The organism is Streptococcus sp. 3874, assembly GCF_013276425.1.
In the GTDB taxonomy this organism is placed as follows: domain Bacteria; phylum Bacillota; class Bacilli; order Lactobacillales; family Streptococcaceae; genus Streptococcus; species Streptococcus pseudopneumoniae.
Genome location: NZ_VMLA01000027.1, coordinates 615 through 50,190 on the forward strand (window position 1 = coordinate 615; position 49,576 = coordinate 50,190).

Genomic DNA, 49,576 nt, shown 5'->3' on the forward strand with positions numbered 1-49,576 from the left:
TGGTTTGAAGAGATTTTTGGAAAGTATTAACACCTACAGACAAGCCTGACGATAGCAAGAACTACCCTACTCGATAGGTATCGGCTTTTGCTTTCTGAAAAAAATTATTTTAAGCAATTTGACAAAGCTAGCAACAAAAAATTCTATAAATATTTCCATGATAAAACGCATAGTATCAAGTCTTCTTAATCCCCTGATACTATGCGTGTTTGTGATTTTTAAGATTTTGTGCCTAGAGTCGACTCCTTATTTTAGATATTTGAAAGGAATCTCACTCCCACAGAGCCAGTTATAAACATGGTCATTGACAAAAACATTCATGGCTTCGTGGGCATACTCAGGCATGATGCGATAAGCCTTATCGCAGATCAAACGATTGTAAATCGCAAACTGGGTAATGGGATAGCAAACATCGTCGTCCAAGCCCGTAATCATCTTAACCTCACCTTGGATACGATGGGCAAGATTTTTGACATCGATATAGGCAAGGGTCGCCATGATTTCCTCCTCTGTTTCATGAAAAGGATCGTGGAACTTGAAATAACGGAAAAGTTCATCATAAGCCTCACTAGTATTGCCAATCTCAATCACCCGTCTGAAGTCTGACAAGAAGGGATAGATGGAAACTGTTTTCTGAATTCGAGGATTGAGCGCTGCTGCAACCAAAGCTAGAGCACCACCTTGAGAGGCACCATAGCTAGAAAGACGCTTCTCATCTACCTCAGGCAGATTAGCAATAATTTCAACCAACTGGTAAATATCCAGATAAACATCCTTATAAAAGAGGTGATCCCGACCCTCCACAGCACCACGGATAATATGTCCCTTAACCGTATTTCCTAGAGGAGAACGCAAACCGTCTTGTGAATAGCCCGACTGGCCTCGAACATCCATGGAAACAACACCGTAACCAGCTACGGTGAAGCCCAGCATGTCGGCCCAATCCCAGCCACGTCCCATATAACCATGAAAATGGAAGATTAGTGGAACCTTCTCCTCACTCTTTGGAAGAACAATGCGTGCATAAACCTTTCCTTCCTTGCTTCCTTCAAATGTTAACTCATAGCACTTGACTTGAGGAATGTGGAAATCTCTTTCCTCCAAGTGGTAGGATGGAGGTGTGGAAACATTTTTCACTTCCCCATCCCAGAAAGCATCAAAGTCTTCCGGAACCTCATCCCTTCCTCTATAGGTCTTAATTTCTTCTAGCAAAGCTGGATTTTTCATAGCATGCTCCTTTTATTTTGTAATCGTTACCACAACTGTAGCATATCTATGTAATCAATGCAAGAAAGAAGGGTAAATAGAAAGTGAATTTAGATTCTTTACTTTTAGGATGATGGGCTAAAAGTAGTTTTAGAAACGAAAAAAGAGCATTTCGCTCTCTCTTCTGTTTATACTAGTTTTTTGCTTCTTTCTTTTGAAAAGTGCTTGGGTAATTTACTTTAATCGTTACTGTCATATGAGAGTCCTCGTTTCTTTTTGATGACTCTAGTATAAGGGCCAAACCTGAAAGCTAGCTTAAGTTTTCCTTAGAGAAAGCTTAATCCAGATGTTCTTTCTTTTCCAGATGAAAGGCAATCATGCGCCACTCTGGATCCTCTTGCCAGCCTTCAATAGAACTAATGTAACTAGCAACTTTTCTAGCTTCTTCTAAAATCGGAAAATCCTCGATAATATCAGCCACTTGGAACTCTGGAAGCCCTGACTGTCTGGTTCCAAAAATCTCACCAGAACCACGCATTTTCAAATCTTCCTCCGCAAGGACAAAACCATTGGTGGTTTCTGTCATGATGCGCATGCGGTCTTTCCCAGAATCCGTCTTGGGATTGGCAACAAGAACAGCATAGGACTGCTTGTCCCCCCGACCCACACGACCTCTGAGCTGGTGAAGCTGACTAAGCCCGAAGCGATCGGCATCCATGATAATCATGACAGTCGCATTTGGAACATTGACCCCAACCTCGATAACCGTTGTTGAAACTAGAATATCTGTTTTTCTCTCCTTGAAATCCTGCATGATCTGGTCTTTTTCGTCACTCTTCATCTTACCATGTAGAAGAGCCACTTCTGCCTTACCTGCAAAATGAGCCGTCAACTCCTCTGATAAGGCAATGGCATTTTTCAAATCCAGAGCTTCTGATTCTTCAATCAAGGGAGAGATGACATAGGCTTGAGAACCTTTTTGAATTTCCCCCTCTAACCAAGTCAAGACCTGAGGTAAGTGCTCATGCTTGATCCAGCGTGTCACAATAGGCTTCCGACCTGCTGGCATCTGGTCGATAATGGAAACATCCATATCTCCGAAGGCTGTGATGGCCAGCGTCCGTGGAATGGGAGTCGCCGTCATCATGAGGACATCTGGATTGTCGCCTTTTTCCCGTAAAATACGCCTTTGCCCCACACCAAAACGGTGCTGTTCATCGATGATAATCAAGCCAAGGCGAGCATAATCCACTCCATCCTGAATCAGAGCGTGGGTTCCGATAATCAAATCAGCCTCACCCTTGGCAATGGTCTCCAAGACTTCTCTCTTTTCTGCAGCTTTTAAGGAACCTGTCAATAGAGCCAGTTTCAAGTCTGGAAAAAGGTTCTGTAAACTCTCAAAATGTTGCTCTGCGAGAATTTCTGTTGGTACCATGAGGGCTGATTGGTAGCCAGCTGTCACTGCCGCAAACATAGCCAAGCCAGCGACCACCGTTTTTCCGCTCCCCACATCCCCTTGCAAGAGACGATTCATGTGGTGATCCGACTTCATGTCTGTCAAAATTTCCTGTAAACTCTTTTCTTGAGCTGGGGTCAAGGAAAAAGGTAGATTTTCTTTAACTACTGTCACTTTTTCCTGAGACCAATTCAGAACCAGACCACTTCCCTGAACTCTATTTTCAGACTTGAGCGTCTGCAATTGCATTTGAAAATAAAAGAGTTCCTCAAATTTGATACGGCGAAGAGCCTGCTTGTATTCTGCCAAATCCTTGGGGAAATGCATGGCACGAACAGCCTGACAACGGGACATGAGTTTGTATTTGTCCAGCAAAGACTGGGGAAGATTTTCCTCAATCAAGAGTTCCAGTCCCTGATCAAAGGCTGTCTTGATAACTTTGACCAGACTGGCCTGACTGATTCCCTGAGCCAAGCGATAGACAGGTTGGAGATCATCTTCCACCTGAGCCAGGACCTTCATCCCAGTCAGACTAGCCTTGGCACGGTCCCATTTTCCAAAGACAGCAAGAGTTGCTCCCAACTCTATCTTATCAGCCAGATAGGGCTGGTTAAAGAAGTTCACCGCAAAAACGACTTCTCCCTGCTTGAGGCTAAAGCGCAGACGATTGCGCTTGAAACCATAATACTGGACACTGGCAGGAGTCACTACTTGTCCAGACAGAACTGCCTTTTCTCCGTCTTCCAGCTCCAGCACTTGCTTGGTTTTGAAATCTTCATATCTGAAAGGAAAGTAAAGCAAGAGGTCTTGCAAGTTTTCAATTCCTAGTTTGGCGTATTTTTCTGCTGACTTTGGTCCCACACCAGGTAAGACATGCAAGGGTTGATGTAGATTCATGCTCCACTCCTTTCTTTTCTAATCATATTCTCTCGGAATGCGGTCGCTGAGAAGACAAACCACCTCATAGTTAATAGTCCCACGGTAGGACGCTACCTGAGTTGCAGTGATTTCCTTATCCCCATTGGAGCCAATCAAGGTTACCTTGGTTCCGAGTGGGTAAGGCTTAGGCAATCGAATAGTGATTTGGTCCATCGAAACCCTGCCGACAATTGGGCAAGCTTGGCCATCTACCAAGACAGAGAAATTTTCCATGTCTCTTGTCCATCCATCTGCATAGCCGATTGGCACGGTCGCGATGACCTGCTCGCTATCTGCCTGATAGGTCGCCCCGTAGCCCATGCAAGCTCCAGCTGAAACTGTCTTGACATGAACCAGAGCAGACTCCAAGGTCAAGGCTGGAATCAAGTCATAGGGTAAATCCAAGACCTCTCCGCTAGGATTGAGACCATACATGGCATCTCCCATACGAACCGCATTGAAAATAGTCTCTACATGCCAAAGAGTCGTTGCAGAATTGCTAGCATGAACCAGCTCTGGAAGACCTTTCATACTTGATAGAATGGTTTTAAACCGTTCCAACTGGGCATTAAAATAGTCATCTGATTCCTCATCAGCAGTCGCAAAGTGGGTAAAGATTCCTTCAACACGAACACCGTGTTGTTGGAGCAAGTCTTGAGCCTGATCAGCCTCACTAGCCTCTCTAAAACCAATCCGTCCCATCCCTGAGTCAATCTTGAGGTGGACAGTCAAGCCAGTTAAATCTGCTTCCTTATCTAAGAGTGCTTGAATCCACTCCAATCCAGCCACTGTCAAGGTGATGTCATATTCTTTAGCTAGAGTAACAGCTTCTAGCTCAGAAACTCCTAAAATAAGGATTTTCTTGCTGAGTCCAGCTTGTCTGAGTTCAATAGCTTCATCAATATTGGAAACGCAAAAGCCATCGACATCATCTTGAATCGCATTGGCAACAGCTACTGCCCCATGCCCATAGGCATTGGCTTTGACCACTGCCCACTTGAGTGTCCCCTCAGGGATATGAGCCCCCATTTGCTGAATATTGTGTCGAATAGCTCCCAGATGAATCAGAGCCTTGGTTGGTCTATGCGGACTAGCTTTCATGATTTTCCTCCAAAATGACACTGGCTGTCACAAACTGATCGGTATGGCTGATAGATAGCCAAATTTTTCCTGAAAATGGTGACTGACTAAAATAAGGCGCCCCGCGTTCATTGTTTAAGACTTCTAAATCCTGAAAACCGAGCTTGCCAATTCCCGTTCCCATGGCCTTGGAAAAGGCTTCTTTAGCCGACCAGCGACCAGCCAAATATTCGATTTGCCTGCGCCCTTTAAGACTGTTAAACCGTTCCATTTCCTTGGCTGTCAGCACGCGCTTGGCAAAGCCTTCATGTCGTGCAGCCGCTCTTTCTATCGAAGCCAATTCTTCGATGTCAATTCCGTGTCCAACTATCATTCTCATCAAAAGGAGTTGAGATTCCCCAACTCCATCCTTTTCACTTATTCTGCCAAGGTAGCATAGATTTCTTCTACCAAAGCCTCTGTATTTTCCCAACCTAGGCAAGGATCTGTAATAGAGCAGCCAAAGACCTCTGGTTGGTTTTGACGACCATCTGCTAGGTAAGATTCAATCATAAATCCTCGAACTGTCTTTTTAATTTTCTCATTCCAATCACGATTTTGCAAGGTCTGGCGAACAATTCGAATCTGCTCCATATACTGCTTGCCTGAGTTATCATGGTTGGTATCAATGAGGATAAAGGGATTTTCAAGTCCCATGGTTTCATAGCGTTCAATGGCTTGGAGTAGGTTTTCATAGTAGTAATTCGGCATATAATTGCCATACTCGTTAACTGCTCCACGGAGGATGACATGGGACAAAGGATTACCTGAAGTCTCAACTTCCTGCCCATGATAAAGGAAGGTTTGCTTATTTTGAGCAGCATAGATGGCGTTAAACATAACACCCAAATTTCCTGAGGTTGGATTTTTCATCCCTACTGGTGCATCAATCCCAGAAGCCACAAAGCGGTGCTCTTGGTCTTCCACAGAACGAGCTCCAACAGCATGGTAGCTGACCAAGTCATCCACCAAGATTAGATTTGACGGATAAAGCATCTCATCTGCCGTCGTCAAACCAGTCTCTGTAATCACTCGGTAGTGCAACTGGCGCACAGCCTGCAAACCGTTAATCAGGCTTGGAGCCTTAGAAGTGTCTGGCTGGTGAACCAACCCTTTATAGCCGTCTCCGTTGGTACGAGGCTTAGCAGTATAAACGCGCATAACCATGAAAATCTTGTCCGCTACCTTCTTTTGCAAGGCTGACAAGCGGCGGGCATATTCCAAGACAGCTTCTTCATTATCAGAAGAGCAAGGACCAATTACCAAAAGGAGACGGTCATCTTCCCCTGAAATAATGTCTGCCAATTCCCTGTCACGGCTTTCCTTGAGTCTCAAGGCTTCCGCAGACAATTGGGTTTCAGCCTTAATGACTTCCATATCGATTTCTTGACCTTTTTCAATAAATGCCATCTTATTCTCCTAACGTTTTGTAAATTTCTCTGACAAGAGCTTCTGTGTTATCCCAACCCAAGCAAGGGTCTGTGATAGACTTACCAAATACTTCTGGCTCATTTTGTCGACCATCTTCCAGATAAGACTCAATCATAAAACCACGAACGAACTGCTTAATTTTTTCATTCCAAGCACGGTTAATCAAGGTCTGGCGGACAATTCGGATCTGTTCCATATACTGCTTACCAGAATTGTCATGATTGGTATCAATGATGATAAAAGGATTTTCCAAGCCCATTTTCTCATACTGGGCAATGGTCTCAATTAAATTGTCATAATAGTAGTTGGGAATATTGTTACCATACTCATTAAGAGCACCACGAAGAATAGCGTGTGAAAGCGGGTTCCCAGTTGTTTCTACTTCTTTTCCTAAGAAAAGGAAACTTTGTTTGTTTTGAGCAGCATAAATCCCATTAAACATGACATTGAGATTTCCAGAGGTTGGATTTTTAAAACCAGTAGAAAATCCTGCCCCACTTGCCACAAAGCGGTGTTGCTGGTCTTCAACTGAACGGGCACCAACTGCCATGTAAGAAATCAAATCATCTACAAGCGGAAGGTTTTCAGGATAAAGCATTTCATCAGCAGTTGTCATCCCTGTTTCTGTGATGACACGATAGTGAAGATGGCGAACGGCTTTGATTCCATTGATAAGACTAGGCGCTTCTGTCGCGTTAGGCTGGTGAATCAAGCCCTTATAGCCATCTCCGTTGGTACGGGGTTTGGCAGTATAAACACGCATAACCATAAAGATACGATCTGCCACTTCTTCTTGTAGGACTGCCAAACGCTTAGCGTATTCAAGGACAGCTTCTTCGTTGTCAGATGAGCACGGACCGATTACCAAGAGAATCCGCTGGTCTTCTCCACGCATGATGGCTTCTAGCTCTTGATCGCGCTGTGATTTTCTCTCCAAAGCTTGGCCTTCTAATTTTGATAAGGCACGAACTTCTTCGATATTTATTTTAGGACTTTTTGCTGTAAATACCATAAGTCATCTCCTTATAAAGCAAACGGATACCAAGTAAAAATTTACTTTTCACAAGATATCCGCCTCTAAACTATCTCATTTTATTGTCTTTTACCGTGACAATTTTTAAACTTCTTACCAGAACCACATGGGCAAAGTTGATTGCGTCCAATCTGGCTCAAATCCAAATCTTCTGGCATACTTGCTTGGTGAGCAGCGATATTGCGAGTCGCTGTTGTACTGATATGGCGTTCTGCCTGTGGTCTTTCTTGTTCATGAATTTGTGCTTTCATCATCAAGCGTGTCACATCAAACTCAATCGAACCAATCATATCATTAAACATACGGAAACCTTCTGCCTGATACTCAACAACAGGGTTGTTCTGAGCATAACCACGAAGTCCAACCGCGTTACGCAATTGATCAAGGGCATCGATATGATCTGTCCACTTGTTATCCACCACTCGTAGAATCAAAACTTTTTGGAATTCTTTAACTGCTTCTTCATCGCGTAGTTTTGAAACCTGACTATCATAAACCTTCAAGGCACGTTGGAAAAGCTCTTCCTTGATGGCCTTATCAGACAAGCCTGACAAATCTTCCATCGTAATAGAATCTTCTGGAAGCAAGTTGTACTTAGCAAAGTTCAAAATTGCTTCAAGTTTTTCATCTTGTTTGGCACGCGCATGACCATCGACGACACGTTCAATCGTGCGTTTGTGCATAGCCTGAATTTCAGGTGCCAAGTCACGGTCTGCAGTGATGACATCGTAACGTTGAGCATAGATAATCTCACGTTGTTCACGCATGACATCGTCGTATTGAAGGACTTGTTTACGGGTATCGTAGTTATTTCCTTCGACACGTTTCTGAGCTGCCTCAACCTGACGCGTCAACATACGAGACTCAATGGCCTCTTCAGACATATTCAAGCGTTCAAATATGCCTTTCAAGCGTTCAGAACCAAAACGTTTCATCAAATCATCTTCAAGAGAGAGGTAGAATTGTGACTCACCTGGATCTCCTTGACGACCTGAACGTCCACGAAGCTGGTTATCGATACGACGACTTTCATGACGTTCTGTACCAATCACACAAAGTCCTCCAAGTTCACGAACACCTTCACCAAGCTTGATGTCGGTACCACGACCCGCCATGTTGGTTGCGATGGTAACGGCACCACGTTGACCAGCATTCATGATGATTTGGGCTTCTCTATAGTGATTTTTGGCATTCAAGACTTCGTGAGGAACACCAGCTGCGACCAATTTCTTAGAAATGTAGTCACTAGTTTCAACCGCTACTGTACCAACCAAGACAGGCTGACCCTTTTGGTAACGAGCCTTAACGTCTTCGACAACCGCTTTAAACTTAGATTCGATACTTGCATAAAGAAGGTCTGAGTGGTCAATCCGTTGAACAGGACGGTTTGTTGGGATTGGAATAACACGAATGTTGTAGATTTCACGGAATTCTTCTTCCTCAGTCTTACCTGTCCCCGTCATACCAGACAATTTCTTGTACATACGGAAAAGGTTTTGATACGTGATTGAGGCAGATGTCTTGGTTTCATCCTGGATTGGCACACCTTCTTTGGCTTCAATAGCTTGGTGCAAGCCATCAGAATAACGACGACCTTCCATGGTACGACCTGTAAATTGGTCGACAATCAAGATTTCTTGCTCTTCGCTCACCACATAGTCAATATCGAGAAGCATGATGTAGTTGGCACGAAGGGCATTATCGATAAAGTGAGTAAGAGCTACGTTTTCGATGTCATAGAGATTTTCAAGCTTGAAGTAGCTTTCAGCCTTGTCAATCCCTGAATCAGACAAACCAATAGTCTTAGACTGCACATCGATGATGTAGTCGTCTTTGTCCAAAGATTTTACATAGTGGTCTGCCATATGGTAGAGCTGACTGGTTTCAACTGCATTAGCACCTGATACGATCAAAGGTGTACGGGCCTCGTCAATCAAGATAGAGTCAACCTCATCGACCAAGGCATAGTTAAGCGGACGTTGTACCATGTTTTCAGCACGAACGACCATGTTATCACGTAGGTAGTCAAATCCGATTTCTGAGTTGGTTGAGTAGGTAATGTCACACTCATAGGCTTCTTTTTTCTCCATTGGAGATTTGGCAGCCAAGTTAATCCCTACTGACAAACCAAGCCATGAGTACAATTCACCCATCTCAGTCGCGTCACGTTCTGATAGGTATTCGTTAACCGTAACTACGTGAACCCCTTTGCCTGAAAGGGCATTGAGGTATACCGGCATAGTCGCAGTCAAGGTTTTCCCTTCCCCTGTACGCATCTCTGGCACGTCACCATGGTGAAGAACGATTCCCCCCATGACCTGAACCTTATATGGGAAGAGACCTAGGACACGTTTGGCACCCTCACGGACAACCGCAAATGCTTCATAAAGCAATGAATCCAGCGATTCTCCATTTTGATAACGTTCTTTAAATTCAACTGTTTTTGCTTTTAGTTGGTCATCAGTCAAAGCAGCCATTTGGTCTTCGTATTTGAAAACCTTGTCAGCCATCTTTTCCAGACGACGGATTTCTCCTTTATCATTTTCGATAATTGTTTTTAAAATATTAGCCATGTTTTTCCTTACTTTAAATTCCGAATATTTTAGAATGTTCTTTTAATTTTAGCACAATTACTGATTATTTTCAAGGAAGAATCCCCATTTTGAAAAGGAAAAAGAGGCTAGTTTTCAAGCTAACCTCTCTGACTTTTATGATACTTTAATTGCCAAGAATCGGCAAAATGGCAAATAGGATAAATAGATTTATCCAAAAAGAAAGACAACAGATAAGTCCAAAAAGAAAGACAACAGATAAGTCCAAAAACAAAGAGACTGACTTTCTTGGACAGCAAGGCCATCAAAATGGACAGAATTCCAAAAACTAGTAAAACTTTCTGCATGATTAAGAGATTGATAGATATTCCCAGAACTGGTTTATCCCAAGGAAGAAAGAAGAAAGCCAGCCAGATCAGCAGAACTAAACCAATATAGACCTTAGAATAGCGTGTAATAAATGATTTTAGATGTGCCATAAGCCACCTCCTAAGCTTGTATATCTTTTGAATACTGTATATGCCCATTTTCGACAACTAATACATCTGTACAAAGGTCTGAAATATCTTCCGATATGTGTGATGTCAGGATAACCAGACCATTTTCTTTTTTAAGGTAAGATAAAATGACCTGTTTGGTTAACCTCACACTCTTCTCATCCAAAGCATTCATGGGTTCATCGAGAAAGAGTATAGATGGTTCGGCAATAAAGGCTTGAATCAAAGCCATTTTTTGTTTCGTTCCTAAGGATAAATGACGGTACTCAACGTCTTCAAATTCCTGTAAATCATAATATTGGATCCAATCGGCAATTCTTTTTTCCGTAACTTTAGATGAAAAATACCTCAACAATTCCAAATTTTCTCTAAGGGATAAATGAGATAAAAACTCGACTTTTTCAATTAAAACCCCTGCATCCTGAATATAATGATTTTTTATCCCGTAGACTTCCCCATCTTGAAGAACTTTTCCTTTGTCAAGCTTAATATAACCAGCAAGTGCCTTTAAAAGAACCGTCTTGCCAGATCCATTATCACCTTTAAGGCCATAAATTTTTCCTGATTGAAAGACCAGATTTAACTCATTTAAAATAGGTCTTTTCCCATAAATTTTCTGTCCATTTATAATTTCAAGTCTCATCGTTTATCCTTTCTTAAATTTCTCTTCCAAGCGACTAACAATCAAGATAACTAATAAACTTAAGAGTCCTAAATACACTGTTACAATATGATCCATCATCCATTCTTGTCCCACAAATGCTAAAAAATAGAGAAAAAAGGAAAAACCAGCGCCCGCACTAATCAGTGCTATCAGATAAGACAGTAGCAAGTACAACATCATTAACTGAGCAAGTAAAAAGAAAAGTACGACTGTTTTGAAATGAATTCCTAGAGGAAGTAAACCAAGGAACCAGACAAATAAATCTTGAGTAAAAAATTTAGAGATGACAACCAATCGTTTCCTTGTATAATCGAAAAAGGAGCTTGATTGATAGCGAATCAAGTGATGGTAATGGTCTGCCAAATCAGTTTCAAGCAAAATAACAGAGAGCCATCCTACCATGAAAAGCGAAAGGTTTAACAAGAGTTTGGGGATTTCTAAATTCACTTCAGAATAGTCATTATAGGAAAAGATTGAAATCAATTCTCTCTTGAAAAAGAGAAAAACATCCTGCTTTTGAACCGCTGTTGACAATAGATAGTTTATCAAAATCATCATCAGAACTATACGAAGTAGTAAAACGATCTTTCTCTTTAGCAAAATATTGTTAAAATTCTTAAACATTATCTTCATATTTTTCAAGCACCATATAGGGGACAATATAAAGGATATAAGGAGTAAAGAGTTTCATCAAACTGACATCCCCATAGCTAGCTTGCATCAAACTCGTCATAGGAACCATATAGTAAGGCAAGGCACTATAGAGTAACATAGAACCAAGCCAAAGAAACATCAAATAGGCAATTGCCGAACGAGTCACATTCCCTAAATAATCAACTATTTTTAAAAAATAGACTGCATTGATGAAAATACCGATTAGTAGGACACAAGTAAAGAACAAATAGCTTGTTATCTCTCCATCTAGGAGCCTTTGTAAACTACTCCCATCAGAAAATAGAGAATTCCATTCAAGAGGAGAAAAAGTCCCAAAGAAATAAGTTAAAATTGCAATTATCAGCACAGTCACTAAATATATCACACAAGGGATACTTGCAACTTGCAAAGTCAACTTTCTTTTTACCCCTTGATAACTCACTTCTCTTCCAATACTCAATCGTAAAACTTTATTTTTCAGCTCAATATATTGAAAACCTAGCAAAACAATGATGATTGGAATAATAAATGATTGATAAAAACCTAGATTGAACTGGAGAATACGAAAATCTAATGCTGATTTTAATAAGTCATTTTTAATTGCTTGTCCATCGAATTTAGCTAGATCGGGCGCATGAATATCAAAAAAGAAATAAGTCATCAAAACATCACGATAAACCAAAGCAAGAAAAAGCAAAGTAAGCAAGACATAAACAAATTTATGCCTTGCCAAAGTTAAGAGAGGAATCTTCATAAGCCACCTCCTATTAAAAAACCGATATAAATCAATGCCTCCCCGCTTTAGACTTCCCTAACTCCTTTCTTAGTCTAAGCATTTTTTTGAAACAAGAATAAGTTAACCTATTCAGACCAATAGCTAGCAGAATAAAAAGAAACCAAATGCCCCATAACTTGATATCTGTCAAATTTCTCAAGACGATATTGAAAAACAGAACTGAAATAACTGTCCAAGCAAGGCTAAAAAGAGCATAGAGGGGGATGTAAAACCAGTAAAAATAGTAAAAAATTGGGAAAAATTTACTTTCTCTATTATCCTTTTCAATCCAATTGAAAAAGTAAAACCAGGGCAATAAGATTATAAATTTAAACAAATGTTTCATCGATACCTCCTTTTTGATAGCGTTTTCTATTATTTTATTATATCAAAAAAATCCGGAACTGTCATTCCAGATTCTACTTTTTTATTTGCGTTTTCTTGCGATGAGATGAATCGGTGTTCCCTCAAAAACAAAGGCCTTGCGGATTTGATTTTCCAAGAAACGCAGGTAAGAAAAGTGCATGAGTTCTTCTTCATTGACAAAGATGACAAAGGTTGGTGGTTTGGTTGCCACTTGGGTCGCATAGAAAATCTTGAGACGTTTTCCTTTGTCTGTCGGTGTTGGGTTGATGGCAATGGCATCCATGATGACATCGTTCAAGACAGCTGATGGAATACGTGTATTTTGACTTTCGCTGATTTGCTTAATCATCTCAGGAAGTTTGTGGAGACGTTGCTTGGTTAAAGCTGATACAAAGATAATCGGTGCGTAAGGCAGGTATTGGAACTGCTCACGGATATCTTCTTCCCAGTTTTTCATAGTGTGGTTATCTTTTTCAAGCGTATCCCACTTGTTGACCACGATAATCATCCCTTTACCAGCTTCATGAGCAAATCCAGCGATACGCTTGTCGTATTCACGAATCCCCTCTTCCGCATTGATGACCATTAAGACCACATCTGAACGGTCAATAGCACGCATGGCACGCATGACAGAGTACTTCTCAGTATTTTCATAAACCTTACCAGACTTACGCATACCAGCCGTATCAATCATGGTAAACTCTTGACCATCTGTATCTGTAAAGTGGGTATCAATAGCGTCACGAGTTGTTCCAGCAACAGGACTGGCAATGACACGGTCTTCTCCCAAGATAGCATTAATCAAGCTTGATTTTCCAACGTTAGGACGACCAATCAAGCTAAACTTAATGACATCTGGATTTTCTTCTTCATATTCATTTGGAAGGTTTTCCACAATCGCATCTAGTACATCCCCTGTACCGATACCATGGACAGATGAGATAGGCAGTGGTTCACCCAAACCGAGGGCATAGAAATCATAGATATCATTTCGCATCTCAGGGTTGTCCACCTTGTTAACTGCGAGGATAACTGGTTTGTGGGTCTTATAAAGCTTACGGGCTACGTATTCGTCCGCATCGGTAATTCCTTCCTTACCAGACACGACAAAGACGATAACATCGGCTTCTTCCATGGCAATTTCTGCCTGGTGCTTGATTTGTTCCATGAAAGGAGCATCGACATCATCGATTCCTCCTGTATCAATCATGCTAAAGGAACGATTGAGCCACTCACCCGTTGCATAGATACGGTCACGTGTCACTCCTTCGACATCCTCTACAATGGAGATTCGCTCACCAGCGATCCGATTAAATAGGGTTGATTTCCCAACATTGGGACGTCCTACAATGGCAATAGTTGGTAGGGCCATAATTTCTCACTTTCTACAATAATTTCTTCTGTTCAAGATTTTTTCTAGTTGAGCTTGGTTCAGCTTGACCAAACTGTTCTGCTAGGCGCTGACTCCAGCTTGTGGTCGCACGCGCCCCAGCATAGTCAGCCTGTACACGGTCATAAGCCTCAATCACATCAACTGTTTGTTCCTGATATTCTTCCTCAAACACCACTTGATTCAATGGCAAGCGAGGTTTAACTTCATGTTCTTGATTTGGCACACCCAGTGCCATCCCAAAAACAGGATAGGTGTAGTCAGGCAGGTTAAAGAGCTCTGCCACTTCTTCTGATTTGTAACGCACCAAGCCAATAATGACACCACCATAGCCCAAGCTTTCAGCTGCCAGCAGGGCATTTTGACCAGCAAGAGCCGCATCGACTGAACTAATCAAGAGACCTTCTACACCTTGGGGTTGGAATGAATCGGTATGAAGCTGGGCTCCCTTTTCTGCTCGGTTCAAGTCTCCGACAAAGAGAAGGAAAACAGCAGACTGGCGAATAGCTTCTTGAGGTACCAATTCATACAGAGCATCTTTCTTTTCTTGACTTCGTACCACAATCACAGAGTAGGATTGGAAATTCTTCCAAGATGATGCCATCTGGGCTGCTGTCAAAATCTCATTTAAGTCTACTTGGGGAATTTCTTGCTCTTTAAACCTGCGCACTGAAGTATGAGCCTTCATCAATTTAATGGTTTCTGTCATCGACGGTTTACTCCTTCTAAACGAGTCTCCTCAGCCAAATAACGGATGCGTTCCATGACCCGTCTGGCTTCCCAGGTTTCGTCATTTCCATGTTTCACTTTCGCAAAATGCTTCTCCAAATCTTCAAAGTTGAAGTTGGATGTGAAAAAGGTCGGTAAATTTTCCTGCATCCTATATTGGAGAATGACCTGCAGGATTTCGTCACGCACCCAAACGGTTGATTGCTCGGCGCCAATATCATCTAAAATCAGGACCTCAGACAGCTTAATCTCATCCACCAAGGTCTTAACATTGCCATCACTGATAGCATTTTTGACATCAATGACAAAGCTAGGATAGTGGAGGAGAGTTGATGAAACACCACGTTTTTCTGATAAATCATGAGCTAAGGCCGCCACCATGAAACTTTTACCCACACCAAAGTCTCCATATAAGTAAAGACCTTTTCGAATAGCTGGATATTGCTCCACGAAGGCTAGTAGCTTTTCAAAAACTGGTAAGCGCCCCAAATCATCCAAGTCAACTTGAGCCAAACTAGCTTTCTTGAGACTGGCTGGTAGATTGATTAGCTTGAGACGGTTCTTAATAGCCGCTTCTTTTTCAGCCGCGATTAGCTCAGGAGTTTCTTCATAAGAAACATCCGCATAGCCATGATTCATAACCAAAATCGGCTTGTAGCCTTTGGCAATATAATCCGTATCACCACGGAGAAACTTGTCGCGCTCGGTGATGTACTGATTAAACTTGGAGATACTGCGATTTAATTCCTCTGGAGTCAAGGATTCTTGCTGGATAAAGGCCGCAACATCAGGGTCCTTCATGATTTTCTGGACCAAATCTTGATAATAAAAACGGCTGGGTTGACGTTTGAGTACGTCTCCGACACTTTCCATCTAATCTCCTCCTTTTTCTAATCGAGCTAATAGTTCTTGCTTCTTACGTTCTAGTTCCAGACGAGTTTCCTCGCTGGTTTCATTCTTATATTCAGGATTACTCCATTTAGGAACATTGGTTTTTACTGGGGCAGTCTGATTCTGTTTTTGTGTTTTTGCTTTCTGCCCTCGCTCACGGATGCGCAAGACTGCCTCTTCTGCCGAATGAATCTTTTGATAGGCATAATCATTAGCCACCTTCATGGCATATTTCTCATTGATGTTTGCCGAATCCACCTTATTAAAGGTCAATAAGAGAATGATATTAATGACTTCGTCCAGCAAGCCCAAGCCAGCCATCTGTTGCAAGAGTTCTCTTTCTGTTTGGGTAATGGTTCCCTTGCGTGTTTGCTTGATTTCTGCCAAGAACTGCAGGGCAGTTTTACTTTTGGCTTCTTTGATAATGGTTGTTTCCTTAAGACTAAAGTCAGAGGAAACTGGTTTTTGAGCAATTTTTTCACGCATGCGTTTGGTTGAAATAACCTGAGAAACAGCTGTTGACTTGGCCAATTGATAGGTTTCAAACCAAGTCCATTTCTTCTCCTCGGCAATAGCAAAGAGGTTTAAGACATCGGACTGCTCATCCGCAAAACGAAGTCCATCTCGAGCCATCAGCTGGCGAAAATGTTCCAAGTCAAAATCATTGGCCACTTTCTTCTTGAGACCAAGGTCTTCTTGACTGCCTAGTTCTGCCAATTCTGGAAAGACTTGATTGAGTGAGACAGGTATTTCTTCACCATCAGCACTTTCAACTTTCAAATCCTCCACAGCTACATCGCCAATCTTTTTCTCTAAGAGTCTGCGATAAACAGGATGCCCCAAGAAGTCTTGACTAGATAGAGGAGCATGGAGGGCTAGCTGATAAACATCCCCCTTTTGATAGAGAGTCAAGAGATTAGAAGCAGATAAGATTTTCAATGATTTTATCAGTCTATCCATCCCAAAGTTGAGATGATTGAGGATACTTGAAAAAAGATATTCCTTTCTACCATTATCCCAAAAACTAATCGTATAAAGATAAAGGCTCAGTGCCTCCTGACCGATAATCGGGAGGTAGCACTGTACCAGAGATGAGGTATCTTGCGACACCCGATTATTCTTTAGATAAGAAAAACGGTCAATTGGCTTCATTTATCTTTCCTTTTTCTTTTTAGAGGACTGGGTGATTTGTTGGAGCAAGCTCTCTAACTCACTGACATCCTTAAAACTACGATAGACACTAGCAAAACGTACATAGGTAATCTCGTCCAATTCAGCCAACTCCTCCATGACGAGTGAACCAATGTCCTCACTTTGAATTTCATTTTCATTTCGACCACGGAGTTTCTGTTCGATACGATTGACTACCATGTTGATTTCATCACTTGACACAGGACGTTTCTGGGCTGAGCGGATAATCCCATTAAAGATTTTATCTCTGGAGAATTGTTCCCGTGTGCCATCTTTTTTAACAACCACTAAGGTTCTTTCTTCTACTCGTTCGTAAGTTGTAAAACGGTGTTGGCATTCGTCGCACTCACGTCTTCTACGAATGGTGTTCCCTTCTTCTGCTTGGCGACTATCGATAACACTTGACTTGGTAGCCCCACATTTTGGACAACGCATCCTTTCCCTCCTTATCGTTTTCTTTTCATTATACCATTTTTTAAGCGATTCCCAAAACAATTCTTCTTTTTGCTTGACAAGTTTTTTGTTTTGTTGTATTATTTAATTAAGACAAAAGAATAAGAGAAAGGAGACTAAGATGTCCTGGACATTTGACAACAAAAAACCCATCTATTTACAGATTATGGAGAAAATCAAACTTCAGATTGTTTCCCATACACTGGAACCCAATCAACAACTTCCAACCGTGAGGGAGCTAGCTAGCGAGGCTAGTGTCAATCCCAATACCATCCAAAGAGCCTTATCAGACCTTGAACGAGAAGGATTTGTCTACAGCAAGCGAACAACTGGACGATTTGTGACTAAGGATAAGGAGCTAATCGCTCAGTCACGCAAACAATTATCAGAAGAAGAATTGGAACACTTCGTTTCCTCCATGACCCATTTTGGCTATGAAAAAGAAGAACTACCAGGCGTAGTCAGTGATTATATTAAAGGAGTTTAAGCCTATGTCATTACTAGCATTTGAAAATGTATCCAAATCATATGGAGCAACACCAGCCCTTGAAAATGTTTCTCTTGACATTCCAGCTGGAAAAATTGTCGGCCTTCTTGGGCCAAACGGCTCAGGAAAAACAACCCTGATTAAACTAATTAATGGCCTCTTACAACCAGATCAAGGACGTGTCCTCATCAACGACATGGACCCAAGCCCAGCAACCAAGGCCGTTGTAGCTTATTTGCCTGATACGACCTATCTCAATGAGCAAATGAAGGTCAAAGAAGCCCTAACCTACTTCAAGACCTTCTATAAAGATTTCAATCTTGAACGCGCTCATCATCTACTTGCAGACCTGGGCATTGATGAAAATAGTCGTCTCAAGAAACTATCAAAAGGAAACAAAGAAAAGGTTCAACTGATTTTGGTTATGAGCCGTGATGCTCGTCTCTATGTTTTGGATGAACCCATTGGCGGGGTGGATCCAGCAGCCCGTGCTTATATCCTCAATACCATTATCAACAACTACTCACCAACTTCTACCGTTTTGATTTCTACCCACTTGATTTCTGATATCGAGCCAATCTTGGATGAAATTGTCTTCCTAAAAGACGGAAAAGTCGTCCGTCAAGGAAATGTAGATGATATTCGCTACGAGTCAGGTGAATCCATTGACCAACTCTTCCGTCAGGAATTTAAGGCCTAAGCAAAGGAGATTATTTATGTTTTGGAATTTAGTTCACTACGAATTTAAAAATGTTAACAAGTGGTATTTAGCCCTCTACGCAGCCGTGCTAGTCCTTTCTGCCCTCATCGGAATACAGACACAAGGCTTTAAAAATCTACCTTACCAAGAAAGTCAGGCTACTATGCTACTTTTTCTAGCTACAGTCTTTGGCGGCTTGATAATTACACTGGGGATTTCAACTCTTTTCTTGATTATCAAACGCTTCAAAGGTAGTGTCTATGACCGCCAAGGCTATCTGACTTTGACCTTGCCAGTTTCTGAGCACTATATCATCACAGCTAAATTAGTCGGAGCCTTCATCTGGTCTATACTTAGCTCGGCTGTACTGGCTCTAAGTACTTTTCTTATTGTGACTATAACGGTTCCAGAATGGATGTCACATTATGACTGGTTCCCACTTGTAGGAACATACCTTCCTCAACTCTCTCTTGTGGGGTTATCCCTCCTACTAAATACCATTTCCAGTATCCTCTGCATCTACTTGGCTATTTCCATTGGACAACTGTTCAATGAATATCGTACAGCACTTGCTGTTGTAGCCTACATTGGTATCCAAGTCGTCATTGGCTTTATTGAAGTTTTCTTCAATACCAGTACTAACTTCTATGTCAATTCACTTGCAGGATTTAATGATAATTTCTACATGGGAGCAAGCGTAGGCATTGTTGAAGAACTCATATTCATAGCTATCTTTTACCTCGGAACCTACTACATCTTGAGAAACAAGGTTAATTTGCAATAATTTTAAAATCAAAAAGGATAACATCTCATCACAGAGAGGCTATCCTTTTTGATTTTATCTCATTTTCCGTCTAACTTTATCTTACAGACGAATCCTTCTAACCAATTAATACTCTTCGAAAATCTCTTCAAACTACATCAGCTTCACCTTGCCGTANNNTTCTATCCACAACCTCAAAGCAGTGCTTTGGGCAAGCTGCGGCTAGCTTCCTAGTTTGCTCTTTGATTTTCATTGAGTATAAATGGTAAAATCTGATTTAAAGGTCTTGTTTAATTTCTCTATTGTGACACTATCATTATATTCCTTACATATTCTCATAGCTTTGGAACATTCTTTTTTGCCTAACTCTACTTGATTCGTTTTTATGAGATAAATACCTTTTAAAAAAAGCAAATAAGTCTTTTCAAAATAATATCCTTGTCTGGTCAGTAAATTTTCTAAATCATCTATAAAAAATTGAGCGCTATCTAACAAATTATTTTTTAATAATAATTCTAAATTAAATAAATATAAAGGAATTACTCTATGTGTTCCCATATCTGTTTTTAAAAAATGTCGTGTTTTCTTGATTACAGCTCTATAAGGAGCATATCTATTATGCACCCCCCTATGTCTCTTGGGAAAGGGGAACTAATGAGAATCACAATAGGCTCATTCGGAGATGGTTACCTAAAGGAACTAAGAAAACGACTCCCAAAGAAGTCGCATTCATCGAAAATTGGATTAATAACTATCCTAAAAAACACTTGAACTACAAGTCCCCCAGAGAAGACTTCTTGATGGAGAACTTGAAATTTGGCAATGAAATAAAGACTATACAAATTGATTAGGGAATTTAAAACATAGTAGATTGAAACTAGAATAGTACACCTCTACTTCTAAAACATTCTTAGAAATCGATTTGACTGTCCTGATCGATTTATCCTGTTCTTATTTCATTTCACTATAATTTCTAACAATATTTTAAAAACTGAACCGTACTATTTCAACTTCAATACATTACAATATTGATAGGCACAGTTCCCATACCTGTCCAAATTCGAATAACGTTTAGTATAAATTAGAATATGACTACAACATCACAAATAATTAGACTATCTATAATATCTACGATGTAACATATACATAGGAAGCACCGTTATCAAGAGCGCCAAGGCTATCAACCAGATAAGATGAAGATACAAACCTGTCACCTCACCTCCCCATATAATACGAATCATGCAGGTAGCGTGATACAAGGGAGAAAACCAAGTCAAATCACCAAGTATTGGGGGCAAGGAAGTAATGGGAAAGAAGGTATCTGAAAACATATAAAGAGGACGGATTACCAAAACATTGTAGTAATTCAGAAATTCCCTAGACGGTGCCAAGTAGGTAAAGATTAGTCCTAAAACACCAAACAAATAACCCACTATAAATAAAATCAGAGGAATCAATAACATCAAGACATGAAAATGCGCTGTGATAAGCATGGAAATCAGCCAAAAAATCCCACCGAAAATCACTGCACGAATACCTGCCCAGATAGCCTGACCCACCACAATATCACTCGTATTGATTGGCGTCATCAACATAGCATCATAAGTCTTTTCAATCTTATACTGGATAAAGGCATTGACCGTTGTTTCTGCGGTGGCCGCAGACATGGCAGTCGCAGCAATTAAACCTGTAATGACAAAATCACGGTAGAGCATACCGTTAACATGCGTCAAGTAGGCACCAACTCCAAATCCCATTGCTAAAAGATAAAAGAGGGGGTCGATAAGGTTGGGGACAATTGAAATTTTAAATAAATTTCTAAAACTCATGTAGTTGCGTACCACAACGTGTCCGATGGACTGAAATGATAACTTAAACATGCAAGTCCTCCTTCTCTGTCCCAGTCAACCCCAAAAAAAGCGTCTCAAGGTTGTCAGCATCATACTTGATGAGCAAGTCTTCTACAGTTCCTTCTTCTTTGATAGTCCCTTGGTGGAGCATCAGCACCCTATCTGTCAAATATTCAATCTCATTCATATAGTGGGAAGTAATAATGATAGAAACACCTAATTCCTTCAACTCCAAAAGTTTATCCCAAATAATATTGCGGGATTGAATGTCTAAACCAACTGTCGGTTCATCTAAAATGATAATATCAGGCCGATTGATGAGAGCTCTTGCCAAGACAAGACGTCGTCGCATCCCACCCGACAGCTGATTCACCATCTTTTGCGCATGTTTGCTCAGTTGAACAAAATCCAAGAGAGAATCGATTCTCTTCCTAAGTTCGACAGATGAGATACCATAACATAGACCGTGAGCAAAAAGATTATCATAAACATTCAAGGTCATGTCCAGCATATCCTCCTGCCCTACAATACCCAGACAAGATTTACTCTTACGACGATTGGTTTCAATATTTTGCCCCAAGATATCAATCTCTCCTGAGGAAATTGAGGTCAGTGAGTAAATCATCTTTAAAGTGGATGTTTTGCCAGCACCGTTGATTCCCAAGATACCCAAACACTCTCCTTCTCCCAATTCAAAGCTAATTCCCTTGACAGCTTCATAAGAACCATATTGCTTTTTTAGATTTTTAACACTTAACTTCTTCACTCTTTCTTTCCCCCACAAATAGAGCATGTTGGATACTTTGTTAATTCATCAAAATGTTGTTCGAATGTTATAAAGTCAATTGAGAATCTTTTATTAAATGTTAGCAATGCTTCGTATCCCCAAAAAATATATCTTAAAATTTCAAACGAAATAAAATACCCTTGAAATAGATAAGCAGGACCTAAAGCACCATTCGGAGTTCTGAACATCTCTAGTTCCAATGAATTTGTCATTGTACGAACGGTCTCCAACTCTTCAGCATACTCAGGAATTTTTTCCAAATCCTCTAAAAACTGACAGTAATAGCACGCTGCTTTATACGGAATAATTGAATATACTTTCCCATTTTTCTTACCAACCACAGCAGACAGACATAATTTATTGTATTGAACACAGGCTTCATTGACCCAAAAATCAATATAGCCTGTTGGATAATCTGCAACATTTACTACGATATCACATTTTGAAGTTTTTATTAACTCATCGACATCCTCTTTTGAACCTATCTCTTTATCAAGTACCTCAAATTCAATTAAAGGATTAAACTTTCTAAGCGACTCTTTTGCAGCCTCTACTTTTCTTTTTCCAATATCAGATGTCGAATACAAAATTTGTCTATTGAGATTACTAGCTTCGACCGTATCAAAATCAACTGCTGTAATATGCCCTATACCTAATTCAGCCAATGCTAGACAGATATTACTTCCTATACCGCCAATACCTAAGAGCAAAATACGCGTCTTTTTTAATTTTAACTGATAATCATATTTTGTTAAAGATAATGTATCTAAAGTATTAAAAAAGTTAAGATTTACGGAATATCTGTCCAATTCTTCTGAAGTTAATTCAGTTGTAGTAACAAAATTATCCTCCAAATACCCTAGTGTATCTAGTAAAGAAATACTTTCTTCTACATCATTAGAAGACAAGTTATCAACTAAACTACAAATTTCATTGATTGTGTATTGTCCATTGAGGAGCTTAATGAGCTGAGTATACTTCTCATCCAGATTCTCAATCTCAATACCATAATCTTTTCCTATACCTAATCTAATTTTATCCTTTAAAAATAGGACACTATGAATATCTTTAATTTTAGGTAAATTCAATTCTATTTCCTCCTAAAATAGACAAAAGGAATGGAAAAATCCATTCACTTTTGAAAAAATGTTGAGAATGTAATCTTAAGATTAACGTCCTTCAACTGTGGATACTGCTGAAATTACTTTTGTAATTTTACCTCCATTTAAACTCAGACAATAAAATTTAAAATATTCTCTAGTAAAACATTTTAAAAATCTATTTATCTTGTGCTTTAATTATAGTATAATAAAAGATAGAAAATCATCGATATATGAAATTTGGAGAAAATTTTTATGGAACCAGATATTTTCATCATCACAAAACTCTTATCAGACCCTTCTCGGATGCACATTTTAGATATTCTAATGGATGGAAAAGCTCACACGGTTAACGAAATTGCCAGCTTTACCAAAATCAAGCAACATACTGTCAGCTATCACCTCAAATTACTTACCGAAGCACAGGTAACCACTCTACAAACCTATGGACGTTTTCATTATTATTCTTTAAAAAGTGCTGCCATTGCAGAAATGCTGGAATTTCTCAGCTTCTACTCTCCTCAGCGTGATGTCAAAAGTTATAAACAACACATTCACAAAAAGGAATTAAAGGTCGCTCGCACCTGCTATGACCATATTGCTGGTGAGCTTGGCATTTCCATTACCAATTATCTCTTGCAAGAAAATCTCCTCAGCGAATCAGAAAAAGACTTCCAACTCACTGAAGCTGGGAAGTCTTATTTCCAAAGAAAATTACACATTGATACGGATGAATTGAAAAAGAAAAAACGGAAATTTTGCCCTAAATGTTTGGATTGGAGCGAACGTAAAAATCATGTCGGCGGAGCTCTCGGCAATGCTCTTTTAGAATTTTTCAGTGAAAAACAATTGGTCATCCCTGCACAAACGCCACGTTCACTTACCATTACAGAGCAGGGCAAAGAATTCCTCGAAAAGGAGTGGGGGATTTAAACATGGATTTTTAAGCAAATAACTGTCCATACCAATTCTATAACAACCTCTCTATTCCCCTTACTCTCCCAACTGGGCACTGTAGGCGATAATCTGATCAACCGTATCAGACAAGAATTGGATGGTATCACGAAGTGGTTTGTCTGTTGAAATATCCGCACCGATAATCATGGCTGACTCCAGTGGTGTCTTGCTGCCACCTGATTTAAGGAGATTGAGCCAGTCTTCAGCTCCAGTTTCTGAGTTTTTAAGATGAAGGTAACCCGCAGTCGAGATGACTAGTCCTGCTGAGTAAGTGTAACTATACAAGCCCATGTAGTAGTGAGCTTGGCGCATCCAAGTCAAAGCTGCATCATCATCAATTTCAATGGCATCTCCCCAGAAATCCGTCAAAACTTCCTTCATAATGCTGTTGAGTTTGCTTGCTCCGAAGGTTTCTCCTTCTTCAATCAGTGTATAAACCTTGCGCTGGAAGGCTGCTTCCAAGAGGTGGGTGATGAAATTATGGAAGTAGGTGTCTGTCAAGCGATGAGCCAGAGCGAAGCGTTTTTGACGTGGGTCATTAGACTGGTTCTCTAAGTAATCACTGAGTAGCAATTCATTGAAGGTCGACGGTGCTTCAACATAATAGGTCGACATGTGGGCGTTGAAATAGCTTTGATGATTGTCTGAAAAGATGAATTGACCAGAATGCCCGATTTCATGAATCAAGGTATAGACATCGCTCAAACGGCCTGTCCAGCTCATGAGTACATAAGGGTGTACGCGATATGGGTCCGCCGCATAACCACCGGAATCCTTGCCACTGTTAGCAGCAAAGTCCACCCAGCGCTCTTCTTGGTAACGAGCAACTTCCTGACAATATTCTTGCCCCAAAGGTTCTACCGACTTCATGACCAAATCATAGGCATCGTCAATAGTCACTTCAGGATTGAGGGCGCTGTCCAAGTCCAATTTCCAGTCTGCAAAGGTCATCTTTTCAAGACCATTTACCTTGGCAACATGCTTGAGGTATCTCTGAGCGACTGGTGCAAAGTCCTTCATGATGAGGTCAATCTGGCGATCAAACATGACACGGTCCACTTCTTGTTCAGCTAGAAGATAGTCAAAGACAGAGTCATATCCCTTCATATCAGCCAAGAGTTTTTCAGACTTGACCTGAGCCAGATAGGCTGCTGCAGCCGTATTTTGGTGCTTACGAAGTCCCTCTGAGAAGGAACGGAAGGATTTCTCACGAACCTCAGCATCCTCGTGATTTTGGTAGAAATTCTCATAGGTGACAAAGCTGTTTTTATAGGTCTTGCCATGGGCTTCAAAGTCAGCCATTTCAAAATCCCCAGCTCGCATCTTAGTATAAATGTCCTGCGGACTATAGAAAACTTCACCGAGATTTGTCAAGGTCTTCTCCACATCTGCCCCTAAGTAGTGGGCTTTTTTGATTTTAGCCTGACGAATGGCAGCTGTTAAATGTGGCAATTTACCCAAACGGTCCAAGACTTCCTCGTCTGCTGCCACCAAGGCATCGTCAAAGAAGGTCAAGGCTACGCTGGCAGCTGTTTCAAATTCCATCCCAGCTTGGGCAATATTGGCAAATTCGTCATTGCTATAGTCCGTCGTCTGAGGCATAAAAGCATAGTTGCCAATATGGCTCATCTGAATGTAGATCTGTTCCAATTCCGCAAAGGCCTTCTCGAAATCCTCAAAAATGTGAAGATTGCCCTTGTAATCACGGCTAAACTGGTTGATGTCTTCGCGAGCTTTCTCGATTGCACGCAAGAAATCCTCACGGTCTTGGTATAGGGCTGTTAAGTCCCAGAGTTCCTTCTCTGGAAATTCTGAACGGTGTTTTTGTTCCATTTTCTTCCTCTTATTTCTCTAATTCTACTAAAACACTAAGGGCTGATAAGGCGTAAAGCGGTGCTGTTTCTGCTCGCAAAATACGAGGACCTAGGCCTACCAAAACGGCTCCCTTAGCTTCAAAACTTTCGATTTCTGCAGGTGACAGACCGCCTTCTGGACCAAAGATAAAGAGCAGTTTGGCTCCTGTTTCAAGACCAGTGACTGCTTGCAGAAGCGCAGCGGCTTCTCCTTCTTTAGCTGATTCTTCATAGGCTACTATGATAGAGTCAAACTGGTCCAGCTGAGCTAGAAAATCTGCTTTTTTCTCGAAAAGTTTAATACTTGGTACAATATTACGCTTGCTTTGCTCGGCTGCTCCAAGGGCAATTTTTTCTAGTTTTTCAACTTTTTTACCCAATTTCTTGCCATCCCACTTGGCAACTGACCAGTCTGCAGGAAAGGCCCAGATTTGGCTAGCACCCAGTTCGGTTACTTTTTGAGCGATGAACTCCAGCTTGTCTCCCTTGGGAAATCCAGATGCGATGGTCACTTGGACTGGTAGTTCCACATTGTCATTTAATTCTTGGACCAACTCAAACTGACGATTTTCCATATCCAGCACGCGCGCCAAGCGCTTGATGCCATCATCAAAGACTAAGGTAACCTCATCCTCTTCTTTCAAGCGCATAACCTGAAACATATGCTTACTGGTTTCCTTGTCCTCGATAGTGACAGGAGAGATAGCACTGCCTTTTACAAAATACTGCTGCATGCTAGCCTCCAATCACACCAGAGATATCCTTGGTTTTCTTAAAGACACAGGCATTCCATTCCCCTTGAACCATGTGAGTTTCGAGGAAAAATCCAGCTGATTCAGCCGACTCGCGCACCATGTCCCACTTATCCTTGATAATGCCACTCATGATCAGGTAGCCTTCGTCCTTGACCAGACAATAAGCATCCTCTGTCAGATGAATGAGGATATCCGCCAAGATATTAGCCACAATCACATCTGCCTCAATTTCCACACCCTTAAGCAAATCTCCAGCCGCTACATGGATATTTTCCATGCCAGGGTTGAGCTCAATATTTTCCTGAGCCACACGAACCGCCACATCATCCAGGTCATAGGCGAAAATTTCTTTAGCCCCCAGAAGCGAGCTGGCAATAGAGAGAACCCCTGAACCAGTCCCCACATCTAGCACCGTTTCGCCACCACGAAGAACCTGTTCCAAGGCAAAAAGGCTCATCTTGGTAGTTGGGTGGGTCCCCGTACCAAAGGCCATACCAGGATCCAGCTTGATAATTTTTTCTCCTGCTGTTGCCTCATAGTCCGTCCATGACGGTACGATGGTCAGGTCATGAGTGATGCGTGCCGGTTCATAATACTTCTTCCAGTTGTCAGCCCAGTCTTCCTCAGCCAAGGCAGTCGTGCCCATCTTGACTTCTCCTAGGTCCATAAAGTCGGTCAATTCTGCCAGACGAGCCTGCAAATCCGCTTCAACTGCTGCTACATCAACCGTTTCAGGGTAGTAGGCGGTCACTACGATTTCTTCCTGTTGCTCCACCTCTGGGAAAATTTCACCGAATCGGTCCACATTTCCCACATAGTCCATGCTGTCTTCAATTGCTACCCCTTGCGCTCCCAGCTCAATCAAGAGATTGGAAACCAACTCCTCTCCCTCACGCTTCACTGTAACTTTTAACTCTTGCCATGTTTCCATTATTAAGATACCAAGCCCGTAAAACACAAAGCCAAAATAGGAAACTCTCTGAAGACGTTTGTGTCTAAGAGAAGTTTATCTTTTTGGCACCGTGTTTAGGGCGGGTTCAGTTTAGAAATTTAACCGAACCATCCTTTCTATTTCTCTATCAATTTTTTCATGTAGACCATATCCATGCCTTCTTTTTCAGCCTCAATGTGGATTTGACGATAGCCGTTTTTCTCGTAAAAAGCAACCATGCCTGCATCCTGTAACACCGTACACAAATCCCATTGTGTGATGGTTGGAAATTCTTTTTCCAGTAAGCTTAAACCTTTAGATCCATACCCTTTTCCTTGATACTGAGGCAAAATCGCTGCCGTTCCCAACCAAGCTTTCGTTAACTCGGCATTGGTCTGAACTCGTAAAAATCCGATGTTTTCTTCATCTTCTTTTACAAAGTAGTAATAGCTATTGGGACGCTCGACTAATTTCCACTTAATTCGTTCGCAGTCCTCGAGATAAGGGTCATATTCATCATGGTATTTTTCATAAACAGCCTTAAAGCTGGCTCTCTGAATTGCAATAATAGTTTCTAAATCCTCTGCTCCCGCTCGAACAAGTGTTATCATAAACTTTCCTCCAAATAATCTCTCAATCTTCCCTGCAACTGAGGCACTGCCTGTTTAGAATTGAGAAATTCCTCAATAGGCATCAATTTATAGCCCTGTCCTTCATCTCCGAAGATGATATTGTCAAATTGTTCTTGTCTTAGCTGACCAACCATAAAGACCGATTTCTTGCCTTTAAAAATTACGCTAGGATAAATCTTGCTCCAAAGCAGACAGTCTTCATCTAAATGAATTCCCAGTTCCTCATAAACTTCACGCCGAGCGCATTCAAAAGGGCTTTCGTCCCCTTCACGGCCACCACCTGGCAACTCCCACATGTTGGGACAAGGGATATCGTCCTTGTCATCACGCAAAATCGTCAGTAGCTTATCCCCACAAAAGAGGGCAATCTTGCAACCTTGGAAATCCATTCTGCTATTCAATAATTCCATGATATTTACTCTTTTCTATGATAACAATTACTCTCTAGGAAAATACGAGCTAGCTTTCTTCGATTACTTTTTGGCACTCTGCATCCCAGTATGCTTGCCATCTGCCATGTTTTTTAGCAAAATAAACCGTAAACTCATCATTTACATAATCTGCAACATAGCGAAGATTAGGCGGGTTTTCCTCATCACTTAATATCCAAGTATGGAAGTAAAAGGTTTTCTCCCACCTCTTCTGAGTATAGCCGAGATCCTTGGCATACTGAGGGATGGGTTGTTGCATCTCACTTTCCAAATAGGACTGAATAGCATTGTCAATACTATTTAAACGAGCTAATAGTTGCTGAAACTGCTCTTCTTCCTCCGTCTTAAAACCAACTAGAAATTCAAATTCCGCAAAATCTTCAGGAAATTCAAGTTCTGTGATTTTCCCATCCTCAGCATAGCGTCCTTCCTCATTAACAAGGCGACGAGCTCCTGACTTCAATACTCTCTCGAAATCTAGATCCGCAAAGCGATTGCGGGGAAGAATATCAACTGACGGCTCAGTTTTAGCTGACCTGCTCCTGAAAAACTGTTTGACTTTTTCTAGCATAATCTCCCCCTTCTCCTTGAATTCATTATTTAAAAATGTCCACTTAGAATCTTTTCTAATACCTCGGATAAGGGTAAAATTCTCCCTCTTCCAAGCCAACTTTTCCTTCTTCAAAGACTTCTTGGTTCCATTCCATGACAAATTCCTCTGCTTCTGGGTCTTCCAAAAAGTCCATGAGGGTATCTAGCCCAACCTCAGCAGTATCTTTAAGGAAAAGGGCAAAATAAGCTAAAAACTCGCGAGAAAATCCTTTTTTAGGTAGATAAGGGATAACCGTTAAATAGTCTTCTGCATTGACGGTTGACTTAGCAGGATTGTAGAAAAGGACCGCTTCCTCAAAAAGAATGTCATCTGATGAAACCTCTCCGTCTTCATCCACCATCTCCACACCTGCAGCATTTTGCGCTTCCAATAGAAAACTCACTTCTACCGCGTGGTTACGCTTGTCCCAACTAATCTCAAAGTCAAAGGGAAAGTTCTTGTCCAACTCTTCCTCTAAAATATCTAAAAATCCGTATGTTGCCATTTTGTCCTCTTTCTATGCGACTCTTTAATCGCCCCGATTGCTCGGAAATATGCTAAAATAGATACTACCATCTTACCACAAAATTATTTTATGTCCTAATTATACCATATTACCTCATTTAAACCCTTGGTATCAGTGATTTTCTTAAAAGTCTGATTTCTTCATTTCTCATAAAAATCAATATAAAAAGCCCTCGAAAGGGCTAATAAATCTATAAAATCAATAGGCGAGTAACTAGCACAAGTGGACGTGCTTTTTTATTGACTATTACCACGATACCACGCTTAATCTTAGGCTTGAACTTTCTTATCTGCAATAGCGTCTGTCAAAGTCTGAGAAAAGTTAAGTCCCATTTCTCGTCCCAACTTATCTGCCCATTTTGGTATGGTCAAAGTCTTTTTAATGGGTTCCTGACTTCCTAGGTATTCTGATACATCAACAGATACCATAGAAATAAAAGATTTATCAAGGTCATAGGTTGACACGAAATCTTCATCATCTTTAAAAGGATCATTATCAATTAAAGACAAGCTATTGATATCTGATGGCTGAGGTAACTCTCCATCACTCTCTATCAAATCTGCAACAGTTATCCCTAGCCACTCCGACCCCATAGCCAAAGCCTCAGAAATCCCCTCTCCTTGTGTAGCTGAGTATTCAAAATCTGGGAAATGGACAAAATAAGTCGCTTCTGTTCCGTCTGTGTCGTCATAATAAAATAAAGCTGGATACGTAACTAACATTTCACTACCTCCATATCAAAAAGCAGGGACTGAATTTTACAACCCAGCTTGCTTTCCTATCCCTCTTTCAGTGTACTTATTCAGCTCACCATGAAGGATTGTGATAGGTCTTTCCCCTTGCTTCTCCATTTTAATATGGGAGCCTTTACCGCCTCTAGTCTTTATCCAACCATGGGCCGTAAGGAGTTTAACCATCTCTTTTTGTGTCATAGGTATAGCGCTTTTACCTCCTGACAACACCATTACAACACGTGTTACACGTATTGTAAAGGAGTGATACTTATTATTCTATTATACATAAAAGCCCCTAGATGTGGTTCTAAGGGAAACCAATTTATTCAGACCTATTTTTCTAATGAATAGTAAAAACTGCTTCTTTATCGAGCAATTCATCATCTGTATAGTCAATTGTAAAAGTATCTCGATCTAAGACAAATTGAGGCGGAGTTGAATGAATCATAGGACCACTGCGTACTCTATATTTTTTATCTCCAATTTTTACAAACTGATACTCTTCGAAAATCTCTTCAAACCACGTCAACGTCGCCTTACCGTACTCAAGTACAGCCTGCGGCTAGTTTCCTAGTTTGCTCTTTGATTTTCATTGAGTATGATTAACTCTCAAGTCTTCGAAATCAGGATTTTCAACAGTTATTACAAGGAGGCGATTTACTACTTCAAAAACATCAATTATTCTATTTTTCATATTTTTTCAACCCATTATTAGAATGAACTTCTTGGTAAGCAAAATCAAGTTTAGATTTAATGTTTTCGTACAAATCTAAAATCTCTTTTGGAGTATCTTCCCGGAAGAAAAGTTTTCTTTTCCCTGAAATAACTTGATCACTAAGAATCCAATGACGAATTTGTTTTGTAAAAATCAAAATTTCCTGACTTGGTAGTTCCATCATTTCCATTGCTTATCACCTCTCTTTTCATTATAGTTCATACAATGACATTCAGCAATATTATTTCTCAAGTCAGCACTTCCACTTCTTTAGGCTCAACTATCCTATTTTGAGCTTTAAGGAAAATCAAATTTCTCATTCTGATACCTCTCCTCATTAAATTAAATAGTCAAAAAGATTCTATCTCACTCCCTGATTATTACAAAACCATTGAAATATCACAACTAATAGGCTAGAATGGACATAGTAAGATATAGTAGATGAGTCATTCTACTCAAATCCACGCTAGAAAGGACTGCTATGCCAGACAATCTCGCGCTTCGCATGCGCCCTAAAACCATCGACCAGGTCATCGGTCAGGAGCATCTGGTCGGACCTGGAAAAATCATCCGCCGCATGGTGGAAGCCAACCGCCTGTCCTCCATGATTCTATACGGCCCTCCGGGAATCGGCAAAACCAGTATTGCCTCTGCCATCGCTGGAACGACCAAGTATGCCTTTCGAACTTTCAATGCGACAGTTGATAGTAAAAAGCGACTGCAAGAAATCGCTGAAGAAGCTAAATTTTCTGGTGGTCTCGTCCTATTGCTAGACGAAATTCATCGACTAGATAAGACCAAGCAAGACTTCCTCTTGCCTCTCTTGGAAAGTGGACTGGTCATCATGATTGGGGCTACGACTGAAAATCCTTTCTTTTCTGTCACTCCTGCCATTCGCAGTCGCGTTCAAATTTTTGAGTTGGAACCTCTGTCTAACCAAGACGTCAAAGAGGCCCTGCAAATAGCTCTAAGTAACCCTGAGCGTGGTTTTGATTTTCCAGTAGAACTAGATGAGGATGCGCTGGATTTCATCGCAACCTCTACAAACGGAGACCTTCGCTCTGCCTTCAACTCACTGGACTTGGCTGTTCTCTCTACCCCTGAGAATGACGAGGGCATTCGCCACATCACCTTAGACATCATGGAAAATAGTCTTCAGAGAAGCTACATCACTATGGACAAGGATGGAGACGGTCACTATGATGTTCTATCTGCCCTGCAAAAGTCTATCCGTGGCTCGGATGTGGATGCTAGTCTCCACTATGCTGCCCGCTTGATTGAGGCTGGTGATTTGCCAAGTCTCGCTCGACGCTTGACCGTTATCGCCTATGAAGATATCGGTTTGGCCAACCCTGAAGCCCAGATTCATACCGTGACTGCTCTGGATGCTGCACAAAGGATTGGATTCCCAGAAGCCCGCATTCTCATTGCCAATGTCGTGATTGATTTGGCCCTTTCTCCAAAATCCAACTCAGCCTATGTAGCTATGGATAAGGCACTTGCTGACCTCAAAACATCAGGGCACTTGCCTATTCCGCGACACCTGCGTGATGGGCACTACAGTGGAAGCAAGGAACTTGGCAATGCCCAAGACTATCTCTATCCACACAACTATCCTGGAAATTGGGTCAAGCAAGACTATCTGCCAGAAAAAATTCGTAATCATCACTATTTCCAAGCAGAAGATACTGGTAAATATGAACGGGCCTTGGCTCAAAGAAAGGAAGCTATCGACCGTTTGCGAAAAATCTGAAATCCTTTTCAAAAAATTGCACTTTCCTCTTGATTTTTTTTGAAAAAGTGGTATCATATAAGTATAGAAACGCTGTGGTGTACGACTTCACACTTAAGTGTTGACCGACTATTTTTTGTATTATTAGGGAAACAAAAGTCTTCTAACAGCATGTAGGCCGTCTCACACGGAAACAGCTTCAGTTAGAGCGAGTTGCCCACCTGCTTAATTGCGCGGGTTCAATACAAACCGTGAAGTTTCGGCACCAATACAGCTTTTTTCTTTGCCTCCTTAGCTCAGCTGGCAGAGCAGCGGACTCTTAATCCGTGGGTCACAGGTTCGATCCCTGTAGGGGGCATCTACATACAACAGGAAAAGTCTTGGAACCAAGGTTTTTTTGCTTAAATAAAATTTTTTTCAAATTCTTTAGAAAACTAGCTTAAATCATAATCCAACACCAATTTTACAAATACCATAAACTAAGCTTATATACCCAAAACACAAAAAGTTCTCTTTCCACTATTTTAGAAAGAGAACTTTTTCTTTAGGAGAAATAACTTAATTTTTAATCAATTCGTGATAGCTCAGCTGGCACCGTTAAGTAATAAGTTGCAGTCAAGCTTGCTTCACCTTGATTGACAAAAATCTCGATGGAATTTTTATCTAGAACAACTTCCAATTCTTTAGCTTCAATATCTACATACCGTCGACTAGTGTCCTGTTCTTCTTCACCTAGAATTTTTTGAATAAGATGGCTACGATCAATGTAAACTTGCTGCGCATTACTATCATAACCAAATTCAAGATAATCTATATCATTTCCTAAGTGGTAATGACAATCTTTATCTATTTGGATTTGATATTGGCCTTTTTTAACAGGGAATTGTCTTAGTTTGCCATCTTCCAATCTTAGAATTCTAGGTAAAGTCATGGCACATGCCCATTTGTGTTCTTGGTCATGGGTTGGAAGGGTACGCCCCCATGTCTGCATCCAAGCAATCAGGATACGACGATTTTGATCGTCCAACAATGTTTGAGGCGCATAGAAGTCTTGGCCATGATCAATTTCTTGAACTGATTCTGGGATAAAACATTTTTCTCCCCAATCTACCTTACCCGTGAACAAAAGCGATGAGTTGATGTTATGATATGAGTCTCCCTCACGCTGATAACGCATGGGTGACATAATAAGGCAATCCTTCCCATCTAACTCGAAGTAATCTGGGCATTCCCACATAAAGCCTTGGTGTTCTACCCCTTTTAAAAAGATGGATTCGAACTGCCATTCTACTAGGTTATCGGACCCTAGTAGAACGATACAGCCCACATTATCCTTGTGTTTGGCAGCTACTACGGAGTAATAGCGTCCATCTTTTTCAAAGAGTTTTGGATCACGGAAATCAGCAGCAATCAACTCATCTGGCAAGTCTGTTCCTGTTGCAACTGGATTTTGTTCAATCTTTTCAAAATGAATCCCGTCATCTGAAAATGCCATATTTTGCACTTGGCGGACACCGGTTTTTTCTTCGATATGCCCAGTGTACATGAGCCAGAGGCGATCATCCTTGACAATGGCAGAGCCTGAGAAACAACCATTTCGGTCATAATCTTGGTCAGGAGCAAGTGCCACTGGCAAGTGCTCCCAAGTCACCAAGTCCTTACTTTTAGCATGTCCCCAGTGCATAGGTCCCCAAACACTATCATATGGATAGAATTGATAAAAGAGATGGTATTCTCCACGAAAATAGACAAATCCATTTGGATCATTGATCCAACCAATCTCAGCTGAAAAATGTTCTTCAGGCTTATATTGAGTATTAACGAGATGTTTATTTTCTGCTATAAAACGATTGGCTTTTTCTACTGTGTATTTCTTATCTCCCATAATCAACCTCTAGTTTTTGTTTGCTTGGTATTGGTCATAGTATCTTTGTTTAATAGCGAGGTAATCAGAAAGTCCGTATTTTTCAAGTTCTTTCTTGTAATCATCCCACTCAGTATCAATATTGCCATTTACAATCCATTCAGCACGTTTACGGTAGATATAGTCATTCATATCTGCTTCGATATGGGCAATTTTGTCCAAATCTTCCTGTGTCATAAAGACTCTTGGATAGTTATTGTCATTGCTCATGTAAGGAACATAATATTCTTTGATAAGATCCAAACGCCATTTGGCATCATCTGGCATGGTTGTCACTTTACCATAGTATGAATCTAGAATAGCTAGTGGTCCTCCTACTTCAGTCTTTTGACGAAGTTCTGCTGGTGCAGTTCCGTTTAGTGGTAAGTGTTTTAGACTATTTGACGCTTGATCCAATTCAAAGATGTTTTGTTGTTTGTCATCTCCATAAGTTCCCCAGTTATTTTGCACAGATTGGAGTGGAGCGTATTGTGCATCAATCCATTTAGCTGTCAATTCTAGGTTTTTGTTTACACTAGTAATAACCATCTTGTCACGTGCAAATCCCATACCGTTTGTACGAGCTACGTGTTTTTGACCACTTGGTCCAGCAAGTACTGGTAAAACATCATAACTTTCATTACTTCCAGTAACATTACTCTTATCCCATGTAAAGTAAACACCAAATTTCTGATCATGACCTTTAGCAATGTAACTATTCCAATCATGTTCGAAAGCTTCTTTATCAATCAAGCCTTTTTCTTGTAATTGACGGATAAATTTGACACCTTCTTTATAGTTATCATTATCTGCTGTGAAATCAACTTTGCCATCATTTCCTACTACTAAATGATCATCGTTATCCCCTATACCAAATGCAGCAAATAGGAATTTAAAATCTTCGTTTCCGTTACCACTAATAAATGAAAATGGAATTTCATCAGCCTCTCCATTTCCATTTGGATCCCCGTTTTTGAAAGCTTCTAGGACTTTAATCAAATCATCAGTAGTTTTTGGCATTTCAAGACCAAGTTTCTTAAGCCAATCTTTGTTAATCCAAGCCATATCGTTGACGCTGTGAATAGACTCTTTACCATCTCCAAGCTCTTCAATCCATGGGAATGAATAGATGTGTCCGTCAGGTGCTGTCATCAAGGCCTTGTATTCTGGTTTCTCATCCAAAATTTTCTTAAGATTTGGCATATATTTATCAATCAAGTCTTCAACTGGAATGATTACACCTTTCTTAGCCCAGTTCATCAAGTCCACATCTGAAGCTCCGTCGTTGTGGATAGCATCTGGTAGATCACCACTAGAAATATCCAAGTTACGTTTTTCTGCAAAGTCGGACTGGTAGTTGGTCCAATCAATATGAACTCCTGTTTCCTTTTCCAAACGTTGCAAAATTAACTTTTCATTTGGGTCTTTGGGTGCTAACGGTGAACTGGCTGTCATAAACTTCAATGTTTTCTTTTCTTGAAGCGGGAATGTTACACCTTCCAACTTATAATCTGGACTTGAAGCTGTATTTTTTGAGCTACAGGCTGCAAGTACTGATAAACTAGCTGTCAACAAAACTGCTGATTTTGTGAATGTTTTGAATTTCATGAGAAAACTCCTTTTATTTTTTCTTTTTTTATCCTTTAAGTAAACCAGCCATAATTCCTTTATCAAAGTATTTTTGGAAGAATGGATACATAACAATCAATGGCAAGCTAGAAATGACAATAGTTGCGTATTTAATCAATTCAGCTAAACGTTTCATTTCATTCATAGCCGCTTGTGCTCCAATCATGTCTTGACCTGGTTGGCTCTGAATGAGAATTTTACGAAGTACTAGTTGCAATGGTTCCAAGTTTGGATCCTTGATATAAATCATTGCATCAAAGTATGAGTTCCACTGGCCGACAAAAGCATAGAGGAAGAGAACAAACATAATTGGTTTTGCAAGAGGAAGCATGATTTTGAAGAAAATCTGTAAATCATTTGCACCATCAATGACCGCTGCTTCAACTAATTCTTCAGGCAATCCTTGGAAATAAGCCCTAGCAAGAATAATATTCCAAACATTGACAGCACCTGGAACAATGATAGCCCATGGAGTATTCAGCATGCCCAAATCTTTTACCAGCAAGTAAGTTGGGACTAAACCACCACCAAAGAACATGGTTACAATCAAGAAGTAGTTAATCCAACGGCGCCCTACCAAGTCTTTCTTAGAAAGAGGATAAGCTGTAAACACAGATAGCAAGACTGTTAAAGCCGCAAAGCCAAAAGAGTATAGTAGAGAATTGATAAAACCTCTTAGAATAGATTGGTCACTGAATACACGCTGGTAACCTTCTACCGTCCAATCGGCTGGATTAAAGCTAATCCCTCTACTAACCAGAACCTTAGGATCCATAAAGGATGCTACGACGATATAAAGTAAAGGAAGTAAGGTTATCAAAACGATAAAGACAATAATGATTTTATTTAAGAGTAAGATACGTCTATCAAATTTTGTATCCATAATCGAATTTTTCATGCTTCCCTCCTTAAATTCCTTCACCATTATTCACGCGTTTAACGATTTGGTTAACCGCGACTAGCAATACTACGTTAATCACTGCATTAAACAAACCAACCGCTGTTGAGTAAGAATAGTCTCCTGATACAAGACCAACTTTATAGACATATGTAGAGATAATTTCAGAAGTTGGCAAGTTCAACGATGTCTGCATCAGGAATGCTTTTTCATATCCGACATTCATGATTCCACCTGCAGCTAAAACAAATTGGATAACCATAATAGGCTTAAGAGCTGGAATATCAATGTGCCAGATTCGTTGGAAGATATTGGCTCCATCCAGTCGTGCTGCTTCTACTAAGGCTGGATCTACATTTACCAACGTTGCCGTGTAGAGCGTTGAAGCCCACCCCATTCCTTGCCAGATACCACTAAAGATGTATAAAGGTCTAAAGAAGTCTGGATTTGTCAAGAAGTCAGCCTTCATTCCAAACATAGAGAGAAAATTGTTAATTGGTCCTCCCACTGAAAAGAAAAGGAAAATCATACCAACGATAACAACGACTGAGATAAAGTTTGGTGCGTATAAAATGAGCTGAATTCGTTTTTTAACTTTTTCACTCAAGAGTTGATTGAGCATAATAGCAAGAATGATTGGTGGTAAAAAGCCAAGCAATAAACCATAGATACTTAATTTTAAAGTATTGGCTAACAAGATACCAAAGTTGGGAGAGGATATGAATTTTGTAAACTCAGAAAAACCAATCCAATCACTCCCTAAAATTCCTTTTAAGGGATTGTAATCTTTAAATGCGATTAAAACCCCGTACATAGGAATGTATTTAAAGATAAAGGTTAAAACTAAACCAGGGACAGTCATCAATAACAAGAGTTTTTGTTTCTTGATTCTTTCCCAAAGAGAAACTTGCTTCGCTTTGCTATTCATAGCAACCTCCTTTTTTGAAACGTTTCATTTTTGGTCGAAAAAGATAACGCTTGGCGCTGTCTATTTGTTTTGTTTTTGAAACGTTTCATTTTTGTTTTAAAAAAATAAATCTTTTTTTATCTGAATTCATTCTAACATTGTTAGCGTTTTCTGTCAAGACTTATTTTCATTTTTTGTTGTTTTTCCTTCAACAAATTTCACTGGTAGGATTGTCTGCAAATTAACAGTCTTTCCATCAATAATATCAAACAAAATCCGAACCGCTTCTTTTGCCATTTCTTCCAATGGTTGTTCAATAGTTGAAAGTAGATAATCTCTATCTCCAGCCATTTTAATTCCATCGTATCCAATAATTTGGACATCATGAGGAATACGTTTACCATTTTTTTCTAGTATATCAATAACATCTAAAGCTGCAAAGTCGTTAATTGTAAAAATTCCATCTATAGAATGATTGTCTTCCAAGAAACTCTCTAGCTTTCCATGATAGTCAGTAACTGTCTCATCCAAATCAAAAATACTAAGAGGTATTTTATGCTCTTGGACATACTTTTCAAAGGAAATTCTACGACGTTTGGTTTCATTAATGGTTGTATTATGTCCGCCCACAAAGGCTAAATGCTGACATCCTTTACTAATTAATTGTTTAGCTGCTTCTCTTCCACCTGCATCATTATCTGATGAAACACAAGGAATGGCAATATCTGAGTATGTGCGGTCAATACTAACAAAGGGAATTCCTGACGTCAAGTAATGTTCAATTGGACTATAGGTAATGGCAACCACTCCATCAACTTTATTATGACGCAACATCTCCAGATAGTCTTGCTCTCTATTTGTACCATTGATAGAACATAAGAGTAATTTGTTATTTCTCTTATAGACTTCATTTTCCACATGCATAGCAAATTCTGAAAAGAAGGGATGCCAGATACTTGGTACAATGATTGCAATCGTTTCTGTTCGATTTTTTTTCATTCCTCTAGCATAGTAATCTGGAATGTAATTCAAAGTTTTAATCGCTTGCTCCACTTTTTTCAAGGTTACTTCTTTAATGCCTTTTTCTTTATTAATCACACGTGAAACTGTTCCAACGCTAACTCCTGCTTCTAAAGCAACATCTTTCATGGTAATTGATTTTCTTTGTTCTACCATATTATCACCTCCTTTCAATATATAGTATCATGCAAACGCTTTTTTAGCAACTATTTCTCAATCATTTTTGTCCAGACCCTTTTTCCCATCATGAATAAAATCACTCCAATTAGCTTTTGAAAATACTTCAATTTTCATGTGTAAACATCTACATAAAACAGGAAAAGACTTTGCTTGCTTCTATCTCCCCTTTTTCATGATGTATTTTCGTTCTGGTGCATCAATGGTTTGAATGATCTCAAATCCTTCTTTTTGATAAAGGTGCTGAGCTGCTTGATTTGCTTCGAAGACATTTAGAGAAATAGTATCTATGTCTCCATTTTCAAAGGCCAAACTAACAAATTTCCTTAAAGCCTGACTACCTAAGCCTTGCCCCTGTTTCTGAGGATTGATAAAAAATCTTCCAATATGAAGATTGCTGTCTTCTAGCCTGATTTTCTGGATAAGCCCGACAAACTCTTGTCCTTCAAAGATTGAAAAGATTCCTTCCAACTCTTGCAAGACTTGAATTGTCAAGGGAAAAGGAATCATTGTTCCCATCCATTGTTCTTGAAATGATTTGCCTAGGGAGTTGGACCATTGGCATACGAGCTGAGCGTTTTCTGGGCTCACCTTTTCTTCAAAACGAATTGTCATCTTTTCCTCCCCATCTTATCTATGTTTCTCCATTATACTACTTCTCCCATTTTTTACGAATAGATAAGTATGATTGATTTTTATTTTTTTCTTGTTGGGAGCATTCTCGCTTCCTTTCTTGGTTTGGTCATTGACCGCTTTCCAGAGCAATCCATTATCCGACCGGCTAGTCACTGCGATTCCTGTCAGACTCGCTTGCGTCCCTTAGATTTAATTCCGATTCTCTCGCAGGTCTTCAATCGCTTTCGCTGTCGCTACTGCAAGGCTCCTTATCCTGTCTGGTATACCCTTTTGGAACTAGGCTTAGGACTCATATTTCTGCTTTACTCTTGGGGATGGCTCTCCTTGGGACAAGTCATCCTAATCACCGCTGGTTTGACCTTGGGTATCTACGACTTTCGCCATCAGGAATATCCCTTACTGGTCTGGATGACTTTCCACCTAATCCTCATGGCTTCCTCTGGCTGGAATCTGGTCATGATTTTCTTCCTTGTTCTTGGAATTTTGGCTCATTTTATCGATATTCGCATGGGCGCAGGGGATTTTCTCTTTTTAGCTTCTTGTACTCTCGTCTTTAGTGTGACTGAATTACTCATCTTGATTCAGTTTGCTTCTGCAACAGGAATTCTAGCCTTTCTCCTGCAAAAGAAAAAGGAAAGACTTCCTTTCGTGCCTTTCCTCTTGTTCGCTGCTTGTGTGATTATTTTTGGTAAGCTACTGCTTGTTTGATAAAGTCCAATTTTTGCCATATGTCCTTCATGAAATTATTTCACAGTTGAATTATAAATTATTTCTTTTGTACAAAGGAATGATGTTATCAAATCGATCTGTTCTTTTATCTTCTTGATACTGATCAAAAAATTTCATTTCGACTGAAAATATTTCGCTTATAAACTGTAAACGAATACTTTGTTTAGACATTATAGTCGCTAGACTGACTAGATGATTACTCAAAACGACGTCCAGGATACTCTTTACTTTGCTTGGTTTTTTTACAAAAATTTGATCATCCAAAGGTTCAATCATTTTGTAACCTTTTTGCGCAATTTGACGATAAAAGTAAGAATGTTGCTTTGGAGTCAATAATCCTAACTTAAAAGCTCGATACTCTAAAGCCTGTATCGAAACATTCAAATCCGACTTCAATAAAATATAACTATCAGGATTGCTGACACGCTTGCCAACCTTCTCTTCAAATTTGACTAAAAACTCTTCTTTTGGCAATAAAAAACATGATGCAAAATAATTTGCTTCTTGCTCCAAACGATCGCCATCTTCATTCATATCTTTATATTTGTGTAAAAGAATATGTCCTAGCTCATGAGCTAAGTCAAAATTTCGACGTACAGATGATTTATTCGTCCCCAACACAATATAAGGTCTTCCCAATTTTGACCATGCGCTATAAGCATCAGCTTGACCATTAATTAATCGTTCCACGATATAGATGCCTGAACGTTCTAATTTATAAAGCAAATCATGATTATCTTTTGAAATACCTAATTTTTCCCTGGCATAAAGAGCCAATTCCTCAATAGATTCTTCCTTATGATAAGATTCACTCACTACATTACTTAGGTCATGAATTGTAATATTAGGTATAATTACAAAACTTTCAAAATAATCAATCAAACTATCTACCTTATGTAAATACATAGTTTGAATATCTATTGTTTTCCGTGTTGCTAGATCTGCATTTCTAAAGGCAATTACAGAAGAATCAAATCGAATGCTCTCTTCTTCCTGTTCAAAATAAGTTAAATCAACATGAAATTGGTTGGCCAAATGCATTTTGGTTGATAATTTAGGTTTCGTTTCGTTGGACTCAAACTGCCAAATGGCTTGTTCCGTTAAATTAATTCTCTGAGCCAATTCTGCTCTACTTAAACCATTTAACAGCCGTAATTCTTTCAATACCCGACCATTAAACATTTACATACTCCTTACTACTTTTGACCTTCTTGTTTTTCTATTCTTGGAATAATTTCAAAATCTTCTGTTTCCGATAATTCTGAAAAATTAGGAATATTTTGATATTTAGCTTCTTCGAAATGGTACGAACTTGATTGAATATACTCAGACAAATCCTGAATCAAGTGTAACTGACCAGTTCGTGCATCAGGCATAACAACATCTACAGATATAATATTGTTTTCTGAGTCCGCCTCATAAGTTAAAATCATAAATTTTTCGATATTCGAATTTTTGGTAGCTTGTTCAATTTCTTGAATCATTTCATCAGAAACTAACTCCATCTGAATTGGAAAAGAATGACTATCTTCATCATTTTTGTAGGAAGAATGTTGATTAAGATAAAGTGTATTCATCCGAGCATATTCAAATAAGTAGCCACTCTTATTTTTTTGTACCAAAGGAAATTGGCTCGTAAGTCGCTTCTTACCCTTTATAATTAACAATACTTTCCCATATTTTTCTGTATTTGTTTCAAATTCTAAATATCCCCAAGTCTGTCCTGCTAATTGTAATTTATACTCAAACAAATCTGCTGATGCAAATGCATTATCAATATGATTAGGTCGCGTCCATGCATAACCATTCGACACTTTCATTGTCTCTCTTTTTTCTAGACGTTCATCTACATAATCTTTTTGCCCTTTCATCAAAGTATCTACAATTTTTTGTGCCTCAAGTGAATCAAAGAGATCCTGATTCAACATAATTCTTCCTCCTCCGAATACTTTTTAATGAATTATATCATTTTCTTAAAGAAATTACTACAATAATTAGCTTTTTCTTAAAGTTATATATTAGAGTAATTTAGCAAATGATATCTAAAACCAGCTTTTCTCCTGCAAAAGAAAAAGGAAAGACTTCCTTTTGTGCCTTTCCTCTTACTTGCTGCTTGTGTGATTATTTTTGGTAAGCTACTGCTTGTTTGATAAAGTCCTGAATCGGCTCTCCTTGGTGGAGGGCTTTTACAATTTTCGAACCGACAATAACACCATCCGATACCGCATTGAAGCGTTCTACATCAGCTTGACTAGATACGCCAAATCCTGTCAAGACTGGGATATCGGCCACTTGATGAAGTTGTGCCAAGTGCTTGTCCAAATCTGCGCGGTAATTGCCTGATTTCCCTGTCACCCCATTGATGGCAACCGCATAGACGAATCCTTCTGCCCCATCAATCAACTCTTTCTGACGCTCAAGCCCTGTCGTCAAACTAACTAGAGGAATCAAGGCGATGTCTGTATCTGCCAAAAATGGTTCTACAAAGTTGGCATGCTCATGAGGCAGGTCTGGGATAATCAAGCCCTTCACAGCTGTATCAGCCAGATCTTTGACAAAATTCTCCACACCGTACTGAAAGAGGGGGTTGAAGTAGGTCATGATGACCAGTGGAACCTCTGTTTCAATTGTTTTCAAGGTTTCAACCAAAGCCTGGGTAGAGGTCCCGTGGGCTAAACTGCGCAGGCCAGCTTCTTCGATAACAGGTCCATCTGCAACAGGATCTGAAAAGGGAATGCCCACTTCAATTGCAGAGACACCTAAATCTTCTAAAAAGTGAATTGTTTCCCCAAGTCCATCCAAACCTTTCTCATGGTCTCCAGCCATGATATAGGGAACGAAAATTCCTTTTCCAGCTGCTTTTATAGCGTTTAATTTTTCTGTTAGTGTCTTAGGCATGAGCTTCTCCCTTCTTTGCTGCATCTGCTTCCAAGCGGTCCTTGACTTGAACCACATCCTTGTCCCCACGACCTGATAGACAGACAATCATAGACTTGTCTGGTCCAAGTTCTTTGGCCAATTTCACCGCAAAGGCGATAGCATGACTCGATTCCAAGGCTGGGATAATCCCTTCCACACGAGACAAGAGTTGGAATCCTTCCAAGGCTTCTTCGTCTGTTACAGGGACATAGCTGGCACGTTTAATATCGTGGTAGTGAGAATGCTCTGGACCGATACCAGGATAGTCCAAACCTGCTGAGATAGAGAAGGCTTCAAGAATTTGACCATGGGCATCTTGGAGCACATCCATGAGGGAACCGTGAAGGACACCTGGACGACCCTTGGTCAAGGTAGCTGCGTGGTGCTCTGTATCCACACCAAGTCCAGCCGCTTCAGCTCCATACATAGCTACAGACTCATCTTCTACAAAGGGATGGAAGAGCCCAATAGCATTAGATCCACCACCAACACAGGCTACTAGGGCATCGGGCAGATTTTGACCTGTCATATCGCGATACTGTTGTTTAGCTTCGCGACCGATGACACTTTGGAAGTCACGAACGATTTCTGGAAATGGATGAGGCCCCAAGGCAGAACCAAGGATATAGTGGGTATCGTCGATATTAGCCACCCATGAACGAAGGGCTGCATTGACCGCATCCTTGAGCACGCGCGAACCATCTGTTACAGCCTCGACCTTGGCTCCCAAAAGCTCCATGCGGAAGACATTGAGGGCTTGGCGTTTGACATCTTCCTCACCCATGTAGATGGTACATTCCATGTTAAAGAGGGCCGCAGCAGTTGCAGTTGCCACACCGTGCTGACCAGCACCCGTTTCTGCGATAATTTTCTTTTTACCCATGCGTTTGGCAAGCCAAACTTGTCCTAAGGCATTGTTAATCTTGTGGGCTCCTGTATGGTTAAGGTCTTCCCGTTTGAGATAAATCTTGGCTCCGCCGATATGCTGGGTCAAGTTTTTTGCGTAATAAAGAGGAGTTTCACGTCCTACGTACTGGCGCAAAAGCTGGTTTAATTCCTCTTGGAAACTTGGGTCTGCCTGACTTTCACGGTAGGCCTTCTCCAACTCCAAAACTGCTGTCATCAATATTTCTGGGACAAAACGTCCGCCGAATTTTCCGTAAAATCCATCTTTATTTGGTTCCTGATATGCCATGCTTTACCCTCTCTATAAATCTTCTAATCTTTTCATGATCTTTTTGTCCATCTGTCTCCACTCCGCTTGATACATCTACTGCATAGGGAGTAAAGTGTTGAATTGCTTTTACTACATTGTCTTCATTAAGCCCACCTGCGATAAAGAAAGACTGAGTTAATCCAGTCGTATCCAGTTGAGCCCAGTCAAAGGTCTGGCCACTTCCTGCCACAGGGGCATCAAAGAGTAGATAATCTGCCTGAGAATTGGGGACATGCCCATTTCCATCTACCTGCACAGCCTGAATACTGGCACAAGGCAAATTCTCAAATAAATCATCTGCCACCTGACCGTGAACTTGAACCAAGTCCAAGCCAACTTTGTCAATCGCTTCTAGCAGTTCTGCCCGACTTGGTGAAACAAATACACCAACCTTTTTCACATCCGCAGGAATAAGCTTTGCCAGCACAGCTGCCTCTTCTAAAGTCACCTGTCTTTTACTAGGTGCAAAGACAAAACCGATATAATCGGCTCCTGCTGAAACGGCTGTTTCCACCGCTTCTTTGGTCGATAGTCCACAAATTTTAACCTTTGTCAATCTGCAACTCCTTGGTTCTCTGGGCTACATCTTCTGCCTGCATGAGAGCTGTCCCTACTAAAATTCCGTTAAAGTATGGCGCTAGTCGTTCCGCATCCTGCCCTGTGAAAATAGCAGATTCAGAAATGTAATAACGTCCTTCCTTAAAGTGTTGGGACAAGTCTACACTGGTCTGCAAGTCGACTTCAAAGGTAGTCAAATTGCGATTATTGACCCCGATAATCTGGGCACCAAGTCTGTGAGCCACTTCTAGTTCAGCTAGATTGTGGGTTTCCACTAAGACTTCCAGACCAAGTTCCGTCGCGTAGTCATAAAGTTCCTTAAGACGTTCTTCTGACAAGGCTGCCACAATGAGCAAGATGACTGTCGCACCTGCATTGCGAGCGCGGATGATTTGCTTTTCATCGATGATAAAGTCCTTGTTGAGCGTCGGAATGTTTACCTGACTGGAAATCTCCCTTAGATAATCCAAATGACCTTTAAAGAAAACCTCATCTGTCAAAACAGAAATCATCACTGCACCATTTGCTTCATAAGTCTGGGCCTGTTGCACAATATCCACATCGAGATTGATATCTCCCAAACTAGGGCTAGCTTTCTTGACCTCAGCGATTACCTGCAAGCGGTCCTGATGATTCTTCAAAAATTCTGCCAAGCGATAGGTCTGGCGCAGAGGCTGGATTTGCTCCAGCTTCATCTGCTCCACCTCACGCGCCTTCTGCTCTAAGATTCGTGCTAAAAATTCCTGACTCATTTTTGGTACTCCTGTAACAGTCTGAGTTTTTCAAGGGCCTTGCCTCTAGCAATCACTTGACGAGCCAAGGCAACTCCTTCCTTGATGCTATCAATCTTACCATTAGCATAGAAACCAAGACCAGCATTCAAGACTGTCGTTTCCAAGAATGGACTTGCTTCGTTTTTCAGAACGCTGAGCAAAATTTCTGCATTTTCCTGAGCATTCCCACCACGAATATCTTCCATAGCATAGCCTTCCATTCCCAAATCCTCTGGAGTAAAGCTTGACAAGCTGATTTCGCCATTTTCAAGAAGTGCAATCTTGGTTGTTCCGTTCAAGCCAGCTTCATCCAACCCTTCTGGTCCAGCAACCACGATGGCACGTTTGCGACCCATATTTTTCAAAACCTGAGCTGTACTTTCTAGGAGTTCTGGACGACTAATTCCAAGAAGCTGTGTTTCTAAAGCCATTGGATGAATCAGTGGACCAGTCAAATTCATAATCGTTGGAATTCCCAATTCCAAACGAGCTGGCATGATGTATTTCATAGCTGGGTGCATATTTTTAGCGAAGAGAAAGACGATTCCAGTTTTATCAAAGACCTTACCTAGTTCAGCTGGTTTGAGGTCAAGATTGATTCCCAAGGCTTCGAGGACATCTGCGGAGCCAGATTTAGAAGAAATCGAGCGGTTACCATGCTTGGCCATGTGAATACCGCCACCAGCCAAGACAAAGGCTGCAGTTGTGGAAATATTAAAACTGAAAGACTTGTCCCCACCTGTACCACAGTTGTCCATGGCATCATGAATCTCAGTTGGAATATGCTGGGCATGTCCTCTCATGACTTGGGCAATGGCTGTGCGTTCTTCAGGTGTTTCCCCCTTCATCTTAAGAGCTAAGAGGAGAGAAGCAATCTGCGCTTCAGTTACACGCCCAGTTACGATACGCTCAATGACATCCATCATTTCCACACCTGATAAATTTTCAAATTTTGCTAGTTTTTCAATAATCTCTTTCATCCTAGTTTCCTCACTTTACAACCTTCTCGATAAAATTCCGAATAGAAGACAAGCCGTCTGGCGTTCCAATGCTCTCTGGATGGTACTGGAAGCCATAAATCGGTAGGTTTTTATGTTGAATCCCCATGATGGCTTGGTCATCAGTCGAACGAGCTGTCACTTCAAAGTCTTCTGGCATTTCCTCAATCAAAATACTGTGATAACGCATGACCGCACGGCCATCCTCAATACCTTGATACAAAACAGATGGCGCTTCAAAGTTGATATTGCTCTGTTTCCCATGCATGACTTTTGGAGCCAAACCTAGCTTACCACCAAAGACTTCTGCAATGGCTTGGTGACCCAAACAAATCCCTAGAATCGGCTTCTTGCCTGCAAAATCACAAATCATGTCTTCCATCTTTCCAGCATCAACTGGCCAACCAGGACCAGGAGAAAAGACCAGACCATCTGCTTTTTCAGCTTCTTCATACAGCTTGGAATCATCATTTCTCAGAACCTGAACTTCTGCAAAATTCCCAATGTATTGGGCCAAGTTATAGGTAAAAGAATCATAGTTGTCAATCAATAAAATCATGGTCTTAGTTCTCCAATTCTAGTCATAGATTTTGCTTTGTTAATGGTTTCTTGGTATTCGTTTTGGGCGATAGAGTCGTAGACAATCCCTGCCCCAGCCTGCACATAGGCTCTTTGATTTTTGAGAATCATGGTTCGGATGGCAATGGCCAAATCCATATCACCCGTCGCAGACAAGTAGCCGATTGCTCCCGCGTATACGCCCCGTTTTTCTGTTTCCAGTTCATAGATGCGTCTCATAGCTCGAATCTTTGGTGCTCCAGAAACTGTTCCAGCAGGAAGTGTTGATTTCAAGGCATCCATAGCAGTGAGTTCTGGAAGCAAACGTCCCTTGACCACGCTGGTCAAATGCATAACATAGCGGAAGAGCTCCACCTTCATATACTTAGTAACTTGGACACTGGCCGTTTCAGAGATGCGGCCAATATCGTTACGCCCCAAGTCTACCAACATTCGATGTTCTGCTGTTTCCTTCTCATCAGAGAGGAGGTCAGTCGCCAAGGTCTTGTCTTCTTCATCCGTAGCCCCTCTTGGTCGCGTCCCTGCAATCGGATTGGTTGTCACGATGCCATTTTTGACAGAAACTAAACTTTCTGGACTAGCTCCGATGATTTGATAATCCCCAAAATCATAGAAATAAAGGTAATTAGATGGATTGGTCACGCGGAGATTTCTGTAGAAGTCAAATGGATTTCCAGTCACCTCTGCTGAGAAGCGTTGACTAAGTACACATTGGAACATATCGCCATTACGAATCAAGTCACGAGCTATTTCCACCATTTCCTCAAACTTCTGAGGAGCAATATGGGGGTTGAAGTCTAACGGAGATAGATCCAAGTCTTCAAATTCATTTGGAGCAGGAATGCGTAATTCCTCAAGCACTTGGTTCAAGGCTTCTTCCAAGTTTTCTTGACTGCGCTCACTATAGAGAGCATCCTCTATGACATGGATTTTTTCCTTCTTGTGGTCAAAGACCATGTAACTCTCATAAACAAAGAAATGCATGTCTGGCGTCCCAATTGTATCTTGAGGGATTTGACCAATTTCTTCATAAAGCGAAATCATATCGTAACCAACAAAACCAATTGCCCCACCACCAAAAGGTAGATCTGAATGGTGCTGGCTCTTATGAGTCACTTCATAAAGGAAATCCAAGGAATCCCGATCAATCACTTGACCATTTTGATAAAGAACTCCATTTTCAAACTTAATCTCAAAAACTGGATTATAGGCTAAGATAGAAAAACGAGCTGTTTCCTTGTCTCTCGGAATACTCTCTAAGATAACCTTGTGTTGCCCCTTTAGGCGCATATAAGCCAAGATTGGCGATAAGACATCTCCATGAATGATTCGTTCCATTGTAATTTCCCTTTCAGTTCTACTTCTAGTCCGTGGTGACTGTATGAAAAATCCCCACGCAAAATAACTTGCGTGAGGACGAAATTCGCGGTGCCACCTCAATTATAGGATTTCTCCTATCTCTCATTCCTGTCTTAGAAAGATTCTGTAACAGGCTGTGCGATAAAGGGCACTCCCTTGAGAATGATGTTTTCTTCTCTCGTTTCAGATGGACCCAACCTTACAGTTTTCTCTGCTTGTTTTCAGCAACCACAAGCTCTCTGTGAGAGAAAGGACTGTAATTTTTCCATCTTTTATTTTTTAGCTTCTAGGTAGTCTGCAATCGCAGCTACGTCCTTGTCTCCACGACCAGAGACATTGATGAAGAGATGTTCATCTCGGTACACCTTTATACTCTTCAAACCGCGTCAACTTCACCTTGCCGTA

The 49,576-nt window shown here is 40.6% G+C and carries 52 protein-coding genes, 1 tRNA gene, 3 pseudogenes and 1 other annotated feature; of the genes and pseudogenes, 9 read left to right on the forward strand and 47 right to left on the reverse strand.

Features of this window, described 5'->3' with window-relative positions:
• Positions 1-246: 246 nt before the first annotated feature.
• The 17 genes and pseudogenes from HT703_RS02865 to nrdR form a co-directional block, all read right to left on the reverse strand.
• Positions 247-1,227 carry an acetylxylan esterase gene (locus HT703_RS02865; protein WP_000795134.1) on the reverse strand — a complete coding sequence of 327 codons (981 nt, stop codon included), beginning with the start codon at positions 1,225-1,227 and terminating at the stop codon, positions 247-249.
• Positions 1,228-1,543: 316 nt separating this feature from the next.
• Positions 1,544-3,559, reverse strand: a complete 2,016-nt coding sequence (recG, locus tag HT703_RS02870) for an ATP-dependent DNA helicase RecG (RefSeq protein WP_001048779.1) — start codon at positions 3,557-3,559, stop codon at positions 1,544-1,546.
• Between the two features lie 18 nt (positions 3,560-3,577).
• A complete protein-coding gene (gene alr / locus HT703_RS02875) occupies positions 3,578-4,681 on the reverse strand; it encodes an alanine racemase (protein WP_000648056.1) in 1,104 nt (367 codons plus the stop codon).
• Complete coding sequence (acpS, locus tag HT703_RS02880) at positions 4,671-5,033, reverse strand: holo-ACP synthase (RefSeq protein WP_000634996.1); 363 nt, start codon at positions 5,031-5,033, stop codon at positions 4,671-4,673. The genes alr and acpS overlap by 11 nt, the downstream gene beginning before the upstream one ends.
• Positions 5,034-5,077: 44 nt before the next feature.
• Positions 5,078-6,109 carry a 3-deoxy-7-phosphoheptulonate synthase gene (locus HT703_RS02885; protein ID WP_000864063.1) on the reverse strand — a complete coding sequence of 344 codons (1,032 nt, stop codon included), beginning with the start codon at positions 6,107-6,109 and terminating at the stop codon, positions 5,078-5,080.
• 1 nt (position 6,110) lies between these two features.
• Entirely contained in the window at positions 6,111-7,142 is a 1,032-nt protein-coding gene (locus HT703_RS02890; protein ID WP_000232198.1) for a 3-deoxy-7-phosphoheptulonate synthase, read from the reverse strand.
• Positions 7,143-7,222: 80 nt separating this feature from the next.
• Positions 7,223-9,736 (reverse strand): preprotein translocase subunit SecA, encoded by a 2,514-nt coding sequence (secA, locus tag HT703_RS02895; RefSeq protein WP_001274079.1) that lies wholly within the window; start codon positions 9,734-9,736, stop codon positions 7,223-7,225.
• Between the two features lie 145 nt (positions 9,737-9,881).
• Positions 9,882-10,194 (reverse strand): annotated as a pseudogene (locus tag HT703_RS02900) (hypothetical protein).
• A 10-nt stretch (positions 10,195-10,204) separates the two neighbouring features.
• Positions 10,205-10,855, reverse strand: coding sequence for an ABC transporter ATP-binding protein (locus HT703_RS02905; protein WP_001235270.1), 651 nt, complete (start codon positions 10,853-10,855; stop codon positions 10,205-10,207).
• Between the two features lie 3 nt (positions 10,856-10,858).
• Complete coding sequence (locus HT703_RS02910) at positions 10,859-11,500, reverse strand: hypothetical protein (protein ID WP_007284818.1); 642 nt, start codon at positions 11,498-11,500, stop codon at positions 10,859-10,861.
• Positions 11,493-12,284, reverse strand: coding sequence for a hypothetical protein (locus HT703_RS02915; protein ID WP_000701281.1), 792 nt, complete (start codon positions 12,282-12,284; stop codon positions 11,493-11,495). Before HT703_RS02915 ends, HT703_RS02910 begins: the two co-directional genes overlap by 8 nt.
• Positions 12,285-12,315: 31 nt before the next feature.
• Positions 12,316-12,651, reverse strand: coding sequence for a hypothetical protein (locus tag HT703_RS11620; protein ID WP_000681324.1), 336 nt, complete (start codon positions 12,649-12,651; stop codon positions 12,316-12,318).
• A gap of 81 nt (positions 12,652-12,732) precedes the next feature.
• Positions 12,733-14,043, reverse strand: a complete 1,311-nt coding sequence (gene der, locus HT703_RS02920) for a ribosome biogenesis GTPase Der (protein WP_001207696.1) — start codon at positions 14,041-14,043, stop codon at positions 12,733-12,735.
• A 13-nt stretch (positions 14,044-14,056) separates the two neighbouring features.
• A complete protein-coding gene (locus HT703_RS02925; protein WP_023935676.1) occupies positions 14,057-14,770 on the reverse strand; it encodes an NADPH-dependent oxidoreductase in 714 nt (237 codons plus the stop codon).
• Positions 14,767-15,663, reverse strand: a complete 897-nt coding sequence (gene dnaI / locus HT703_RS02930) for a primosomal protein DnaI (protein WP_088814777.1) — start codon at positions 15,661-15,663, stop codon at positions 14,767-14,769. Before dnaI ends, HT703_RS02925 begins: the two co-directional genes overlap by 4 nt.
• Positions 15,664-16,833 (reverse strand): replication initiation and membrane attachment family protein, encoded by a 1,170-nt coding sequence (locus tag HT703_RS02935; protein ID WP_172923196.1) that lies wholly within the window; start codon positions 16,831-16,833, stop codon positions 15,664-15,666.
• A complete protein-coding gene (gene nrdR, locus HT703_RS02940; protein ID WP_001203672.1) occupies positions 16,834-17,307 on the reverse strand; it encodes a transcriptional regulator NrdR in 474 nt (157 codons plus the stop codon).
• Positions 17,308-17,446: 139 nt separating this feature from the next.
• Here nrdR and HT703_RS02945 point away from each other — a divergent pair, with 139 nt between their 5' ends.
• Genes HT703_RS02945 through HT703_RS02955 form a run of 3 tightly spaced genes read left to right on the forward strand, consistent with a single transcriptional unit; the run spans position 17,447 to position 19,296 of the window.
• Positions 17,447-17,812 carry a GntR family transcriptional regulator gene (locus HT703_RS02945; protein WP_016398878.1) on the forward strand — a complete coding sequence of 122 codons (366 nt, stop codon included), beginning with the start codon at positions 17,447-17,449 and terminating at the stop codon, positions 17,810-17,812.
• Positions 17,813-17,816: 4 nt separating this feature from the next.
• Entirely contained in the window at positions 17,817-18,512 is a 696-nt protein-coding gene (locus HT703_RS02950) for an ABC transporter ATP-binding protein (protein ID WP_000054201.1), read from the forward strand.
• A gap of 16 nt (positions 18,513-18,528) precedes the next feature.
• Positions 18,529-19,296: a hypothetical protein gene (locus HT703_RS02955; RefSeq protein WP_172929912.1), complete on the forward strand. Its 768-nt coding sequence runs from the start codon at positions 18,529-18,531 to the stop codon at positions 19,294-19,296.
• 228 nt (positions 19,297-19,524) lie between these two features.
• On the opposite strand, the gene HT703_RS02960 is transcribed toward HT703_RS02955, so the two are convergent.
• Positions 19,525-19,833, reverse strand: coding sequence for a hypothetical protein (locus HT703_RS02960; RefSeq protein WP_240148190.1), 309 nt, complete (start codon positions 19,831-19,833; stop codon positions 19,525-19,527).
• A 44-nt stretch (positions 19,834-19,877) separates the two neighbouring features.
• Between HT703_RS02960 and HT703_RS02965 the strand changes: the two are divergent.
• Positions 19,878-20,126, forward strand: a pseudogene (locus HT703_RS02965) (hypothetical protein); the annotation flags it as partial.
• 264 nt (positions 20,127-20,390) lie between these two features.
• Here HT703_RS02965 and HT703_RS02970 read toward each other — a convergent pair.
• The 3 genes from HT703_RS02970 to HT703_RS02980 are packed head-to-tail and all read right to left on the reverse strand — an operon-like array spanning position 20,391 to position 23,000.
• Entirely contained in the window at positions 20,391-21,155 is a 765-nt protein-coding gene (locus HT703_RS02970) for an ABC transporter permease (RefSeq protein ID WP_000475591.1), read from the reverse strand.
• On the reverse strand, positions 21,148-21,918 hold the full coding sequence (locus HT703_RS02975) for an ABC transporter ATP-binding protein (protein WP_000966495.1): 771 nt from the start codon (positions 21,916-21,918) through the stop codon (positions 21,148-21,150). Before HT703_RS02975 ends, HT703_RS02970 begins: the two co-directional genes overlap by 8 nt.
• Complete coding sequence (locus tag HT703_RS02980; protein WP_001052926.1) at positions 21,888-23,000, reverse strand: ThiF family adenylyltransferase; 1,113 nt, start codon at positions 22,998-23,000, stop codon at positions 21,888-21,890. Before HT703_RS02980 ends, HT703_RS02975 begins: the two co-directional genes overlap by 31 nt.
• Positions 23,001-23,267: 267 nt before the next feature.
• On the opposite strand from HT703_RS02980, the gene HT703_RS02985 reads away from it, so the two are divergent.
• Positions 23,268-23,945 (forward strand): metalloregulator ArsR/SmtB family transcription factor, encoded by a 678-nt coding sequence (locus HT703_RS02985; RefSeq protein WP_000433071.1) that lies wholly within the window; start codon positions 23,268-23,270, stop codon positions 23,943-23,945.
• Between the two features lie 60 nt (positions 23,946-24,005).
• Here the strand turns inward: HT703_RS02985 and pepF are convergent, their stop codons facing one another.
• The 11 genes from pepF to HT703_RS03040 all read right to left on the reverse strand — a co-directional run bounded on the left by pepF (position 24,006) and on the right by HT703_RS03040 (position 31,328).
• Positions 24,006-25,802, reverse strand: coding sequence for an oligoendopeptidase F (gene pepF, locus HT703_RS02990; protein ID WP_023935669.1), 1,797 nt, complete (start codon positions 25,800-25,802; stop codon positions 24,006-24,008).
• 10 nt (positions 25,803-25,812) lie between these two features.
• Positions 25,813-26,556 carry a 16S rRNA (uracil(1498)-N(3))-methyltransferase gene (locus HT703_RS02995; protein WP_001188205.1) on the reverse strand — a complete coding sequence of 248 codons (744 nt, stop codon included), beginning with the start codon at positions 26,554-26,556 and terminating at the stop codon, positions 25,813-25,815.
• Between the two features lies 1 nt (position 26,557).
• A complete protein-coding gene (prmA, locus tag HT703_RS03000; protein WP_054387997.1) occupies positions 26,558-27,508 on the reverse strand; it encodes a 50S ribosomal protein L11 methyltransferase in 951 nt (316 codons plus the stop codon).
• 137 nt (positions 27,509-27,645) lie between these two features.
• Positions 27,646-28,119: a GNAT family N-acetyltransferase gene (locus HT703_RS03005; RefSeq protein ID WP_000631889.1), complete on the reverse strand. Its 474-nt coding sequence runs from the start codon at positions 28,117-28,119 to the stop codon at positions 27,646-27,648.
• A complete protein-coding gene (locus HT703_RS03010; protein ID WP_000421871.1) occupies positions 28,116-28,550 on the reverse strand; it encodes an NUDIX hydrolase in 435 nt (144 codons plus the stop codon). Before HT703_RS03010 ends, HT703_RS03005 begins: the two co-directional genes overlap by 4 nt.
• A 49-nt stretch (positions 28,551-28,599) precedes the next feature.
• Positions 28,600-29,142, reverse strand: coding sequence for a hypothetical protein (locus tag HT703_RS03015; RefSeq protein ID WP_138701967.1), 543 nt, complete (start codon positions 29,140-29,142; stop codon positions 28,600-28,602).
• Between the two features lie 55 nt (positions 29,143-29,197).
• Positions 29,198-29,668, reverse strand: a complete 471-nt coding sequence (locus tag HT703_RS03020) for a DUF3013 family protein (protein ID WP_000257084.1) — start codon at positions 29,666-29,668, stop codon at positions 29,198-29,200.
• A 290-nt stretch (positions 29,669-29,958) separates the two neighbouring features.
• Complete coding sequence (locus HT703_RS03025; protein WP_000961810.1) at positions 29,959-30,411, reverse strand: type II toxin-antitoxin system HicB family antitoxin; 453 nt, start codon at positions 30,409-30,411, stop codon at positions 29,959-29,961.
• 36 nt (positions 30,412-30,447) lie between these two features.
• Positions 30,448-30,627: a type II toxin-antitoxin system HicA family toxin gene (locus HT703_RS03030; RefSeq protein WP_001132283.1), complete on the reverse strand. Its 180-nt coding sequence runs from the start codon at positions 30,625-30,627 to the stop codon at positions 30,448-30,450.
• 136 nt (positions 30,628-30,763) lie between these two features.
• Positions 30,764-30,952, reverse strand: a complete 189-nt coding sequence (locus HT703_RS03035; protein WP_171039925.1) for a hypothetical protein — start codon at positions 30,950-30,952, stop codon at positions 30,764-30,766.
• A gap of 154 nt (positions 30,953-31,106) precedes the next feature.
• Positions 31,107-31,328 (reverse strand): hypothetical protein, encoded by a 222-nt coding sequence (locus HT703_RS03040; RefSeq protein ID WP_000425689.1) that lies wholly within the window; start codon positions 31,326-31,328, stop codon positions 31,107-31,109.
• 291 nt (positions 31,329-31,619) lie between these two features.
• On the opposite strand from HT703_RS03040, the gene HT703_RS03045 reads away from it, so the two are divergent.
• Together HT703_RS03045 and HT703_RS03050 are read left to right on the forward strand one after the other, a co-directional pair.
• A complete protein-coding gene (locus tag HT703_RS03045; RefSeq protein ID WP_049543072.1) occupies positions 31,620-32,891 on the forward strand; it encodes a replication-associated recombination protein A in 1,272 nt (423 codons plus the stop codon).
• Positions 32,892-33,155: 264 nt separating this feature from the next.
• A tRNA-Lys gene (locus tag HT703_RS03050) sits at positions 33,156-33,228 on the forward strand.
• 207 nt (positions 33,229-33,435) lie between these two features.
• Here the strand turns inward: HT703_RS03050 and HT703_RS03055 are convergent.
• The 6 genes from HT703_RS03055 to HT703_RS03080 form a co-directional block, all read right to left on the reverse strand.
• The gene (locus HT703_RS03055) at positions 33,436-34,755 is read right to left on the reverse strand and encodes a glycoside hydrolase family 32 protein (protein ID WP_138701965.1); all 1,320 of its coding nucleotides are present in this window, start codon (positions 34,753-34,755) and stop codon (positions 33,436-33,438) included.
• 9 nt (positions 34,756-34,764) lie between these two features.
• On the reverse strand, positions 34,765-36,381 hold the full coding sequence (locus tag HT703_RS03060; protein WP_138701964.1) for an ABC transporter substrate-binding protein: 1,617 nt from the start codon (positions 36,379-36,381) through the stop codon (positions 34,765-34,767).
• Between the two features lie 28 nt (positions 36,382-36,409).
• Positions 36,410-37,300: a carbohydrate ABC transporter permease gene (locus HT703_RS03065; RefSeq protein ID WP_031243260.1), complete on the reverse strand. Its 891-nt coding sequence runs from the start codon at positions 37,298-37,300 to the stop codon at positions 36,410-36,412.
• Between the two features lie 10 nt (positions 37,301-37,310).
• Complete coding sequence (locus HT703_RS03070) at positions 37,311-38,228, reverse strand: sugar ABC transporter permease (RefSeq protein ID WP_001084980.1); 918 nt, start codon at positions 38,226-38,228, stop codon at positions 37,311-37,313.
• A gap of 153 nt (positions 38,229-38,381) precedes the next feature.
• Positions 38,382-39,383 carry a LacI family DNA-binding transcriptional regulator gene (locus tag HT703_RS03075; RefSeq protein ID WP_000230199.1) on the reverse strand — a complete coding sequence of 334 codons (1,002 nt, stop codon included), beginning with the start codon at positions 39,381-39,383 and terminating at the stop codon, positions 38,382-38,384.
• A 180-nt stretch (positions 39,384-39,563) separates the two neighbouring features.
• The gene (locus HT703_RS03080) at positions 39,564-40,019 is read right to left on the reverse strand and encodes a GNAT family N-acetyltransferase (protein WP_023932626.1); all 456 of its coding nucleotides are present in this window, start codon (positions 40,017-40,019) and stop codon (positions 39,564-39,566) included.
• A gap of 69 nt (positions 40,020-40,088) precedes the next feature.
• Here HT703_RS03080 and HT703_RS03085 point away from each other — a divergent pair, with 69 nt between their 5' ends.
• Positions 40,089-40,748 carry an A24 family peptidase gene (locus HT703_RS03085; RefSeq protein WP_023932624.1) on the forward strand — a complete coding sequence of 220 codons (660 nt, stop codon included), beginning with the start codon at positions 40,089-40,091 and terminating at the stop codon, positions 40,746-40,748.
• 51 nt (positions 40,749-40,799) lie between these two features.
• On the opposite strand, the gene HT703_RS03090 is transcribed toward HT703_RS03085, so the two are convergent.
• Both HT703_RS03090 and HT703_RS03095 read right to left on the reverse strand, forming a co-directional pair.
• Positions 40,800-41,951: an XRE family transcriptional regulator gene (locus tag HT703_RS03090; protein ID WP_172929913.1), complete on the reverse strand. Its 1,152-nt coding sequence runs from the start codon at positions 41,949-41,951 to the stop codon at positions 40,800-40,802.
• A 14-nt stretch (positions 41,952-41,965) separates the two neighbouring features.
• On the reverse strand, positions 41,966-42,697 hold the full coding sequence (locus tag HT703_RS03095) for a hypothetical protein (RefSeq protein WP_023940758.1): 732 nt from the start codon (positions 42,695-42,697) through the stop codon (positions 41,966-41,968).
• 123 nt (positions 42,698-42,820) lie between these two features.
• Here HT703_RS03095 and HT703_RS03100 point away from each other — a divergent pair.
• Positions 42,821-42,919 (forward strand): annotated as a pseudogene (locus HT703_RS03100) (prepilin peptidase); the annotation flags it as partial.
• Here the strand turns inward: HT703_RS03100 and trpA are convergent.
• From trpA to trpE, 7 genes are read right to left on the reverse strand one after another with little or no spacing between them, the layout of a single operon-like run.
• Positions 42,891-43,667, reverse strand: a complete 777-nt coding sequence (gene trpA / locus HT703_RS03105) for a tryptophan synthase subunit alpha (protein ID WP_001127013.1) — start codon at positions 43,665-43,667, stop codon at positions 42,891-42,893. The pseudogene HT703_RS03100 and the gene trpA overlap by 29 nt on opposite strands.
• On the reverse strand, positions 43,660-44,883 hold the full coding sequence (gene trpB / locus HT703_RS03110) for a tryptophan synthase subunit beta (RefSeq protein WP_023940760.1): 1,224 nt from the start codon (positions 44,881-44,883) through the stop codon (positions 43,660-43,662). The genes trpA and trpB overlap by 8 nt, the downstream gene beginning before the upstream one ends.
• Positions 44,861-45,460, reverse strand: coding sequence for a phosphoribosylanthranilate isomerase (locus HT703_RS03115; RefSeq protein WP_000169908.1), 600 nt, complete (start codon positions 45,458-45,460; stop codon positions 44,861-44,863). Before HT703_RS03115 ends, trpB begins: the two co-directional genes overlap by 23 nt.
• Positions 45,447-46,214, reverse strand: coding sequence for an indole-3-glycerol phosphate synthase TrpC (gene trpC, locus HT703_RS03120; RefSeq protein ID WP_000076540.1), 768 nt, complete (start codon positions 46,212-46,214; stop codon positions 45,447-45,449). The genes HT703_RS03115 and trpC overlap by 14 nt, the downstream gene beginning before the upstream one ends.
• Positions 46,211-47,215: an anthranilate phosphoribosyltransferase gene (gene trpD / locus HT703_RS03125; RefSeq protein ID WP_050207425.1), complete on the reverse strand. Its 1,005-nt coding sequence runs from the start codon at positions 47,213-47,215 to the stop codon at positions 46,211-46,213. Before trpD ends, trpC begins: the two co-directional genes overlap by 4 nt.
• Positions 47,216-47,225: 10 nt before the next feature.
• Positions 47,226-47,792: an aminodeoxychorismate/anthranilate synthase component II gene (locus tag HT703_RS03130; RefSeq protein WP_000601921.1), complete on the reverse strand. Its 567-nt coding sequence runs from the start codon at positions 47,790-47,792 to the stop codon at positions 47,226-47,228.
• The gene (trpE, locus tag HT703_RS03135) at positions 47,789-49,150 is read right to left on the reverse strand and encodes an anthranilate synthase component I (RefSeq protein WP_172929914.1); all 1,362 of its coding nucleotides are present in this window, start codon (positions 49,148-49,150) and stop codon (positions 47,789-47,791) included. The genes HT703_RS03130 and trpE overlap by 4 nt, the downstream gene beginning before the upstream one ends.
• Before the next feature lie 71 nt (positions 49,151-49,221).
• Positions 49,222-49,447 (reverse strand) — a binding site (T-box leader).
• Positions 49,448-49,576: the final 129 nt, after the last annotated feature.

Excerpts from the sequence above, each read along its gene's own strand:
- HT703_RS02905 (WP_001235270.1), bottom strand. The coding sequence starts at position 10,855 with ATGAGACTTGAAATTATAAATGGACAGAAAATTTATGGGAAAAGACCT.
- HT703_RS02960 (WP_240148190.1), bottom strand. The coding sequence starts at position 19,833 with ATGGGAACACATAGAGTAATTCCTTTATATTTATTTAATTTAGAATTA.
- trpA (WP_001127013.1), bottom strand. The coding sequence starts at position 43,667 with ATGCCTAAGACACTAACAGAAAAATTAAACGCTATAAAAGCAGCTGGA.
- HT703_RS03080 (WP_023932626.1), bottom strand. The coding sequence starts at position 40,019 with ATGACAATTCGTTTTGAAGAAAAGGTGAGCCCAGAAAACGCTCAGCTC.
- nrdR (WP_001203672.1), bottom strand. The coding sequence starts at position 17,307 with ATGCGTTGTCCAAAATGTGGGGCTACCAAGTCAAGTGTTATCGATAGT.
- pepF (WP_023935669.1), bottom strand. The coding sequence starts at position 25,802 with ATGGAACAAAAACACCGTTCAGAATTTCCAGAGAAGGAACTCTGGGAC.
- HT703_RS02950 (WP_000054201.1), top strand. The coding sequence starts at position 17,817 with ATGTCATTACTAGCATTTGAAAATGTATCCAAATCATATGGAGCAACA.
- HT703_RS02910 (WP_007284818.1), bottom strand. The coding sequence starts at position 11,500 with ATGTTTAAGAATTTTAACAATATTTTGCTAAAGAGAAAGATCGTTTTA.
- trpD (WP_050207425.1), bottom strand. The coding sequence starts at position 47,215 with ATGAAAGAGATTATTGAAAAACTAGCAAAATTTGAAAATTTATCAGGT.
- HT703_RS03025 (WP_000961810.1), bottom strand. The coding sequence starts at position 30,411 with ATGTTAGTTACGTATCCAGCTTTATTTTATTATGACGACACAGACGGA.
- HT703_RS02970 (WP_000475591.1), bottom strand. The coding sequence starts at position 21,155 with ATGTTTAAGTTATCATTTCAGTCCATCGGACACGTTGTGGTACGCAAC.
- alr (WP_000648056.1), bottom strand. The coding sequence starts at position 4,681 with ATGAAAGCTAGTCCGCATAGACCAACCAAGGCTCTGATTCATCTGGGA.
- HT703_RS03060 (WP_138701964.1), bottom strand. The coding sequence starts at position 36,381 with ATGAAATTCAAAACATTCACAAAATCAGCAGTTTTGTTGACAGCTAGT.
- HT703_RS03005 (WP_000631889.1), bottom strand. The coding sequence starts at position 28,119 with ATGATAACACTTGTTCGAGCGGGAGCAGAGGATTTAGAAACTATTATT.
- prmA (WP_054387997.1), bottom strand. The coding sequence starts at position 27,508 with ATGGAAACATGGCAAGAGTTAAAAGTTACAGTGAAGCGTGAGGGAGAG.
- HT703_RS03130 (WP_000601921.1), bottom strand. The coding sequence starts at position 47,792 with ATGATTTTATTGATTGACAACTATGATTCTTTTACCTATAACTTGGCC.
- HT703_RS03040 (WP_000425689.1), bottom strand. The coding sequence starts at position 31,328 with ATGGAAATGATGGAACTACCAAGTCAGGAAATTTTGATTTTTACAAAA.
- trpC (WP_000076540.1), bottom strand. The coding sequence starts at position 46,214 with ATGAGTCAGGAATTTTTAGCACGAATCTTAGAGCAGAAGGCGCGTGAG.
- HT703_RS02865 (WP_000795134.1), bottom strand. The coding sequence starts at position 1,227 with ATGAAAAATCCAGCTTTGCTAGAAGAAATTAAGACCTATAGAGGAAGG.
- HT703_RS03085 (WP_023932624.1), top strand. The coding sequence starts at position 40,089 with ATGATTGATTTTTATTTTTTTCTTGTTGGGAGCATTCTCGCTTCCTTT.
- der (WP_001207696.1), bottom strand. The coding sequence starts at position 14,043 with ATGGCCCTACCAACTATTGCCATTGTAGGACGTCCCAATGTTGGGAAA.
- HT703_RS02885 (WP_000864063.1), bottom strand. The coding sequence starts at position 6,109 with ATGGCATTTATTGAAAAAGGTCAAGAAATCGATATGGAAGTCATTAAG.
- HT703_RS03075 (WP_000230199.1), bottom strand. The coding sequence starts at position 39,383 with ATGGTAGAACAAAGAAAATCAATTACCATGAAAGATGTTGCTTTAGAA.
- HT703_RS03095 (WP_023940758.1), bottom strand. The coding sequence starts at position 42,697 with ATGTTGAATCAGGATCTCTTTGATTCACTTGAGGCACAAAAAATTGTA.
- HT703_RS02915 (WP_000701281.1), bottom strand. The coding sequence starts at position 12,284 with ATGAAGATTCCTCTCTTAACTTTGGCAAGGCATAAATTTGTTTATGTC.
- trpE (WP_172929914.1), bottom strand. The coding sequence starts at position 49,150 with ATGGAACGAATCATTCATGGAGATGTCTTATCGCCAATCTTGGCTTAT.
- acpS (WP_000634996.1), bottom strand. The coding sequence starts at position 5,033 with ATGATAGTTGGACACGGAATTGACATCGAAGAATTGGCTTCGATAGAA.
- HT703_RS11620 (WP_000681324.1), bottom strand. The coding sequence starts at position 12,651 with ATGAAACATTTGTTTAAATTTATAATCTTATTGCCCTGGTTTTACTTT.
- recG (WP_001048779.1), bottom strand. The coding sequence starts at position 3,559 with ATGAATCTACATCAACCCTTGCATGTCTTACCTGGTGTGGGACCAAAG.
- HT703_RS02945 (WP_016398878.1), top strand. The coding sequence starts at position 17,447 with ATGTCCTGGACATTTGACAACAAAAAACCCATCTATTTACAGATTATG.
- HT703_RS03055 (WP_138701965.1), bottom strand. The coding sequence starts at position 34,755 with ATGGGAGATAAGAAATACACAGTAGAAAAAGCCAATCGTTTTATAGCA.
- trpB (WP_023940760.1), bottom strand. The coding sequence starts at position 44,883 with ATGGCATATCAGGAACCAAATAAAGATGGATTTTACGGAAAATTCGGC.
- HT703_RS03070 (WP_001084980.1), bottom strand. The coding sequence starts at position 38,228 with ATGAATAGCAAAGCGAAGCAAGTTTCTCTTTGGGAAAGAATCAAGAAA.
- HT703_RS02890 (WP_000232198.1), bottom strand. The coding sequence starts at position 7,142 with ATGGTATTTACAGCAAAAAGTCCTAAAATAAATATCGAAGAAGTTCGT.
- HT703_RS02985 (WP_000433071.1), top strand. The coding sequence starts at position 23,268 with ATGGAACCAGATATTTTCATCATCACAAAACTCTTATCAGACCCTTCT.
- HT703_RS02995 (WP_001188205.1), bottom strand. The coding sequence starts at position 26,556 with ATGCAGCAGTATTTTGTAAAAGGCAGTGCTATCTCTCCTGTCACTATC.
- secA (WP_001274079.1), bottom strand. The coding sequence starts at position 9,736 with ATGGCTAATATTTTAAAAACAATTATCGAAAATGATAAAGGAGAAATC.
- HT703_RS03015 (WP_138701967.1), bottom strand. The coding sequence starts at position 29,142 with ATGCTAGAAAAAGTCAAACAGTTTTTCAGGAGCAGGTCAGCTAAAACT.
- HT703_RS02925 (WP_023935676.1), bottom strand. The coding sequence starts at position 14,770 with ATGACAGAAACCATTAAATTGATGAAGGCTCATACTTCAGTGCGCAGG.
- HT703_RS02955 (WP_172929912.1), top strand. The coding sequence starts at position 18,529 with ATGTTTTGGAATTTAGTTCACTACGAATTTAAAAATGTTAACAAGTGG.
- HT703_RS03065 (WP_031243260.1), bottom strand. The coding sequence starts at position 37,300 with ATGAAAAATTCGATTATGGATACAAAATTTGATAGACGTATCTTACTC.
- HT703_RS03020 (WP_000257084.1), bottom strand. The coding sequence starts at position 29,668 with ATGGCAACATACGGATTTTTAGATATTTTAGAGGAAGAGTTGGACAAG.
- HT703_RS03045 (WP_049543072.1), top strand. The coding sequence starts at position 31,620 with ATGCCAGACAATCTCGCGCTTCGCATGCGCCCTAAAACCATCGACCAG.
- dnaI (WP_088814777.1), bottom strand. The coding sequence starts at position 15,663 with ATGGAAAGTGTCGGAGACGTACTCAAACGTCAACCCAGCCGTTTTTAT.
- HT703_RS03010 (WP_000421871.1), bottom strand. The coding sequence starts at position 28,550 with ATGGAATTATTGAATAGCAGAATGGATTTCCAAGGTTGCAAGATTGCC.
- HT703_RS03090 (WP_172929913.1), bottom strand. The coding sequence starts at position 41,951 with ATGTTTAATGGTCGGGTATTGAAAGAATTACGGCTGTTAAATGGTTTA.
- HT703_RS02935 (WP_172923196.1), bottom strand. The coding sequence starts at position 16,833 with ATGAAGCCAATTGACCGTTTTTCTTATCTAAAGAATAATCGGGTGTCG.
- HT703_RS02975 (WP_000966495.1), bottom strand. The coding sequence starts at position 21,918 with ATGCTCTATTTGTGGGGGAAAGAAAGAGTGAAGAAGTTAAGTGTTAAA.